Here is a 56,537-nt window from a genome sequence, read left to right on the forward strand (position 1 = left end):
GTTGGACGAAAGGTGCAGAGGCTGCAGGACGGAATCTAAGTGAGGGCTCCGCTCCGGCCTAAATATCCTTTGCGGCTAAGGATCTGCCGGAAAGTACTATTGGATGGCTCTGGAAAGCGGTTTTCAGTCGATCGGGCAGGCTTGCTCTAGGCGTGGCGGACCGCGGCTACTGCCCGTCATCGGCGCCATCTAGCCTGCGATGGAAAGCCGCAACGGGGTGTCGGCCTGGTTCAGCAGCGTGTCGCTGCTGATGGGGCGCCGTTCCGCGATAGGAGTGGTAACCCATCGAGCCGCTCTGGCCCGGGCTTAATGGAACCCTAAGCCAGGCTATGGCATAACGGACCCTGCAACCTTCCCCTTGTCCAGGGTGCCGTCATTGCCGGGAAGGTTTCAGCCCGCTTTGTGCAGTGCGAGGAGGAGTCAGCGATGATGGCGATTCGTACGGACCCTTACCTGACCGGGACTACCCTGGCCAGCGTCACCCAACCCCAGGCCGGTCTGGCCGTGAGTTCGACCGCCAATCCTGGCGTTACCCCGGGTGACGCCGATGTGGCGGTGGACCTGTCGGCGTCGGCGCAATTGGTCTCCAACCTGCTGCCCCTGCAGCCCTCCAGCAGCCTGTCTGACGATGACTCCGACGGCGGCGAGCTGGATGCTTTCATGCAGGACCTCAAGCAGCAGATCCAGTCCCAGGGCAAGGATGCAGGAGTGCTCGGCGAACTGCCGGACAAGGCCACTCCGGGGCGCACCGAGCTGGCCAAGCAGGCCGCCAATTATCTGTTGGTAAACTTCTATGGCGACTCCAGTCGCTACAGCGATGCCTCCAGCAAGAATCCCTTCGCCGACCTGGACGGCGACAGCCTGTCGCGCATTGCCCGCGACGACTCCGGCGCCTTCACCCCGGCGGAACGCCAGGTGGCCTACTTCGAAATGGCTGGGCGTAGCACCGACGACCAGAACGCTGCCTTCTCGGTAGTGACCGCGCCCAACGCCAAGGACGGGGCCGAGCCCTGGACCTGGGCGCCGTCCGCTACCCTGGATTCCGAAATTGCCGCGACGGTGAATCCGGGTTCGCCCACCTGGCGGCCGGGCCAGGAAACCACCCAGCTACTCGACCAGGTGAGTCCGCCCGGCGTCGCCTCGGCCTCCCAGGCGGATGACCAGGGGCTGACCCAGCCGGTGTTCAGCATCGCCACCGGTGCCGATGGCAGCCCCAGCTGGAAGATGCAGTCCATTACCCGTTATGGCTTGCAGGACCTCGGCGCCGATGAGCGAGATACCTTGAATGGCGCCGTGCTGACGCAGATGAATGCCAGCACCCTGACCAATCCACAGGTCGCGCCGGCGCTCTCGCTCTATCGCCAGATAGACGCCTATCGCGCTTGAGGCCAGGAGCGTAGGTTGGGTTGAGCGCCAGCGAAGCCCAACAGAGGCAGCGCGTCCATTTGTTGGGCTTCGACGATGAAGCCATCTCAGCCCAACCTACGGAAGCTCCGAGGCGTAGGTTGGGTTGAGCGTCAGCGAAGCCCAACAACCCAACCAAGCACTACTCAGATCGCCTTGAGCTTCTTCGCCGGCAGGTAATCCCGGTGCACGCGCTCTTCCACCAGATACAGCCAGCAGGGGCCCTCCACCTGGGGGAAGAGGCGTACTTCCTGGATGCTGCTGGGCTTGAGGGCACCGTTGCCCAGCTGCACGGCCACCTCCTGGCCCAGGCGGAAGCGCGGAATGACGCCGCTGTCCACCACGGCCTGCTCGGCCTTGGTGGCCGGGCGGCCGAGGTATTCGGCCAGATCCACCGGGCCGGACGGGCCTTCGGCGACGGTGTCCACGTGGAAGCTGTAGGCGGTGGCCAGGCCTTCGTCGCTGCCGTGGGTCTCACCCTGCTTGATGCGGGACACCGCCTGGTCGAGGGCGGCGTCGAGCGTCAGCTCGTTGTTCGATTGCAGGGTGATGACGATGCGGCGTTCGAAGGGGTACTGGCTCATGGTTTCGACTTTTTCGGCAGAAGAAGAAAAGAAGGGACATCTTGTGCCCCCTTTGGCCGGCGCCTGTCCAGCCGGGGGCGCCCGATCGGTGACCGCGTTTGCAACCCCGGTTGTCCAGGGGCCAGGCGGTCACCCGCGGCGACGGCGCTCGCCGCCGCGTTCAAGTCAGTCCTTGCGCCGCTTGAGCTGGTCCTTGAGCTGGCTGGGCACCTCGCGAATGATCAGCACGTCCTGGCCTTCGTCGTACTCGATGCGCGAACCCAGCAGGTGCGCCTCGAAGCTGATCGACAGCCCCTCGGCGCGGCCGGTGAAGCGGCGGAATTGGTTGAGGGTGCGCTTGTCCGCCGGGATCTCCGGCGCCAGGCCATAGTCCTTGTTGCGGATGTAGTCGTAGAAGGCTCGTGGCGCCTGGTCGTCCATCAGTTCGGAGAGGGCGTCCAGGGCCATGGGCTCGCCGCGCTTGGCCTGGCTGCTGGCGTAGTCCACCAGGGTGTCGGTCTTTTCCTTGGCGGCTTCCTCAGGCAGGTCCTCGCTTTCCACGTAGTCGCTGAAGGCCTTGAGCAGAGTGCGGGTCTCACCCTTGGCGTCGACGCCTTCCTGGCAGCCGATGAAATCGCGGAAGTAGTCCGAGACCTTCTTGCCACCCTTGCCGCGGATGAAGGAGATGTACTGGCGCGACTGCTTGTTGTTGCGCCATTCCGAGAGATTGATGCGCGCCGCCAGGTGCAGCTGGCCCAGGTCCAGGTGCTTGGCCGGGGCCACTTCCAGGGTCTCGGTGACGGTCACCCCTTCGCTATGGTGCAGCAGGGCGATGGTCAGGTAGTCGGTCATGCCCTGCTGGTACTGGGCGAACAGCACGTGGCCGCCGGTGGAGAGGTTGCTGCTCTCCATCAGCCCCTTGAGATGCTCCACCGCCTGGCGGCTGAAGGCGACGAAATCCTGCTCGCCTTCCAGGTAGGCGCTGAGCCAGCCGCTGAAGGGATAGGCGCCGGATTCCTCGTGGAACAGGCCCCAGGCCTTGTTGGGCTTGGCGTTGTAGCTGTCGTTGAGATCGGCCAGCAGGTTCTCGATGGCCTGGGAGTCGGCCAGTTCGGCGTCCCGCGCGTGCAGGGTCGCGGGCTGGCCGTCGGGCTTCTTGTCGATCAGATGGACGATGGCGTGACGGATCGGCATGGCGGACTCGGGTAACGGGAAAAGTCCGCCAGTCTAACGCCCAGGCGCGGCGACGGGCAGGCCCCTGACGCCGCAGCTTCAGGACGCGGCCGGCTCCTGCTTCTCCTCGGCGGCATTGCTTAGATGGCGGATCATGAACAGCGCCGCCTCCTCGCGGCGGTCCTCCAGCAGCAGGTCGATGAGCTGCAGGTGCTCCTGGCAGCGGCGCTGAGCCTGCTGCCGATCCACCGACTTCTGGTATTCGATCAGCCGGCGCAGGCGATTGAGCCGACGCAGGGCGTCGAGGATGAAGGCATTGCCCGAGCAGCGGGCGATGGTCTCGTGCAGGCGGGTGTTGGCGTCGAAGATCTCCGCGGGCGAGGTTTCGAACACCCTCCCGGTGGCCAGTAGTTCCTGCTCGTCGCGGCAGCGGCGCAGTGCTTCGGCATCCAGGGTGAAGTCGGCTTCGCGGATGCCGGCCGGCTCGATCAGCAGACGGAAGCGATAGCTCTGGGCGTAGGCGGCAGGGGAGGTGAGGCCCTCGACGAAACTCCAGCCATAGCCCGGCAAGCGCTCGGCCCAGCCCTCCTGAACGATACGCCTGAGGATGTCGGTCAGTTGGCCACGGGTGATCGGGTAGCGGCGGAGCAGCTCGTTTTCCGAGACCTTCAGCGGCAACTCGCCCTCGATGCGGTCGCGGGCGATGGCCAGGTACAGGCGTTCGTTGGTGGAGACCTCCTCGCGCGCCGGAGGCGTGGCTGCCAGGGCCCCGGCAGCCACGGCGAAGCCGCCTTCGGGGTGGCGTAGGAGCAGGGCTTGCTCGGCCATCTGCTGCAGGGCGCTGCGCACCGGCGAGCGCGACACCCGCAGCCGCTCGGCCAGAACCCGCTCGGGCAGCCGGGTGCCCACCGCCAACTGGTGCGAGGCGATGTAGGTGAGGATGTCGGGAATCAGGCGGGAGGCGAGGGTGTTGCCCATGGCAGCGCTGAGCGAGTCGGCCGGAAAGCCTGAAATGCTAGCACGAGAGCCTCCAGGCGCAGCCCGCCCGGAGGGTGTCTGCCGGGATCGATCAATCCCCGCTCGGCCTGACGTCCATCTCCTGCAGCTTCACCAGCCGGCTGCCGTGCTTGAATCGATAGCCCAGCCAGACGGCGAGGAACAGAGGCAGGCTGATGTAGGTGGCGGCCAGGCCCACCCAGTCGACCCCGTTCGGACCGAACAGGGCGGCGTAGTTCTGCCCCAGGGTGATCACCAGGCAGAGGGCGAAGGCCAGCAGCGGGCCGAAGGGGAACAGCCGGGCGCGATAGGGCAGGTCTTCCAGGCGGCGGCCCTGGGCCAGGTAGCCTTTACGGAAGCGGTAGTGGGACACGGCGATGCCCAGCCAGGCGATGAAGCCGCACATGCCCGAGGTGTTGAGCAGCCAGCCGTAGAGGGCCTTGTCGCCCACCAGCGAGGTGAAGAAGCACAGGGCGCCCACCGCCGTGGTCGCCAGCAGGGCGTTGCGCGGCACCCCATTGCGCGCGACCCGGGCGAACAGGCGTGGCGCCTTGCCCTGTTCGGCCAGGCTGTGCAGCATCCGCGTCGAGGCGTACATGCCGGAGGTACCGGCGGAGAGTACCGCCGAGAGGATCACCGCGTTCATCAGGCTGGCGGCGAAGGCCAGGCCGGCACGCTCGAACAGCAGGGTGAACGGCGAGACGGAGACGTCGGTGGCGTCGTTCTGCAACAGGCGCGGATCGGTGTAGGGGATCAGCATGCCGATGACGAAGATCGCCAGCACATAGAACATCAGGATGCGCCAGAACACCTGGCGGATGGCGATGGGCACGTTCTTGCGCGGATTCTCCGATTCGCCCGCGGCGATGCCGATCAATTCGGTGCCCTGGAAGGAGAAGCCAGCGATCATGGCCACCCCGACCATGGCCTGCAGGCCGCCGACGAAGGGCGCCTCGCCCTGGGTGAAGATGGCAAGCCCCGGCGGTTCGATGCCGCTGAAGATGCCGAGGATGGCGGCCAGGCCCAGGCCGATGAAGACCACCACGGTGGCCACCTTGATCGCGGCGAACCAGAATTCGCTCTCGCCGAAGCCGCGCACCGAGACGGCGTTGAGCAGGAACATCAGGCCGAGGAACAGCGCGCTCCAGATCAGCCCTGGTACCTCGGGAAACCAGAAGCCCATCACCAGTTGCGCGGCCACCAGCTCGGCGGCGATGGTCACCGCCCAGTTGTACCAGTAGTTCCAGCCGAGGGCGAAGCCGAAGCCGTCCTCGACGAAACGGCTGCCATAGATGGAGAAGGAGCCCGATACCGGCTGGTAGGCGGCCATCTCGCCCAGGCTGGTCATCAGGAAGTAGACCATCAGGCCGATCAGCGCATAGGCCGCCAGGGCGCCGCCCGGACCGGCCGTGGCCACGGTGGCGCCGGAAGCGACGAACAGGCCGGTGCCGATGGAGCCGCCGATGGCGATCATGTTGAGGTGACGGGGCTTGAGCCGGCGCTGCAGGCTCGGGGAGGGGGTGGACATGGAATTTCCAGCTGGCAGTTGAACGGGGTCCGGGCGCTGGCTCTGGCGGCCATTCTCGGTAGTCGGGGCGATTCGCTCGGCGCGAATGAGCACCTGCACGGGCAGGCGGCAAAAAAGCGGCGAAGCTTAGCAGGCTAAGGGCAGCGGTGGGATGGCGGTCGTCGGTGCGGCGCTGTCGCAGCGTGATCAGTGCCAGGCTCCGCTTCGGCTAGCATGGGCCCAGGGTCGTATAGGGCAGTCCAACGTGATCGATTCGAGAACCTTCGGCAGCGGTATCCAGGGCAAGAACTACCTCCAGTTGCAGTCGACACGACCGCGTCCGGAGTTTTCCCGGCTGGTCGGTTTCATCCTGCTCGACCACTTTTCCCTGCCGTCCTTCACCCAGGCACTGGATACCCTGGTCACCGCCAACCTGCTCTCCACCGGCACCTTCGCCACCCGCACCTACAGTCCGACCGGGGCCGAGGTGATGAGCGACCTGGGCATCGTCATCCGTCCGGATGGCGACTACCGCGCCGTGGAGGGCGCGCGCTTCGACCTGCTGGTGGTCTGCGGCGGCCTGCGCACGCCGCTGGAACTGGAGCCCCGCCTCAAGGCCCTGCTGGTGCGCGCGGCCAAGCAGCAGGTCTCCCTCTGCGGGCTGTGGAACGGCGCCTGGCAACTGGGCCAGGCCGGGGTGCTGGACGGCTATCGTTGCGCCATCCATCCCGAGCAGCGCAGCGCCTTCAGCGAGCGGGTGCGCGGTTGCAAGACCTCGGCGGAAAGCCATGTGCTCGATCGCGACCGCTTGACCGCCGCCAGCCCCAGCGGCGCCTTCCACCTGTTCCTCGAATGGATCGGCACCCAGTGCGGCAGCGCCCTCGCCGATGGGCTGGTCAACATCCTGGCCTTCGAGGAATCGCGCTTTCGCCAGGTCAACCCGACGCTCAAGGTGCAGATGACCCCACCGCTGCGCGAGGTGGTGTCCCTGATGGAAGCCAACATCGAAGAGCCCCTGACCATCGAGCAGTTGTGCGACTACGCCGGCCGTTCGCGGCGGCAGGTCGAGCGGCTGTTCCGCGAGCAACTCGACACCGCGCCCATGCGCTACTACCTGGAACTGCGCATCACCGAAGGGCGCCGACTGTTGCAGCATTCCACCCTGTCGGTGCTGGAAGTGGCGGTGGCCTGCGGCTTCACCTCGGTCACCCACTTCAGCAAGAGGTATTCGGCCTACTTCGGCTATCCGCCGTCCAAGGAGCGGCGGCTGAAGTATTGAGCGCTGTTCTATGGTTGGCACGCCAGCGCTTGAGGTCATGACGCTGCTTCGCTTTGATTGAGCGCATGTTGCTCATCGAACCTGCTGGACTTGATGCGAACCCCTCTGGACCAGAGCGGGATGATTGCCTTAGGTGGCCGCTGGCCCCCTTGCTGCACCAGACCGCTACCACTCGGCTCGCCAGGCAGGGCTCTGACCCTCTTTTTTGGAGGCTACCGGCAGATCAATAAAATCAATGACTTAAGAAGGTGCCGAAAAAGAGGGTTGGGCCGGCGGAAATGCAGTGAAAGCCTGTTGCACCAAGGACTTGGGCGGGAAATACTCTAGTTCACTGCCGTGTAGGCAGCTTAGAAAATCATGAGGCGCTCCCAGTCATCGTCTGATGCGTTCACTGCCGTGTAGGCAGCTTAGAAATCCTCGCAGCCAGCGAGCGCGGCGATCTGCGCGTTCACTGCCGTGTAGGCAGCTTGGAAAACGTAGGCTTGTTGTTCGCGGCTCCCATGAGGGTTCACTGCCGTGTAGGCAGCTTAGAAATTCGCCATCTCCAGGCATTTTTTGATCTTTTCGTTCACTGCCGTGTAGGCAGCTTAAAAAGCGCTCCGGCGCCCATCGGGACCTACGCCATAGTTCACTGCCGTACAGGCAGCTAGCCTTTCACCCCTTCTACGCTCGTGCTCTTCCACGCCAAGCCCCGCTGATCAAGGCTGCTGACCGCAGCTCGTCGGCACCGCCTGGCCTCGATCCGCATCGCGCTCCGCCGCATTCAGGCACAGCAACCCAGCTAGGGCGAACAGCAGGCCGAGCAGCATGCCCGGCGCCAAGGGTTCGTCAAAGCAGGCCCAGGCCCACAGCAGGGCCACCGGTGGGCTCAGATAGAGGGCACCGCTGACCGCCTGGGGGCTGCCTTGGCGTAGACACAGCCAGTAGAGGCCGTAGCCGAGCAGCGTCGGGATCAGCAGCCAGAGCACCGCCAGGGCGAAACCGGGGGTCAAGGGCGGGCGCAACGGACCTTCCAGGCCGGCCGCCACCGTCATCACCAGGCTGCTGGCAGCAAGCTGGATGAACAACAGTGTTGGCAGCGCCAGGTTGCTGGGCGGCAGGCGACTCTGCACCAGGGTTGCCAGGGCCAGTGCCAGGGCGCCGCCGAGGGGCAGGACATAGGCCCAGCCGGGCGCCACGCCCAGGCCCAGTCCTGCTCCGGTGGCGAGCAGCACCCCGGTCAGCCCCAGGCCCAGCCCGAGCCACTGGCGCCCGCTGGTGCGTTGTCCGGGCAAGAGGCAGCAACCCAGGGCCACCAGCAGCGGCGACAGATCCGAGAGCAGCGCGGCCAGCCCCGGCGAGACGCCCAGTTCGATGGCCTTGGCGGAGGGAGCGATGCAGCCGGCGAAGGCGAGGGCGCCGATGGCTGCCTGCTGCCCGATGATCCGCAGCGGCAGCCGCCGCAATTCAGTCCAGGCGAAGGGCAACAGCAGCAGGGCGGCCAGGGCGAAGCGCCAGAACGTGACCAACAGGGTGGGCGCCTGGTCCGCGGCGTAGCGATAGCCGACGAAGCCGGCACTCCAGCACAACACCAGGGCGAACTGACGCAACAAAGCGGAAGACAGGATGGCAGGCATGACCAGACTCCGGTGAGGGGATGCCTTGAGCCTGGCGTAGGGTGGTAATACACTCAAACGACATTATCTGTAGATATGGTTCGATAAAAACGCATCATGCCCGCGCCCCTCGATATCGACGTCCTGCGCACCTTCCACACCATCGTCCGGCTGGGGCAGTTTCGTGCGGCCTCGTTGCAGCTCAACCGCAGTCCCTCGGCGGTGAGCAGCCAGATCCGTCGGCTGGAAGAGCAGACCGGTGGGCGGCTGTTCGAGCGTGACAACCAGGCGGTGACCCTGACCCCGCTCGGACGCCGGGTCTTGCTGGAAACCGCTGAGCTGTTGCAGGCCCATGACCGCATCCTCGCCGGACTCACCGGCCAGCCGGTAGTAGGCGAGGTGCGCCTGGGCGTGGCCGAGGACTACGCCGCCCGGCTGCTCAAGGAGGTGCTCCCACGACTGCAGGGCGAGCACCCCGGCATCGTCCTGGAAGTCCTCACCGGCAACAGCGGCCAGCTCCGGCGCTGGCTCGCCCAGGGCCTGCTGGACCTGGCGTTGCTGGTAGGGCCAACCGGCGCTGGCCAGGCGGAAGGCCAGGTGTTCGGTCATACGCAACCGGTCTGGGTCGCCGGCCCCGGCCTGGTGCTCACCCCGGACACCAGCGTGCCCCTGGCCTTACACGGCGAGGGCTGTAGCTATCGCGAATTGGGTATCGACCTGCTGACCCGGCAGAACCGTCGCTGGCAGGCGGTGATGACCAGCGCAGCCTCTTCGGCACTGGAGGCGGCCGTCGAACTGGGCCAGGCGGTGGCCATCATCGACCGGGCGCGCATGACTCCACCCATGCGCGAATTGCTGCCGGACGAGGGTTTTCCCGCCTTGCCGTTGCACGAATTGCGGCTGGCTTCGCCGCCTGGCGAGCGCAGTCCGGCTTGTGAGAGGTTAGCGGGATTGATCGCCGAGGATTTCAGGTTGTAGCCAAGCGCCCGGAGCCTGGTTGATCAGTTGCCTCAGGGGCTCCCGGCAGCATCCGCGCGCAGAGGAAGTCCACCAGGGCGCGAATCTTGGGTGCCGGTTGCTTACTGACCGGCCAGAGCACATGGAACACCCCGGTGTGTATCTGCCGATCAGCCAACACCGTGCACAGACTGCCATCGGCCAGGGCCTCCGCCACGGCGAAATCCGGCAGGTAGGCGATACCCAGGCCGCGTAGGGCGAAGCACAGGCGGGTCTCGATGTTGTTGCAGATCATCGAGGTGGGTAACACTACCTCGGCTTCGCCAGGTAACTGCTGCAGCGCCCAGGTTTCCAGCTTGCCGCTGTTGGGAAAGCGATAGTGCAGGCAGGCGTGCTGCTGCAGGTCGGCCGGCGTCTTCGGCCTGCCGCGCCGGGCCAGATAATCTGGCGAGGCGACCAGATGCATCCTGAAGGTGCCCAGCCGCCGTGCGGCCAGCCGTGAATCCGAGGGTTCGCCGGTACGGACCACGGCGTCGAAACCCTCTTCGATGACATCGACCATGCGGTCGGTGAAATCCAGGTCCAGCTCGATCTGCGGATACTCGCGCATGAATTCACCGAGTACCGGCAGCACCAGTGAACTCACCAGGGGCAGACTGACCCGCAGGCGTCCGCGTGGGGTGGCGGTGGCTTGTGACAACTCCAGTTCCGCCGCCTCGATCTCGGCAAGTATGCGGCGACTGCGCTCCAGGAAGAGGGCGCCCTCGGCCGTCAGGGTGATGCTGCGTGTACTGCGATGGAACAGGCGTACGCCGAGCTTATCTTCCAGGCGTGCCACGCTCTTGCCGATAGCCGATGCTGATACGCCCAGCAGGCGGCCTGCCGCGACGAAACTGCGCGTTTCGGCTACCTGCACGAACACCACGAAGCCGTTAAGACTGTCCATGCCGCTTTTCCCAGACATTGCGGATATTCAGTTCCGCACATCGAGGAACTGTAGCCGGCTTTTTCTTCAATCCAAGGCTTTTTATCGTCGTGGCACTACCTGCAAGCGAGGGCTGTGCCATGACGAATCTCCAGCGTGTCCTGGATAAGGCTGTTTCCACCCGACTGTCTGCCCCGGTCCAGGCTGTCGTTCAACGTGCCCTGGATGAGCAGCGACTGGTCGGCGCCGTGGTTCTCGTCGTCCGGGATGGTGAGCTGATCCACCGACAGGCCGCCGGTTTCGCCGACCGGGAAAAGGCGCAGCCGATGACCTTGCATACCCTGTTCCGCCTGGCCTCGGTGACCAAGCCCATCGTCTCCACCGCAGCGCTGGTGCTGGTGGCGCGAGGTCTGCTCGAACTCGATGCGCCCGTTGCGCGCTGGCTGCCGGAGTTCTGCCCGAGCCTGGCCGATGGCCGTCCGGCAGCCATCACCACGCGGCAATTGCTCAGCCATACGGCTGGCTTGGGTTATCGTTTCCTGGAAACCACCGCGCAGGGGACCTATGCCCAGGCTGGCGTGTCGGACGGGATGGATGCCGCGAGTATTGGCCTCGCCGAGAACCTGCGCCGCCTCGCCAGCGTGCCGCTGTTGTACACGCCGGGTACCGCGTGGGGCTATTCGCTGGCCACCGATGTGCTGGGCGCGCTGATCGAGCGTATCCAGGGCATGCCATTGGACGAGGTGGTACGGCAACTGGTGACCGGCCCCCTGGGCATGGCCGATACCGGCTTCGTCGCCCGTGATCCCGGGCGGATGGCGACCGCCTATGTCAACGGCTTGCCACGCCCGCACCCTTTGGCCGAAGGCGAGACGGTTCCGGTGTTCGAGGACACCGTCGGTATCACCTACAGCCCGGCGCGCATCTTCGACGCCCAGGCCTTCCCGTCAGGAGGGGCCGGGATGGCGGGTACTGCCGGGGATTTCCTGCAACTGCTGGAGACGTTGCGGCGGGGCGGCGGGACGCTGCTGCCTGCTGGACTGGTCGAGGAGCTGGGACGGGATCAAACCGGAGGCTTGGAATTGCCCGGCATGCCAGGCGTCGGTTTCGGCCTGGGCTGCTCGGTCTTGCGTGATCCCAGGCTTGCGGCGTCACCCGAATCCCCAGGCACCTGGCGCTGGGGTGGTGCCTACGGTCACTCCTGGTTCGTTGATCGGGCGCGGGGGCTGAGCGTGGTGGCCTTCACCAATACCCTGTACGAAGGCATGTCCGGTCGTTTCGTTACCGAGTTGCGCGATGCGGTCTACGAGATTGGGGAGTTCGGGCGATGAGCGGGGTAGGCCAAGATCGCTTGCCCTGGGCTGCATTGCTGGCACTGGCCATGGCGGCTTTCATCACCATTCTCACCGAAGCGCTACCGGCCGGACTGCTGTCGCAAATGGCGCAAGGCTTGGCGGTGTCCGAAGGGTGGATCGGCCAGACCGTGACCCTTTATGCCCTGGGTTCATTGATAGCAGCGATGCCGCTGACCGCCGCCACGCAAGGAGTACGCCGGCGCCCACTCTTGCTGATGGCCATTGGCGGATTCTTCGTCGCCAATACCCTCACCGCGCTTTCGACCAGCTACCTGCTGACGCTGGCGGCGCGTTTCCTGGCTGGCGTCGCGGCCGGGCTGCTGTGGGCACTGCTGGCGGGCTATGCGGCCCGTCTGGTGCCCGAACACCAGCGCGGTAGAGCGATCGCCGTCGCCATGGTGGGCACGCCCCTGGCGCTCTCTCTCGGCGTGCCCGTAGGCACTTGGCTTGGGAGTCTGCTGGGCTGGAGGCCGTGCTTCGGGCTCATGAGCTTACTGGCACTGGCGCTCATGCTCTGGGTCCGCATCAAGTTGCCGGACTTCGCCGGCCAGGCAGCGGAGCAGCGCCCGTCATTGGGACAGGTGTTCCGGTTGCCTGGGGTGCGCTCGGTACTCTTCGTGGTGCTGACCTTCGTGTTGGCGCATAACCTCCTCTACACCTACATCACCCCCTTCCTGGCGGCTGTCGGCATGGCCGGGCGCGTGGATCTGGTCTTGCTGGTGTTCGGCGGAGCATCGCTGCTGGGTATCTGGATCGTCGGTGTGCTGATCGACCGTCACCTGCGTGCCTTGACCCTGGCCAGCACCTGCCTGTTCGGTCTCGCCGCGCTGGCACTCGGCCTGGCGTCCGGGCGGCTTGCCGTGGTCTACCTGGCGATAGCCGCCTGGGGGCTGGCCTTCGGCGGGGCGGCCACGCTGTTCCAGACCGCTCTGGCCAGAACCGCGGGCGAGGCCGCGGATGTCGCCCAGTCCATGCTGGTCACCGTCTGGAATAGCGCGATTGCCGGTGGCGGACTGCTTGGCGGGTTGCTGCTGGAGCGGCTGGGCGTTGGGGCTTTCGCACCGGTGTTGCTGGGGCTGTTGGGGCTGACGCTGGTGGTGGTGTGGACGGCGCGGCGGCAGGGTTTTGCGGCCGATACCAACCCAACACCGCTCACGTTATCGGGGGAGCCGCGATCATGAGGGCTTAGGTACTGTTCTTTAGCTGTTGCACGGACTCAGCCTGGCTGAGTCCCCACCTGCGCTCATTTCGCCACGCTGATCGCCGAAGATTTTCGACTCTGAACAGCTCTACAGCTGGGCTTTCCTTAAGGCTTGGCGCAAATCAGACGCTGTAGCCTTGCTGTCATCTTCCCCTGGCATGTTGCCTTCCGAACATGAGAGGCGCGTTTCCGCGCCTCTCGCCATCGGACGATCAGCAAGGGTGCGGACATGCAGGCTTCGCTTCGCGGTATGACGTTGGGATTGGTTCTCGGGCTGATGAGTGGCGGCCAGGCGCTGGCGGCGACGCCCATTCCCTTCTGGCATGCCATGGATGCTGAGCTTGGCAAGGAGGTCGACTCCCTGGCCCAGCGCTTCAACCAGGCGCACCCGGAGTTCCAGGTTCAGCCGGTGTACAAGGGCAACTACGATCAGACGCTGGCCGCGGGGATCGCCGCCTTCCGTACCGGCCAGCCGCCGGCCATCCTGCAGGTCTACGAAGTCGGCACTGCGACCATGATGGCCTCCAAGGCCATCGAGCCGGTCTACCAGGTGTTCAAGGATGCCGGCCTGAAACTGGACGAGGCGCGCTTCGTGCCCACCATCGCCAGCTACTACAGCGATGCCAAGACCGGCCAACTGCTGTCCATGCCGTTCAACAGCTCCACTCCGGTGCTCTACTACAACAAGGACGCCTTCAAGAAGGCCGGCCTGAATCCGGATGCGCCGCCCAAGACCTGGCAGGAACTGGCCGAGGACAGCGCCAAGTTGCGCGCAGCCGGCATGCAATGTGGCTATGCCAGCGGCTGGCAGAGCTGGATTCAGCTGGAGAACTTCAGTGCCTGGAACGGCCTGCCGTTCGCCAGCCTCGACAATGGCTTCGGCGGCACCGGTGCGGTGCTGGAATTCAACAAGGCGCCCCAGGTGAAGCACATCGCCCTGCTGCAGGCGATGGGCAAGAAGGGTGACTTCACCTACGTCGGGCGCAAGGACGAACCCACCGAGAAGTTCTACAACGGCGACTGCGGCCTGCTGACTACCTCGTCCGGCTCGCTGGCCAATATCAGCCACTACGCCAAGTTCGACTTCGGCGTGGGCATGATGCCCTATGACGCCGACCTCAAGGGCGCGCCGCAGAACGCCATCATCGGCGGCGCCAGCCTCTGGGTGTTCAAGGGCCAGGATCCGGCGGTGAAGCGCGGCGTGGCCGAATTCATGGCCTTCCTGGCGCAGCCGGAGATCGCCGCCGAATGGCACCAGAAGACCGGTTACCTGCCGATCACCACGGCGGCCTACGACCTGACCCGCGAGCAGGGCTTCTATGCCAAGCATCCGGGGGCCGACGTGGCCATCCGCCAGATGCTCAACAAGCCGCCGCTGCCCTTCACCAAGGGCCTGCGCCTGGGCAACATGCCGCAGATCCGCACCGTGATCGATGAGGAACTGGAAAGCGTCTGGACCGGCAAGCAGAGCCCGCAGCAGGCATTGGATGCCGCTGTGCAGCGCGGTGATGTGCTGCTGCGACGCTTCGAGAAATCCACCCAGTAAGGCTGAACCCCGGCGACGCCCATGTAAGCGCGTGGGCGTCGCCGGGTCGGTCCCCTTCACTCCAGGCTCTCCTTCGCCCATGTCCGCATCCCGTCAGGTGTTCCCCTCCGGTTGGCTGCCCTATGCGCTGCTGGCGCCGCAGCTGGCGATCACCGCCGTGTTCTTTCTCTGGCCGGCCGGCAAGACCCTCTGGTATTCGCTGCAAAGCCTCGATCCCTTCGGGCTGAACAGCCAGTTCGTCGGCCTGGACAATTTCAAGCAGCTATTCCACGACCCCCTGTACCTGGCCTCCTTCTGGACCACCCTGAAATTCAGCGCCCTGGTGGCCGGCTGCGGCCTGCTGGTGTCCCTGGTCTTCGCCGCCCTGGTCGACCTGGTGGCGCGCGGCAGCCGGATCTACCAGACCCTGCTGTTGCTGCCCTATGCGGTGGCCCCGGCCGTGGCCGCGGTGTTGTGGATGTTTCTGTTCAATCCCGGGCTCGGCTTGATCACCGTGGCCTTGGAGCATTACGGCTATGCCTGGAACCAGGCCCAGAATCCCGGCCAGGCCATGTTCCTGGTGGTGCTCGCCTCGGTGTGGAAGCAGATCAGCTACAACTTCCTGTTCTTCTTCGCCGCGCTGCAGTCCATCCCCCGTTCGCTGATGGAGGCCGCCGCCATCGACGGCGCCGGGCCCGTGCGGCGCTTCCTGCAGCTGTCCCTGCCGCTGATCGCCCCGGTGAGCTTCTTCCTGCTGGTGGTCAACCTGATCTACGCCTTCTTCGACACCTTCCCGGTGATCGATGCGGCCACCGGCGGCGGGCCGGTGCAGGCCACCACCACCCTGATCTACAAGATCTACCGCGAGGGCTATACCGGCCTCGACCTGTCGGCCTCCGCCGCCCAATCGGTGGTGCTGATGCTGCTGGTCATCGTGCTCACGGTGGTGCAATTCCGCTATGTCGAACGCCGGGTGCGCTACCAATGATCGAGAATCGCCGCGGGCTGACGCTGTTCTGCCACCTGATGCTGATCCTGGGCATCGGCGTCATCCTCTTTCCGCTCTATGTGGCGGTCGTCGCCGCGACCCTCGACGACCAGGCGGTGTTCGCCGCGCCCATGACCCTGGTGCCGGGCCGCCACCTCTGGGACAACCTGAGCCTGACCTGGACCCAGGGCGTGGGCAACAACACCGCCCCCTTCTGGCGGCTACTGCTCAACAGCTTCCTGATGGCGCTGGGCATCACCCTGGGCAAGCTCTCGGTGTCCATCCTCTCGGCCTTCGCCATCGTCTGGTTTCGCTTTCCGCTGCGCACCCTGGCTTTCTGGCTGATCTTCATCACCCTGATGTTGCCGGTGGAGGTGCGCATCTTTCCCACCGTGGACACCATCGGCCAACTGGGGATGATGAACAGCTACGCCGGCCTGACCCTGCCGCTGATGGCCTCGGCCACCGCCACCTTCCTGTTCCGCCAGTTCTTCCTGACCCTGCCCGATGAATTGCTGGAAGCCGCGCGCATCGACGGCGCCTCGCCGATGCGCTTCTTTCGCGACATCGTGCTGCCGCTGTCGCGGACCAATATCGCGGCGCTGTTCGTCATCACCTTCATCTACGGCTGGAACCAGTATCTCTGGCCGCTCCTGATCGTCAGCAACCCCGACCTCGGCACAGCCGTGGCGGGCATCCGCGGCATGCTCTCGCTCGGTGAGCGGGCGCCGCAGTGGAACCAGGTGATGGCGGCCATGCTGCTGACCCTGATCCCACCGGTGGCGGTGGTGCTGGTTATGCAACGCGCCTTCGTGCGCGGTCTGGTGGATAGCGAAAAGTAACCATGGCAGAACTCGAACTGAAGGCCGTCTCCAAGAGCTGGAACGGTGGCAAGACCCAGGTGATCCAGCCTCTCGACCTGCAGGTCGAGGATGGTGAATTCATCGTGTTGGTAGGGCCTTCCGGCTGCGGCAAGTCCACCCTGCTGCGGCTGGTGGCGGGATTGGAGCCGGTGAGCGCCGGCAGCATCCATATCGGCGGCCGCGACGTGACCGCGCTGGAGCCCAAGGCGCGTGGCATCGCCATGGTGTTCCAGAACTATGCGCTCTATCCGCACATGAGCGTAGCCGAGAACCTGGCCTGGGGGCTGAAGATCGCCGGCCTCGGCCGGGCCGAGATCGCCACTCGGGTCAAGGAGGCGGCGCGCATCCTGGAACTCGACGGCCTGTTGGAGCGCCGGCCACGGGAACTGTCTGGCGGCCAGCGCCAGCGGGTGGCCATGGGCCGCGCCATGGTGCGCGACCCGGCGGTGTTCCTGTTCGACGAGCCGCTGTCCAACCTGGATGCCAAGCTGCGCGTGCAGATGCGCCTGGAGTTGCAGCAATTGCACCAGCGGCTCAAGACCACCAGCCTCTATGTCACCCACGACCAAGTGGAGGCCATGACCCTGGCCCAGCGCGTGGTGGTCATGCAGGGTGGGGTGGTCGAACAGCTCGGCACCCCGGTTCAAGTCTACGAGCGCCCGGCGAGCCGCTTCGTCGCCAGCTTCATCGGCAGCCCGGCGATGAACCTGCTGGACGGCCAGGTGAATGCCGCCAGCAGCCACTGCGAATTGGCGGGCGGCCTGGCGCTGCCCCTGGGCGCGGGCTATCGCCACCTGGCCGGGCGTCCGGTCAGCCTGGGCATCCGCCCGGAGCATCTGCAACCGGTTGGCAGTCTGGAGCAGGGCCTGCCCCTGGTGGTCCAGACCCTGGAAATCCTAGGCGCCGACAACCTGGCTCATGGCCGGTGGGGCGAGCAAGCGCTGGTAGTGCGGCTGCCCCACCAACAGCGCCCGGGGCCAGGTAGCCTGCTACACCTCTGGGCGCCGGAAGAGCACCTGCACCTGTTCGATGCCGGGTCCGGACAGCGCCTCGACGCCTGTTACTGAGCACGCCGGTCCGGTCGGTGGGCGGCATGGTTTCCCTCCTGCGCCCGGGGAGGGGATACTGCGCCTCTTTGCCGCTTCGACCCCCAAGGCCCATGGAAAACCTCTCGCTCTTCGATCTGCCTCCCGCCGCCCCGACTGAAAAGCCCACCTCCAAGCGTGCCCGCAAGCCGGTCGCCCGCGCCGGCCTGCGGCTGCTGCACACCTCCGACTGGCATCTGGGGCAGCACTTCCTCGGCCGCACCCGCGAGGCCGAGCATCGTGCCTTTCTGGCCTGGCTGGTAGCCCAGGTGGAGGAACAGCAGGTGGATGTGGTGCTGGTGGCGGGGGACATCTTCGATACCGCGACCCCGCCGAGCTATGCCCGCGAGCTGTACAACGGCTTCATCGTCGCCCTGCGCGGTACCGGTGCCAGCCTGGTGGTGCTGGGGGGCAACCATGATTCCGCGGCGGTCCTGGCGGAATCCCGCGAGTTGCTGGCCTGCCTGGATACCCGGGTGATCCCCTGTGTCAGCGCGACGCCGGCGGATCAGCTGCTGGAACTGCGCCGGCGTGACGGCGAGATCGGCGCGCTGCTCTGCGGCATTCCTTTCGTCCGCCCGCGGGACGTGGTGCAGAGCCAGGCGGGGCAGAGCGCCGATGAGAAGCGCCAGGCGCTGCAACAGGCCATCCAGGGCCATTACGCCGAACTGCACGGCCTGGCCGAGGCGCGGCGTGCCGAGCTGGGCGGCGGCCTGCCGATCATCGCCACCGGGCACCTGACCACCGTGGGCGCCAGCGCCAGCGAGTCGGTGCGCGAGATCTATGTCGGCAGCCTCGATGCCTTTCCCACCAGCGCCTTCCCGCCGGCGGACTACATCGCCCTCGGCCATATTCACCGACCCCAGCGGGTTGGCGGCCTGGAGCACGTGCGCTACAGCGGCTCGCCGCTATGCCTGAGTTTCGACGAGGAGCGCGCCAAGGAGATCCTGCTGGTGGAGTTCGATAAGGGCCTGGAGCGGGTGACGCCTCTGGCGGTGCCCTGTTTCCAGCCGCTGGTGGTGGTACAGGGGACGCTGGACGAACTCGGGGCGGCGCTCACCCAGGCGGCCGCCGATGGCACCGTCGAGTGCCCGGTGTGGGCCGAGGTGGTGGTGGCCGGCGATGACTACCTGGCCGATCTGCAACCGCGCATCAGTGCGCTGGTCGCCGAACTGCCGCTGGAAGTACTGCGGGTACGCCGGGCGCGCAGCGCGGCGGCGCCTACCCTGCAAGGCACCCAGCGCGAGACGCTGGAAGAACTCAGCCCCCTGGACGTCTTCCAGCAGCGCCTGGCCGAAGAGCAGCTGGACGACGAGCTGCGCACCCGGCTGGAAGGGCTTTACCGCGAGGTTCTCGGCGAGATGCCCGCCTGATCGCAGCGAAACGCTTCCATCGGACCGATTTTCTCGACAGGAACAACGCCCGTTTGCCCGGGGTCACCCTCCTAAGCACCCGCCACAGGAGGAGATCCCATGCACGACCTACCCCAACCCCTCGCCGCGACGCGCCAGGCGCATTCGACACGACAGGTACCCAATGTCCAGGGCAGCGAGCGCGTCATCTCGCTGCTGGGCGGCGGCCTGCTCATCCTGGGTGGCTTGCGCCGCGGCGGCCTGACCGGCTGCGTGGAGATGGCCCTGGGCGCCATGGCGCTCAGCCGCGGAGTCCGCCAGCGCTGCGAACTCAAGGCCGCGCTGCAACCCTCGCCCTTCGAGCAAGCCCTGGCCGAGCGCTGGGGCTGGCGCAATCCCACCGCCATCCAGCGCAGCGTCACCATCGCCCGGCCGCGTGAAGAGGTGTTCGCCTACTGTACCGACCTGCAGCACCTGCGCGAGCTGCTGCCCTTCGTCGACCGCATCGAGGCGGGCGCCGATGGCGACAGCCACTGGCATGCCACCGGCCCCCTGGGCCGCACCCTCAGCTGGACCCTGGAGCAGAGCGAGCGGCGCGACAACGAATTCCTGCTCTGGAGCACCGTGCCCGGCACGGTGATGGCGCACAAGGCCAGCCTGACCTTCACCGACGCGCCCCAGGGCCGCGGCACCCTGGTACAGGCCGTCCTGGCCTGCGAAGCCCCTGCCGGCCTGCTCGGCCATGCCGTCACCGAAGGCATCAGCCGCTTCACCGGCAAGGCGGTCAACCTCGGCCTGCGCCGGCTCAAGCAGCAACTGGAGACCGGTGAGATCGCCACCCCCGAGATCACCCGCAGCGGTCGCCCGCTGGCGCCATCCCATCCGCCGGTCACCCGGCCGGCCGACGAACCCCGTGCCGATCTCGATGCCGGCCTGGGCACTCCCGAGAGGACCGAATGATGCGAGCTCTGACCTGGCAAGCCCCCAACCGTCTGCAGGTGGAAACCGTTCCAGACCCGGAAATCCTCAATCCGCGCGATGCCATCGTGCGCGTCATCATGTCCTCGGTATGTGGCTCGGACCTGCACCTGCTGGGCGGCTACGTCCCGGCGATGAAGCCCGGCGACATCATCGGCCACGAATTCCTCGCCGAGGTCGTCGAGCTGGGCAGCGGCCTGCGCAATGGCGATCTGGCCATCGGCGACCGGGTGATCACCATCTCCATCATCGGTTGCGGTGATTGCGAGCACTGCCAGCGCGAGGACTACAACTGCTGCGACAACAGCAATCCCAAGCCCGAATTGACCGACCTGGCCTATGGGCAGCCCTGCACCGGCATCTTCGGCTACAGCCACGCCTTCGGCGGCTACGCCGGCAGCCACGCCACCTATGTGCGGGTGCCCTACGCCGACGTCAATCTGTTCAAGGTGCCCGATGGGGTCAGCGACGCCCAGGCGGTGTTCGTCTCCGATGCGGTGCCCACCGGCTACTACGCGGCTGACCTGGCCGACATCCAGCCCGGTGACACCGTGGCGGTCTGGGGTTGCGGCGGGGTAGGGCAGATGGCCATTCGCAGCGCCTACCTGCTGGGCGCCGAACGGGTCATCGCCATCGACCGCTTCAGCGATCGCCTGCAGCTGGCGGCGCAGAAGGCCGGCGCCATCACCCTCGACTACGAGACCACCAACATCCACGAAGCCCTGCTGGAGCTGACCGGTGGCCGCGGCCCGGATCGCTGTCTGGATTGCGTCGGCATGGAGGCCCACGGCACCCAGCTGGACTACACCTACGACAAGACCAAGCAACTGCTGCGGTTGCATACCGAACGCGGCTCGGCCCTGCGCCAGGCCATCCGCGCCTGCCGCAAGGGCGGCACGGTCTCGGTGATCGGCGTCTACGGCGGGGTGATCGACAAATTCCCCATGGGCGCCATCGTCAACAAGGCGCTGACGGTGAAGTCGGGCCAGCAACCGGGGCAGCGCTATGTGGAGCGACTGTTCGAGCACATCAAGAAAGGCGAGCTGGACCCTTCCTACCTGCTCACCCACCCGATGAGCCTGGAGGAATCGCCCTATGGCTACGAGCTGTTCAAGACCAAGGACAAGAACTGCATGAGGGCGGTGTTCATGCCTTGAGGGGCAGCCCGGTGGTCCTGAGGTCACCGGGCTTTTTACTGTTCACACCCACCCGGTCGTCAACGGCTGCACCAGCGCAGCGACCTTGTGGCCGCCGCTGCAACTGACCAACGCCAGGGTGCCCAGGCCGATCAGGATGGGCATGCCGAGAAAATCGAAGGGGGAAAGAGGCGAGCGCACGACGAATCCTCCCGGGATACGTAGTTGCAGAGCGATACCTTGCAGTTGAGAGTGGGGGAGAGGGCAAGTTCAGCGGTGGACACGACCATAGGTCGAATGGTCGGTTGGCATGGGCGAGCGCGTCCAACAATGCCAGAATCGGCGGTTCGCCGAGTCGTCCTGGAAAAGCCCGATGAAGATCCTCACCCTGCGCCTGAAGAACCTCAATTCCCTCAAGGGTGAGTGGAAGATCGACTTCACCGCCGAGCCCTTCGCCAGCAGCGGCCTGTTCGCCATCACCGGACCCACCGGGGCGGGCAAGACCACCCTGCTGGACGCCATCTGCCTGGCGCTCTATCACCGCACGCCACGCATGAGCAAGGTGGGCGGGGAGAGCAACGAACTCATGACCCGGCACACCGGCGACTGCCTCGCCGAGGTGGAATTCGCCGTGCGTGGCGAGCGCTACCGGGCGTTCTGGAGTCAGCGCCGGGCGCGGGACCAGGCCAACGGCGCCCTGCAACCGCCCAAGGTCGAATTGGCCAAGCTGGACGGCACCATCCTCGCCGAAAAGACCGGCGACAAGCTGCGCCTCACCGAAGAACTCACCGGCCTCGATTTCGAGCGCTTCACCCGTTCCATGCTGCTGGCCCAGGGCGGCTTTGCGGCTTTCCTGGAAGCCAGTGCCAGCCAGCGTGCCGAACTGCTGGAAGAGCTGACCGGTACGGCGGTGTACGGGCAGATCTCCCAGCGGGTGTTCGAGCGCGCGCGGGAGGCCAAGGTCGTGCTGGAGGGCCTGCGGCACCGCGTCGCCGGCGTCGAGGTGCTGGACGACGAACGTCGTCAGGCGCTGACCAATGAAGGCGCCAGCCTGGCGGCGCGCGAGGCGCTATTGGGCGAAGAACTCAAGACCTGGCAGGCACAGCGGCAATGGCTGACCGAATTGGAACGGGCGGCGACCGGCGAGCAGCAGGCGCAAGCCCGCCTGGCCGCGGCGCAACAGGCCTGGGACGTCGCCGAACCGCAACGCCAACGGCTGGCCCTGGCCGAACCCGCTGCGCGCCTGCTGCCCCTCGAACAGGCCTGGCGCGAGGCTCAGGAGCGCGAACAGCGCAGCCGTGCAGAACTGACCCAGCTCGACCAGCGTATCCAGGCCCTGGCCGGCCAGCGTGACGCCGCTCTGGCTCAGGCTTTGGGCGCCAGTCTCGAACAGCTGCACCAGGCCGAGACGGAGCAGGCCGATACCCTGGCGGAGCAACAGCGCCTGGACGCCAGCCTGGCCGAGCGCCCGACCCATGCCGAGCTGGGCGAGCGCCTGGGCGAATGGCGCAGCCAATTGGCCCTACGCGATGAGCGTGGCGAAGCCCTGGCCCGACTCACGCGGCGCCAGCAAGAGCAGACCCGCCAGTTGCACCTGCTCGCCGAGGAGCGCGATGCCCTGGCGGTCGCGGTGGCCCGGGCACGCGACCAGGCGAGCGCCGCCCAGGCAGCGGAGCAGGCGCACCTTGAGCGTTGGCAGACCGCCCTGGATGGCCGCGACGAAAAGGCCTGGCGCACCCTCTGGCAGGCGGCGCTGGGGCGCGTCAACGAAGTGGACCAACTGGATCAGTTGGTCGAACGCCAGCGGCAGCTGCACACCCAGCTGGAGCGCCTGGCGCGTACCCAGGGCGAGCGCCAGCGCCAGCACGACGAGCACCAGGTGCGGCTGGACGCCCTACGTGGTCGCTATCGCGAGGTGGCCCAGCAGGTGCGCGAGCGCGACAAGTTGCTCGAACAGGAAAGGGTCATCCGCAGCCTCGAAGCCCAGCGCGCCGACTTGCAGCCCCATGAACCCTGTCCGCTCTGCGGTTCGCGCGAGCACCCGGCGGTGGCCGACTACGCCGCGCTGGACGTCTCGGCGACCCAGACGGCGCTGCAGGAAGCCAAGGCCGAACTGGAACGCCTGACCCAGGAAGGCAAGGAGCTCAGCGAAGCCCTGGCCGCCCTCAAGGCGCAGCTGGAGCAGCTCGCCGAACAGCAGACCGAGGCCAACCTGCAACGGGAGCAACTGGGCGAGCTCTGGCGCCAGCGCTGCACGGCCCTGGGCGCCGATCCCGCGGCACCCGGCGCGGTGGCCGAGCTGCGGCGCCGCCAGGATGCCGAGCTGGCCCGTATCCAGCAGGTGCTCGCCACCCTGGATGGCCTGCGCCAGCAGGGCGAGGAGAGCCGCACCGAGGCGCAGCGTGCTGCCCGTCAGCAGGCCGATGCCGAACAGCGCCTGGCGCTGGCCGAGGCGGCCTGGGAGCGGGCTCGCCAGAGTCTGGCCGAGGGCGCTGACGAGCAGCGGGCGGCCGAGGCGCAACAGGCCCAGGCGGAGCGCCAGCTGGCCGCGGAACTCGAGCGCTGGGGCTTTGAGGTGCCCAGCCGCGCGGCCGAGTGGCTGGCCGAGCGCGACCAGGAGTGGCGCGCCTGGCAGGCCGACAGCCAGCGTGCCTTGGCCTTGCGGCAGAGCCTGAAAGACCTTGAGCAACGCCTGGCCACCCTGGCGCCCTTGGTGGAGCAATGGCGCAGCCGGGCGGCGGCAACCGCACCGGCCGAGGTGGCGCCGGAGGCCGCGGCTGCCATCCTGGCCGAGGCCACCCAGGCCTGGGACGACTGCCGTGAGCAGGGCGCCGCCCTGCAGGGTACCCGGCAGTCGCTGCATGAGCGACTCGACAGCGAGGCGCTGGCGGCGACCGAGGCTGGCGAACGCTGGTCGGCGGCCTTGGCCACCAGTGCCTTCGCCGATGCCGACGCCTGGCGCGCCGCGCAGTTGGACGAAACCGAGCGCAGCGCCCTGAGCGCCGAGCTGGCCAATCTCGATACCGCGCTGACCGAAGCCCGTGCCCTCGCCAGTGCGGCGTGTGAGCGTCACGCCACCTTGCGCGCCGAACCCCGTACCGAGCGTAGCGCCGCGGAGCTGGATGCGGACCTCGCGGCTGGGGCCGCCGAGTTGCGCACCCTCGGTCAGCGCCAGGGCGAAGTCGGGGCCGCCCTGCGCGAAGACGAGCGTCGTCGCGCGGGCTTGCAGGCGCTGCTGGTCGAAATCGCCGCCCAGGAGCGCGACCACGACCTCTGGCAGCACCTCAATGGCCTGATCGGCTCGGCCGATGGCGCCAAGTTCCGCAAGTTCGCCCAGGGGCTGACCCTGGATCACCTGGTGCATCTGGCCAACGGCCAACTGCAGCGGCTGCATGGACGCTACCAACTGATTCGACGCCAGGCAGCGGAGCTGGAATTGCAGATCCTCGACACCTGGCAGGCCGATGCCCTGCGTGACATCCGTACCCTGTCGGGCGGCGAGAGCTTCCTGGTCAGCCTGGCGCTGGCCCTGGCGCTGTCGGACCTAGTCAGCCAGCGCACCGGCATCGATTCGCTGTTTCTCGACGAAGGTTTCGGCACCCTGGACGGCGAGACCCTGGAGGTCGCCCTCGATGCCCTGGACCAGCTCAACGCGGGTGGCAAGACCATCGGCATCATCAGTCACGTGGAAGCGCTCAAGGAGCGAATTCCCGTGCAACTCAAGGTGCGCAAGGGGGTTGGCCTGGGGCACAGCAGTCTGGAGCAGCGCTACATCGTGGAGCGCAACGCTATCGATTGAGCATTTTTCCGGTGTCGTGGTCGAAGGCCAGCACGAAGCGCAACGCTGAAACTGTTAACGTAGACAGCTTTGGCGCGTTCGTTGCTTTTTGGCGCTGTCCCCTTTTTCTATCGGCGATCTCCCATGTCTCAGTTCCTTGCCATCGGACTGTTTGAATACGACCCCTGCAATGCCCTGTGGCGCGCAGACGCCGCCTGTGCGGCCATGCTGGATCGCGATGTCGATGAGCTCGCCCGTGGGATCCCCGAGGCTGAGCTGCTCGCTGAGCTGCACAGCGCCACTGCCGCGCCCCTGGGCTTATTGCCGAAAGCAGGTATGGCCTGGGAGGCATGGCGCCAAGGCGCGGATGGCCAGCGGCGCCACCTGCAATTCCAGCGTCGCGAGGACGGCGGAGTGCTGCTCGACGTCACCGCGCAGCGCCAGCACCAGGCCGAACTCTGGCAGGGCGAGGCCTTCAAGCGCAGCGTGATGGTCTGCAGCGTCGATTGCATCAAACTGATCGACTTGGAAGGTCGCCTGGAATACATGAATCCAGGTGGTCTGATGGTCATGGAAATCGACGATTTCATTCCGTTCCAGGGCCGCTATTGGGCCGATCTCTGGCCCGAAGAACAGCGTCAGGAGGTACAGGCTGCCATCGAGGCGGCGCGCCAGGGGGGCATCGGTCGTTTCACTGGCCTGGCCCCGACCGCCAAGGGCACGCTCCGTTGGTGGGACGTGGTGGTCACGCCGATCCTCGGTGATGACGGCCGCCCCCAGCAGTTCCTGTCCATTTCCCGCGACGTCAGCGAGACGGTGAGGACACGCGAGGCGCTGGATGAACTCAATCGCAACCTCGAAGAACGCATCGAGGCCCGCAGCCAGGAACTGGTAGCGCTGGAGGACGAGCTGCGCCAGGCGCAGAAGATGGAGGCCATCGGCCAACTCACCGGTGGCATCGCCCACGACTTCAACAATCTCCTGACCGGCATCGTCGGCTCCCTCGACCTGATGCGTCGCCGGGTGCAGCAAGGCCGCATCCAGGAGCTGGAACGCTACCTGGACACCGCCACCCGTTCGGCCGAGAACGCTGCGGCCCTTACCCAGCGGCTGTTGGCCTTCGCTCGGCGCCAGGTGCTGGAGCCCCGTCCGGTGGATGCCGGCCAACTGGTGCAGGGCATGCACGAATTGCTGCGCCATAGCCTGGGCAAGAAGATTCGCAAGGATGTCCACCTGGCCGAGGATCTCTGGCTGTTGCACTGCGATCCGCACCAGCTGGAAAACGCCATCCTCAACCTCGCCATCAACGCGCGCGATGCCATGCCCGAGGGCGGTGGCCTGAGCATTCGGGTGGAGAACGTCAGCGGACCCTTGAGCGTTGGCTTGCCCGCGGAGACGCTGGAGGGAGATTTCGTCCGTATCCAGGTCTGCGACACCGGCACCGGGATGGATGCCGATACCTTGAAGCGTGCCTGCGAGCCTTTCTTCACCACCAAGCCCTGCGGCCGCGGGACCGGGCTGGGGCTGTCGATGATCTATGGCTTCGTGCGGCAATCGGGCGGCCAGGTGGAAATCCACTCGGTACTGGGCGAGGGCACCTGTATCAGCCTCTATCTACCGCGGCTGCTCGCCCAGCCCGCCGAGGAAACCACTGTCGACGACGCCGAAGGTCCAGTGCTGCCGGAGGTCTCCGGCGATTGCGCACTGATCGTCGAGGAAGAGCGCGAGGTCCGGGTGATCATCAGCGATGCCTTGGCCGAGCTGGGCTACACCCCGCTGGCAGTTAGCGACAGCGCCACGGCCGTCGCCCTCATCGGTTCGGGCAGTCTGCGTATCGACCTCTTGGTGACCAGCCTTGGCCTGGCCGGGCTGGACGGTCGGCAACTGGCCGAGCAGGCCCGGGCAACCACCCCCGGTTTGCCGGTGCTCTATCTGTCCGGCCAAGCCGATCCGGCGTCCCTGCCGGAACTGGCGGAGGACGGCGTCGAACTCATCGGCAAACCCTTTGGCCTGGAAGAACTGGCGCGCTGCGTGGGGCGTCTGCGTCCAGGCGTCTGACTCCGGCGCGGCGAACTGTCGCGGCGGTCGGGGGTCGATCCTTTCGTGTCGTGACGTCCGTTGCGGCTGCTGTCGTATCGACAAGAAAAGGAGCGCTTCATGAAATGCCTGCCACCTGCGCCGCCCGCGCGGATGCTTGCCCTATCCCTGTCCATCGCCTTTCTCGCTGCCTGCGCCCATCACGGCGACAAGTCGGAAACCGCCACCTGGAGTTGGCGCGACGCCACCAGTGCGCGCGCCGTAACACCGGATCAGGCCTATCCCGAGCTGTTCGTCGCGGTACAGCAGGGCAAGCTGTTCAGCGACCAGAAGCATTTCGTCGATGCGCTGCCCAAGCGCGATCCGGCCGCCATTCGCCGCGACTACCTGGCGCAACGCAACCAGCCCGGCTTCGACCTCAAGGCCTTCGTTGCGGCCAACTTCGAGGAGTCCGGGCAGGTCGCGTCGCCACCGCCACGGGCCAATGTCGACCTGGCCACCCATATCAAGGAGCTCTGGCCGGTGCTCACCCGCAGTGCCGAGGAAGTCCCCGCCTACAGCAGCCTGCTGCCGCTGCCCAAACCCTACGTGGTGCCCGGTGGCCGCTTCCGCGAGGTCTACTACTGGGATTCCTACTTCACCATGCTCGGCCTGGCCAAGGACGGTGAACGCGGCCGGGTGCGCGACATGGTGGATAACTTCGCCTACGAGATCGATACCTACGGGCACATCCCCAATGGCAATCGCAGCTACTACCTGAGTCGCTCGCAGCCGCCGTTCTTCGCCTACATGGTCGATCTGCAGGCCAGCCTGGAGGGTGATTCCGCCTATCGCCGCTACCTGCCGGAACTCCAGAAGGAGTACGCCTACTGGATGGCGGGTGCGCAGGATCTGCAAGCGGGCCAGGCCAAGGCGCACGTGATCAAGCTGGCCGATGGCACCCTGCTCAATCGCTACTGGGATGCCAACGACACTCCACGCCAGGAATCCTACATGGAAGACCTGGCCACTGCGGCCCAGGCCAAGGGCCGTCCTGCCGGCGAGGTCTATCGCGACCTGCGCGCCGGCGCCGAGAGCGGCTGGGACTTCTCCTCGCGCTGGCTCGCCGATGGCAAGACCCTGGCGACCATCCGCACCACCGCCCTCGCCCCGGTGGACCTGAACAGCCTGCTCTATCACCTGGAGCGGACCATCGCCAAGGCCTGCGAGAAGACCGGCGACGCCACTTGCGTCCAGGCCTACAGCCAGAAGGCCAAGACTCGCCAGCAGGCCATCGACCGCTACCTATGGAATCCGGCCGGTTACTACACCGACTTCGACTGGCAGGCCAAGCGCCGTACCGACACCGTCACCGCCGCTACCCTGTTCCCCCTGTTCGTCGGTCTCGCCAGCCAGAGCAGTGCCGACCAGACGGCAGCGACCGTGGCCAATCAGCTGCTACGTCCCGGCGGCCTCGCCACCACCACGGTCAAGACCGGCCAGCAATGGGACGAACCCAACGGCTGGGCGCCGCTTCAATGGGTCGCCGTGGACGGACTGCGCCGCTATCAGCAGAACAAGCTGGCGGCGGACATCGGCACGCGCTTCCTCACCCAGGTGCAGAACCTCTACAACCGTGAGCAGAAGCTGGTGGAGAAATACGATCTCACCGGCGGCCAGGGCGGCGGTGGTGGTGAGTACCAGCTGCAGGACGGCTTCGGCTGGACCAACGGCGTGACCCTCAAGCTGCTGGAACTCTACAAACCACAGTCCAACGCGCAATAGGCCCAGAGCCCAAGCCCGCCATAGCGGGCCTGGGCTTGATGGGTTGAGTTGGATACCGGGTGTTTCGTTACCCTGTAGGTTGGGCTGAGACGGCTCCATCGTCGAAGCCCAACAAGCTAAGGTTGACCCAGACACCGTTGGGCTTCGCTGCGCTCAACCCAACCTACTACTGACGAGGCCTGGGTCTTCGCGGCCGCCCCGTACGTCCGCGGACACCCACTAACGCAGAATCAGCTCCCTCTCCTTCTGGGAGAGGGTTGGGGTGAGGGTAACAACCCTATGAGGTGAGCCGAGGTGGCCTCAACGTCGAAGTCCAAGGTTGTGGGCGTGACAATGGCACCGTTGGGCTTCGCTTCGCTCAACCCAACCTACTACCAACCTCTACGATTCAAAGCGGATCCACCGGCGGTGCATCGTCCTCGTCGGCGGGTAGCTCGGCGGGATGCAGGCCTTCCGGATCTTCGTCCTCGGGCAGTGGCAGGATGGCGTTCATCAGCTGTACTCCGGATTGCGGGGGTTCTTCTGCGGTAACCGTTCCTCGACCGGCTTTTCTTCCGGATCTTCGCCGATCGGCTCGTCGGGGTCGGGCGCGATGTCCGGATCGATGTCCAGGTCGTCGGGGTTTTCCTTGATCTGATCGTTCATGCGGCCTCCGCGAGTGGGGTGGTAAAGGTTTGGGCAGAGCCCTTGCCGCGAAGTTCGCCACCGGCGATCAGCGATAACCCCGCGCCTGCAGATCGAACAGCTGCGCATAGCGGCCACCGTTGGCCAGCAACTGGGCATGGTCGCCCCGCTCGCGAATTTCACCTCGTTCCAGCACAAGGATCTGATCGGCGTTGCGCACGCTGGAGAAACGGTGCGAGATGAGCAGCGTCATGCGCTGCTGTGCCTGGGCGCGGAAGCGTTCGAAGATCACCGCTTCGGCAGCGGCGTCCAGGGCGGCGGTGGGTTCATCCAGCACCAGGATGTCGGCGTCTTCGCGCATATAGGCCCGCGACAGGGCGATCTTCTGCCATTGGCCGCCGGACAGCTCCTGGCCCCCCATGAACCAGCGCCCGAGTTGCGTCTCGTACCCTTGGCGCAACCCGGCGATGACCTCGTCGGCCAGGCCCTGCTCGGCGGCCTTGCGCCAGCGTGTCTCGTCGTTGAAGGCCTGGGTATCGCCGACGCCGAGATTCTCGCCGGCGCTGAGCTGGTAGCGGATGAAGTCCTGGAAGATGACGCCGATGCGCCGGTGCAGTGCCGCCGGCTGCCAATCCTGCAGATCGCTGCCATCGAGCAGGATGCGCCCCCGGGTGGGCGCGTGCAGCCGGGTCAGCAGCTTGATCAGGGTGGTCTTGCCCGAACCGTTGGCGCCCACCAGCGCCAGGCTCTGACCCAGTGCCAGGTGGAAGCTGATGTCCTGCAGGGTCGGCGCCGTCGCGCCTGGATAGGTGAAGCCCACGCCTTCGAATCTCAGACCATCGCCCGGCTGGTTGCCGGCGGTCAGGCTGCCGCCCTCGGCGCTGGTCGGCTGGCCAAGATAGTCGTAGAGATTGCTCAGGTAGAGGCTGTCTTCGTAGAGCCCGCCCACGGCGGTTAGACTGGCGCTGACCGAGGCCTGGCCCTGGCGGAACAGGGTCAGGTAAAGGGTCATCTGGCCCAGGCTCAGGCGGCCGCGCACCGTGTCGAGCACCACCCAGGCGTAGGCGGCGTAGAAGGCGAGGGTGCCCAACAGGCCGAAGACGAAGCCCCAGCCGTCGCGTCTCAGGGTCAGGCGGCGATCCTCGGCATAGAGCTTGGCGAAGGTGGTGCGATAGCGCTCCAGCAGCAGCGGCGCGAGGCCGAACAGCTTGACCTCCTTGATGTAAGCCTCGTGGGACAGCAGTGTCTCCAGATAGGTCTGGCGGCGCGTCTCGGGCGCGCGGCGGCTGAACAGGCGGAAGGCATCGCCCGAGAAGCGTGCCTCGGCCAGGAACACCGGCAGGGCGCCCACCACCAGCAACACCAATGCCCAGGGCGAGAAGTGCACCAGCAGCACGGCGAAGCTGACCAGCGAAATGAGGTTCTGCAGCAGGGTCAGGGACTTGGTCACCAGCGCCAGCGGCCGCACCGAGGCCTCGCGCCGCGCCCGTACCAGCTTGTCGTAGAAGTCGGCATCCTCGAATTGCGCCAGTGACAGGGTCTGGGCCTTTTCCAGAATCAGCAGGTTGACCGTCTGCCCCAGGCGCACCCGCAACAGCGACTGCTGTACCGACAGTAGCCGCTGGGCGGCGGCGAGGGCCGCCAGCACCCCGGCTTCGGCGAGCACGAACTTCAGCACCGGCCACAGCGGTGCCGCACCTTGCTCGGCATGCAGCCGCATGGCCGCCACCACGGCGTCGACGATACGCTGCCCCAACCAGGCGGCCAGCGCCGGCAAAAGACCCGCCACCAGGGTAGCCAGAATCAGCCCGATCATTAGAGCCGGCGAAGTACTCCACACCAGGCCGGCGGCGCGGCGCATCTGCAATTGGACGATAGCGAAGGAGCTGGAGAGGGCCATGGTGGATCTTCGACTGGGGTCAGCATTAGGTGGAACGGCGGACTAGGTGTTCCCGGGGTTATGGCAAAAGGCTTACAAGGGCTGGTGTCACCTGGCCATGTCGGCGCCCCGGCGGGCTGCGTAATCTACACCCATCGGCCGCGCAGGATGTGCAGCTCTGAGGTCAAGGATGATGACCAGGCCAGGATGGCACCTGACAGGACGTTGGGATGGTCGCAACAAAGAACCCGCTTCGGCGGGTTTTTTGTTGGGCGGAATTCAGCCATGACCCGGTGCTACCAGGGGTATGGCAAAAGGCTTACACGCAGTGCTGTCAGTCGGCCATGTTCGTCCAGGGCGGCGCTGCGTAATCTACCCCCATCAGCCGCGCAGGATGCGCAGCTCAGAGGTCAAGGATGATGACCAGGCCAGGATGGCACCTGACAGGACGTTGGGATGGTCAAACAAAGAACCCGCTTCGGCGGGTTTTTTGTTGTCTGCCTTCAGGCATCCTTCATTTGGAGGATGCCTGAAGGCAGACCATGCAGCAGAGTGAGGACTCTTCCTTACCGGATCCTCGCCATGCACCCGCTATCGACCTTATCGCTCGCCTTCGTCCTGATGTTGACGGCTGCCTGCGCCAGTGGCCCGCGACCAGGCCACGAACCACCCCCGCCGAATGCGGTGACGCTGGACGATGCCGGCATCCGTGCCGCCCTTGTCGGAAAGACCCTGCAGACCCGCAGTCAGCGGGGAGAGGCCGTCACCCAGACCTTCAATGCCGATGGCACCAATGTCTTCACCATGGGGGCGGAGCGGCTCGTCGAGCATTGGCGGGTCGCTGATGGGCAGATCTGCATCGACTCGCCGGGGTATCCCCGGGAGTGCGACGTGGTCAAGCAGGCACCTGAGGGGCTGTGGTTTCTGGATGGCAAGACCGGAGCGTTGCAGAACCACTACCAAGTGGTGCCGTGAAGATCAGCCAGCCACCCGATTGCGCCCTGCGGCCTTGGCGGCATAGAGCGCCTGGTCGGCCCTTTCGGTGAGGACATAGGCATTCATGCCGGGCGCATGGGTAGCCACGCCAATGCTCAAGGTGATGGCCCGCCGGGTCCAGGTATGGTTGGCGACGGCGGCGCGGCAGCGCTCTGCCACCCGTTGGGCTGCGCACACGGTGGCGCCTGGCAGCAGGATGGCGAATTCTTCGCCGCCGTAGCGGAAGCTGGCATCGACATCGCGACAGCTCTGCTGCAACAGGCGACTGATGTCCTGCAGGGCGATGTCGCCGGCTTGATGACCATAGGCATCGTTGTAGGCCTTGAAATGGTCGACGTCGATCAACAGCAGCGACAGGGGCGTGCCCTTTTCCTCGGCACGCGCCAGGTGTTCCGCGAGGCGCAGATCGAAGGCGCGGCGATTGTAGAGACCGGTCAGGGCATCCGTGACGCTACGCTGCTCGGCCGCTTGCATCATGTCCAGCAGCTGCCGCTGGGACGCCTCCAGCATGTGCTGCTGCTCGATGTGCTCGGTGATGTCCACCGAGAGACCGGCCAGGGCGATACCGTGGCGGGTGACCAGGGGAAACTTGTAGGACTGCCAGAAGATCCGCCGGCCATCCAGGGCGGTCATGCGCTCGATGAGTCGACTCGGCTTGAGTTCGCGCAGCACCTGTTCATCGATCTGGCGGAAGCGCGGCGCCGATTCTGGCCAGAAGGCGTAGTCATCCTTGCCGATGACTTCGTCGCGGGTCAGGCCCAGTTGATGCAGAAAGGGTTCGTTGACATAGGAGAAGCACCAGTCACGGTCCTTGATGTAGGCGATGAAGGGGCCATTGTTCATGAAGGCGGAAAAGTTGATGTCCAGCTCTTCCAGCTTGTGCAAGGTCTCGCGTTGCTGCAGCAACCGGGTGATCTGCCGCGCCAGACGCTGCAGGCTGTCGATCTGACCGGCCTCGAAGTGGCGCACCTGATCGTCCAGCACGCAGAGCGTGCCGAGGGCGACGCCGTGCGGGTCGAGCAGGGGAACCCCCAGATAGGAGCGCATCCGCTCCAGGCCCGGCGCTATCTTGAGGTGGGCGACCCGAGGATCGTTCTGCAGGTCTTCGACGATGAAGGGTTGCCGCGGCGTGAGGATCGCCAGGTGACACAAGGAAGACTCGACGGGCAGCTCGTCTACCACCATTCCCTGGCAAGCCTTGAACCACAGCCGGTTGCGGTCGGCCAGGGTGATGAAGGCGACCGGCGCGCGGGTGAGCTGGCACGCCAGGGCCACGAGATCCTCGTAGGCCGCTTCGGTCCCACTGTCGAGAATCTGTAGCTCACTCAAGGCGTGGAGACGCTGGGCGTCATCGGGTGAATTCATGCGAGCTCGCGAACGGGGGGCTTGCCCAAGCATAGTACCCGGGCGGCAGGAGGAAAACTCTGGCTGTAAGCAAGCAGCCGAGATGCCGGCAGGTTTCCGGCATCTCGGTACGTTCAGCGTCTGGGCTGCAGCAGCAACGCCACCAGGGCGCTCCAGCCGGTTTGGTGCGATGCCCCGAGACCACGGCCGTTATCGCCATGGAAGTACTCGTGGAACAGCACCAGATCGCGGCTGCGTGGATCGTTCTGCAGCTGCGGATAGTCGACCATGCTCGGCCGCTTGCCGTCGGCATCCTTGAGGAACAGCCGGGTCAGGCGGTGGCTGAGACCATCGGCCACCTCTTCCAGGTTGGCCAGGTAACCGGAGCCGCTGGGGTATTCGACCGAGAATTTGTCGGCGTAATAGCGGTGGAACTCATACAGCGACTCGATGAGCATGTAGTTGATCGGCATCCACAACGGCCCGCGCCAATTGGAGTTGCCGCCGTAGAGATACGAGTCCGATTCCGCCGGCTGGTAGCGGGCGCTGAGCAGGTTGCCATCGGCCTGGCGCATCTCGAAGGGCTTTTCCGCATGGGCCTTGGACAGGGAGCGGATGCCGTAGTCGGAAAGGAATTCCTCGCCGTCGAGCATGCGCTTGAGCAGCAGCTTGGTGCGATGGCCACGCAGCAGGGAAAGCAGGAATCTATTGCCCTGGCCTGGCTCGGTCCAACGCGAGACCAGGCGGGCGAGGTCCGGTCGCTGCCGCAGGAAGCTGCGCAACCGGCCGCCGAGGCCCTGCAGGCCTTCGTGCTCGCGCTGTTCCAGTACCTGGACGGCGAACAGCGGGATGAGCCCGACGATGGACCTCAGGCGTAGCGGCTCGGCACTGCCGTCCGCCTTGCGCAGGACATCGTAGAAAAATTCGTCCTGCTCGTCCCAGAGGCCGTCTTCACGGTTGTCGCTGTGGTTGATGGCGTTGGCGATGTGCAGGAAGTGCTCGAAGAACTTGATTCCCAGGTCGACATAGACCGGGTTTTCCTTGGCCAGCTCCAGGGCGATGCGCATCAGGTCCAGGGCATAGGCGGCCATCCAGGCGGTGCCGTCGGCCTGGTCCAGGTGATAGCCAGGGGGCAGCGGCGCCGAGCGATCGAAGAGGGCGATGTTGTCCAGGCCGAGGAAGCCCCCCTGGAAGATGTTGCGACCTTCCGCGTCCTTGCGGTTGATCCACCAGGAGAAGTTCAGCAGCAGCTTGTGGAAGACGCGCTCGAGGAAGGCCCGGTCGCCGACGCCGGTCAGGGACTTTTCCTGCAGGTAGACGTGCCAGGTGGCCCAGGCGTGTACCGGTGGGTTGGCATCCTCGAAATTCCACTCGTAGGCCGGCAGTTGGCCATTGGGGTGCATGAATCTGTCCTTCACCAGCAACAGCAGTTGCTGCTTGGCGAAGCCGGGATCGATGAGGGCGTAGGCCACCGCCTGGAAGGCCAGGTCCCAGGAGGCGTACCAGGGGTACTCCCACTTGTCGGGCATGGAGACGATGTCGAAATTGACCAGGTGCCGCCAGTGGGCATTGCGGATCTTGGCGCGCTGCAGCGGCGGGGTCGGCTGGGCCGGGTCGCCGTTGAGCCAGCGATTGACCTCGAAATAATAGAGCTGCTTGGACCAGAGCAGGCCGGCCAGGGCCTGGCGTTGCACCAGGCGGGCATCAGGGTCGCTGATCTTTTCCTGCAGGGCGGCATAGAAGGCGTTGGCCTCGGCGATCCGCTCCTCGAATACCGCATCCGCGTCTATCGCCAGGGCATTGGTGGGCGCCAGGCGCAGATAGACCACCGTCTTGGCCCCCCCGTCCAGTTCCACGGCGAAGTGGGCCGCGGCCTTGCTGCCGAAATCGCGGCGGATCGCTTCCCGGGCGCCCTTCACCACGTAGTCGTTGATGCCGTCCTTGAAGGGACCTTCGACAGCCTCGCCGGTGAGGCGGGGCAGGTTGGTTTCGTTGTTACAGAACAGCCACTCGACTTCTTGGGGGCCCCAGGCATTGACGACCAGGTCGGAGCGGTCGAAGTAGCTGGCGCGCAGTTGCTCGCCTTCCAGGCTGAGCATGGCGCGCGGCGGGGTGCCGGTCCAGGCCCAGGTGTTGCGCGACCAGACCTGTGGCAGCACCCGCAGCTTGGCGCGTTCGGCGCCGCGGTTCTCCACCGTCACCCGCATCAGGATGTCGTCGGGGGTGTGCTTGGCGTATTCGATGGTGACGTCGAAATAGCGATCCTGGTCGAAGACGCCGGTGTCGAGGATCTCGAACTCGCGATCCTCGAGACCGCGGCGGGCGTTCTCCTCGGTGAGCTGGGCGTAGGGGAAGGCGGCGTGGGGATACTTGTAGAGCATCTTCTGGTAGGCGTGACTCGGGACACCGTCCAGATAGAAGTACAGCTCCTTGACGTCTTCGCCATGGTTGCCCTCGGCGTTGGTCAAGCCGAACAGGCGCTCCTTGAGGAAGGGATCGCGTTCGTTCCACAGGGCGAGGCCCAGGCACCATTGTTGGGCTTTGTCGGAAAAGCCGGCGAGACCATCCTCGCCCCAGCGATAGGCACGACTGCGCGCATGATCATGGGGAAAGTAGCGCCAGGCATCGCCATCGGCACTGTAGTCTTCACGGACCGTGGCCCACTGGCGCTCGCTCAGATAGGGCCCCCACTGCCGCCAGGCGGCGGCGTCGCTATCAGCCAGGCGCTGGCCTTCTCGGGTATGCAGGATGCCCGGGGCGGGATGTGCGGTCATCGTGTCTCCAGATTCAGGTAACGGTTAGGGCTCGAGGATAGAGCATCAGTGTTGCGTGCCAAGACTTGCCTTGGCCTCTTCTGCAGTTTTAGTGCCTGACTACCCGAGAAAAATTCACGTTCTTAAGGTTTCCTTCAAGGACGACCGCACCCCACGGCCGTGTCGCGGACGAAAAAAAGCCCCACGCCCGCAAGGGGGTGGGGCTTTCTGCGCCAGGCAGCGGCCCGCTGCACGACAGCGGGCCGCAGGGCGATCAGAGCGCCATGTCGTTGGCGGCCTTGTCGGCGCGCGGGGCGGCGACCGTGGGCTTGGCGGGCTGGCTGCCGGTGGCGACCGGCGGGGTGGCCAGTTGCAGCACCTCGGCGGTGTAGTTCCACTCCTGCTGCACGCGGGCGGGGTCGCTGTTCAGCTTGGTGCCGTAGCTGGGCACGATCTGGTGCAGCTTGGCCTGCCACTCCGGCGTGGCTACCTTGTCCTTGAACACCTTCTCCAGCACGCTCAGCATGATCGGCGCGGCGGTAGAGGCACCCGGAGAGGCACCCAGCAGGCCGGCGATGCTGCCGTCCTTGGCGGCGACGATCTCGGTGCCGAGCTTGAGCACGCCACCCTTGTCGGCGTCACGCTTGATGATCTGCACGCGCTGACCGGCTTGCCACAGGCGCCAGTCTTCCTTCTTGGCGTTGGGGAAATACTCGCGCAGGGCGGCCAGGCGGTCGTCATCCGACAGCATCAGCTGACCGGCGAGGTATTCCACCAGCGGGTATTCGGCCACGCCCACGCGCACCATCGGCCAGGCGTTGTGGGTGTTGGTGCTGGTCAGCAGGTCCAGGTAGGAACCCTGCTTGAGGAACTTGGTGGAGAAGGTGGCGAAGGGCCCGAACAGGATCACGCGCTTGCCATCGAGCATGCGGGTATCCAGGTGCGGAACCGACATCGGCGGCGCGCCGACCGACGCCTTGCCATAGGCCTTGGCCAGGTGCTGCTGGGCGATCGCGGGATTGTCGGTGACCAGGAAGGAGCCACCCACCGGGAAGCCGGCGTAGTCGTTGGCTTCGGGAATGCCCGACTTCTGCAGCAGGTGCAGGGCGCCGCCGCCGGCACCGATGAAGACGAACTTGGCGTCGGTCTCGGTCTTCTTGCCGTCCTGGAGGTTCTTGTACTCCACGCGCCAGCTGCCGTCGGCATTGCGGGTGATGTTCTCGACTTCGCTGGACAGGTTCAGCTTGAAGTTCGGCTTGGACTGCAGGTTGGCGACGAACTGGCGGGTGATCTCGCCGAAGTTGACGTCGGTACCCAGCGGGCTCCAGGTGGCGGCGACCTTCTGCTGGGGATCGCGACCTTCCATCATCAGCGGAACCCACTGCTTGATCTGCGCCGGATCTTCGGAGTACTGCATGCCGGAGAACAGCGGGCTGGCCTTCAGCGCTTCGTAGCGCTTCTTGAGGAAGGCGATGTTGTCGTCACCCCAGACGAAGCTCATGTGCGGGGTGCTGTTGATGAAGCTCTTCGGGTCCTTGAGGACGCCGTTCTTGACCTGCCAGGACCAGAATTGACGGGAGATCTGGAAGGCTTCGTTGATCTCGATGGCCTTGGAGATGCTGACCTTGCCGTCCTTGTCTTCGGGGGTGTAGTTCAGCTCGGCCAGGGCGGAGTGGCCGGTACCGGCATTGTTCCAGCCGTTGGAGCTTTCGTCGGCGACCTTGTCCAGGCGCTCGACCATTTCCAGGGTCCAGTTCGGCTCCAGCTCGTTCAGCCAGATGCCCAGGGTGGAACTCATGATGCCGCCGCCGATCAGCAGGACGTCGACCTTCTTGACGTCGTCGGCGTGCGCGGTGCCCAGGGCGGAGGCGATAGCCACGCCGAGCAGCGCGCCAGTCATTTTCTTCAACATGTGGTCTCTCAATCGATAGAAGCTGGGTCTGCTTATCGAGTTTCGGTGCGGTGCGGCACCATGGCACATGGGTGGATGTGCAGTGGGCAAGGCAGAATGCAGCCGGAAACACGCAAGGGCAGGTTCTTGTCCCTCCGCCGCCCTTCTCTCGTGAACCACCGGAAGGGTCGGACCAAAAACGCAAGGCGCGCTCAGGCGGCGGCTGACCGCAGACCAAGGTCTCGGGAGCGGCTGCATGCGCGTGCGTTTTTGTTGCCGGGCATTTTAATGAGAAGGGGTAGGGATTCCTAGCCCGTAATTCATTGGCTTTGGCTATTAGCCTTTAGTCTAATCCTGCGTCGCCCTGCCTGAGCAGCGACTTTGAGCGCGGAAACACGAGGCGACAGCGGATACCAGCCACCAGACGAAACCTGGTGTTCTGCCGCTGGAAGGTCGTGCGGCGGCAAGCCGATCGCCTTGCGGCGATCGACTGCAGGGGGCCTTTTAGCTGCTGCGCCTCTGGCTGGCCAGGGTTTTCACCACCGCCACCAGGCGATCTATTTCGTCGTAGGTGTTATAGAAAGCTAATGAAGGCCGCACCGTGGCCTCCACACCGAAGCGACGCAGAATGGGCTGGGCACAGTGGTGGCCGGTGCGCACGGCAATGCCTTCTTCATTGAGGGCCTGGCCTACTTCCTCGGTAGAGAAACCGGCCAGCACAAAGGACATCACGCTGGTCTTCTCCGCCGCCGTGCCGATCAGGCGGACGCCGGGAATGCTCGCCAGTTGGTGCATGCCGTACTCCAGTAGGTCGTGCTCGTAGCGGGCGATGTTCTCCAGACCCAGGCGGTTGACATAGTCGAGCGCCGCGCCCAGGCCGACCGCATCGGCGATGTTGCCAGTGCCTGCTTCGAACTTGTTGGGTATGGGCTGGAACACCGTCTTCTCGAAGGTGACATCGGCGATCATGTTGCCACCGCCCTGCCAGGGCGGCATGTCTTCCAACACCGCGCGTTTCCCCCAGAGCACGCCGATCCCGGTCGGACCGAAGATCTTGTGGCCGGAGAAGACGAAGAAGTCGGCATCCAGCGCCTGCACGTCGACGCGCAAATGGGACACCGACTGGGCACCATCCACCAGCGCTTTGGCGCCCGCGCGGTGCGCCAGTTCGATGATTTCCTTGACCGGCACTACAGTGCCCAGCGCATTGGAGACCTGGGTGACCGCGACGATTCGCGTGCGGTCGTTCAGCAGTTTGCGATATTCGTCGAGCAGCACCTGGCCGGAGTCGTCTACGGGGATGACGCGCAGCCGAGCGCCCTTGGCCGCGGCTAGTTGCTGCCAGGGCACGATATTGGCGTGGTGCTCCAGGTGGGAGACGACGATCTCGTCGCCTTCGCCAACGTGTTGGGCGCCCCAGCTCTTGGCGACCAGATTGATCGCTTCGGTGGTGCCCCGCACGAAGATGACCTCATGCACCTCGGGCGCGTTGATGAAGGCCCGCACCCTTTCCCGCGCGCCTTCGTAGGCATCCGTGGCCCGTGCGGCCAACTCGTGGGCGGCACGATGGATGTTGGAGTTCTCGTGGGCGTAGAAATGGGCGAGCCGGTCGATGACCGCTTGCGGCTTGTGGGTGGTCGCGGCGTTATCGAACCAGACCAGCGGGCGGCCATTCACCCGCTCCTGCAGGATGGGGAAGTCCCGGCGAATGGCGTGGACATCGAAGGGCGGATGACGATCGGCGACCACCGCCGGGGAAGGGGCGCGTGGGGCAGACTGGCTGGCCGTCGCTGCGCCAGTGGCCTGCGGCCCGTGCTCGGTGAAATAGTAGTGGGTCGCGGGTACCGCCGTGGACTGCCGTTCGCGCTGGCCAGGTAGGTCGAGCTCTATCGCGGAACCTTCCGAGAAGGGCTGCCGTGCCAGTCGATCCAGCAGGCTGTCTGGCGCCGATGTCGGAGCGGACGCGGTCGGTTGCTGCCAATAGAAGCTCGGTACGTCTGGCTGCGGCGCCCCCGTGTGTGGCGTGGTCACTGGCACGGGCGATACGCCCTGCAGCTGACTACCCAGGCGGGGCTCGTAGGCGGGCAGGGTGCTGAAGGGCGTATCCGGTACGCCGTTGCCCGCCTGGGCGTGGGGTAGCAAGGCCGGGGCACGATGCGCCAGGCTGGGCAAGGGGGCCGGTGACGCCGGCAGCAGGTTACTGCCCGGCACAGTGCCCTGGGGAATAGGCGTACCCGGTACCCCGGGCCCCAGGCCTGCCGGGCTCGCCAGGGGAGAACCCGGTGGCGCGACGTTCACTGGCGCCTGGACGCCCGGCGGCGCAACGGGGCTGGTAGTGGGCAGCGTAGCGGGGGGTGTGCCAGGCGCCTGTTGCCGGGCGAAGCCGCTTGGCCCGACCACTTCGGTGGGCAAGGCGGCGAACAGGGCATTGGCCATGCGCGCCAATAGCGCCGGGTCGATCGGCGCTTCAGGCTGCTGTGGCAAGGGGAGCGAAGGGGAGGTCGGCATGCTCGTGGAGCCTCCGGCTTAGCGGTAGGTGTCGGGATAGTCGTGGTACTTGCCGATCTCGACATCGTCGAGCACCGCGAGGGCATCCTCGGTCAGCACAGCCAGCGAGCAGTAGAGAGAGATCAGATAGGACGAAATCGCATGGTTGTTGATGCCCATGAAGCGTACCGACAGCCCCGGACTCTGCTCGCCGGCCAGGCCCGGCTGATAGAGGCCCACGACGCCCTGGCGTTTATCACCGACCCTCAGCAGCAGGATCTTGCTCTTGCCGTCCGCCACCGGGACCTTGTCCGACGGGATGAGGGGAATCCCCCGCCAGGTGATGAATTGCGAACCGAACAAGCTGATGGTGGGCGGTGGCGTGCCGCGGCGGGTCGCCTCGCGGCCAAAGGCGGCGATCGCCAGCGGATGGGCCAGGAAGAAAGCCGGTTCTTTCCAGACCTTGGTCAGCAGTTCATCGAGATCGTCGGGGGTGGGCGCGCCGGTGAGAGGGAAGATTCGCTGTTCTTCGGTGACCTGGGAGAGCAGGCCGTAATCGGGATTGTTGATCAGCTCGCTTTCCTGGTTTTCCTTGATGGTCTCGATGGTCAGGCGCAGCTGTTCTTTGATCTGGTCGTGTGGACTGCTGTAGAGGTCGGAAATGCGCGTGTGGACATCCAGTACGGTGCTCACGGCATTGAGGAAGTACTCGCGCGGCTGCTCTTCGTAATCGACGAAGGTACGCGGCAACTGATTCTCTTCTTCGCGCGCGGTGCAGGTCACGCGAATGGATTCTGGATTCTTGACCTTGTTGAGCCGATAGATGCCCGCTTCGACCGGAACCCACTGCAGCAGGTGGGTCAGCCAGCGTGGACTTATCGTCGAAAGTTGCGGAACGGTCTTGGTCGCATTGGCCAATTGGCGAGCGGCATTATCGCCGAGAGCGGTAGTGCCCCCTACGGTTGCGGTCATGGCAAAGTCCTCAGTTATATGATGTTGGCGTGTTGGTTCGATTGTGGAAAAGCAAAACTCAGACTGACGCGGACTAATGACATTCTTATTAGCTAAGATGTCACAGGTTCTTCATGCTGAAAAGTTGTCGAAGGAATAACGCTATATCGCTTTGGTAAAGCTTTTAGTTGTGGGTTGAGTGATATGTGAGGTCAGCTGTTTTTTGAGTCGGCTTGGGAGACAAGGGTCCCGGCAGGTACATCCTGGGTAATCCAGACATTGCCACCAATCACGGCCCCAGCGCCCAAGGTAACGCGACCGAGAATGGTGGCACCGGCGTAGATGACCACGTCGTTTTCGACCTTGGGATGGCGTGGCAGACCCTTCTGCAAGTGGCCCAGCTCATCGGTGGGAAAACGCTTGGCCCCCAGGGTCACGGCTTGGTAGATACGCACGCGCTCGCCAATTTCGGCGGTTTCGCCGATGACTACGCCGGTGCCATGGTCGATGAAGCAACCCGCGCCGATGCGTGCGCCGGGATGGATGTCGATTCCGGTCTGGCTGTGGGCGATCTCAGCGAGAATGCGGGCGAGCAGCGGTAGTTCCAGATGATAGAGCCTGTGTGCCAGTCGATGATGGATCATCGCCAGTACTCCGGGATAACACAGCAATACCTCATCGACACTACGGGCTGCCGGATCGCCCTGATAGGCAGCGATGACGTCACTGTCCAGCAGGCGTCGAATGTGGGGAAGCGAGGCCGCGAAGGCTCTGATGGCTGTTTCCGCCCGTTCGGCAGGATCTTGTGGCGAAATGGCATGTTCCCGGTAGGAACTACGGATTTCCAACTCCGCCTGATCGACCAGGGTTTGCAACGCAGAATCCAGTGTATGGCCTACGTAGAAATCTTCGCTTTCATAAAAGAGGCCCGGAGGACCCAGGCGCATGGGAAAGAGTACGCCCTTTAATTGCTCCACTACTTGGCTGAGTGCTTCTCGGGAAGGAAACTCCCGACTGCGTATTTCTCGCGATCTATTTTGCGCGTCCCGCCATTCCTCACGGGTATCACGCAACTCTTTGACGATTTCAGCGACTGCGAAAACGGCCACGGTAGGTCCCTCTGGGTCCGATGTTTCGGTCTGAGCTCAATTGGGGAGATGGGCGAAATTGGCGCTATCGATCGACGTCGGCCAGCCACGCCGGCGCGCCGGCTGCGACCACCCGGCGGCCGCTGCGTGCAGCGCCTATTGCTGGGTCCAGGGCAGGCCGTGGAAGCGCCAGCCATCATCGTGGCCGCGTTGCTGATTGGGATCGAGCTCGCCCTCGAAACCTTCGAGGATGTTGAAGACGTGGCTGAAGCCGGCCTTGGTCGCCGCTTCCGCCGCTGCCGCCGAACGTTTGCCACTGCGGCAGAGCAACAGCAGCACGGCGTCCTTGCCGCCCCAGGGCGCTACCTTGGCCTCGAGTTCGCGAACGAAGCGCGGATTGCGGGTCAGGTTGGTACCCGTTGCCCAGGTCACGTGCAGACTGCCGGGGACCTGCCCGACGAAGGTGCGCTCCTCAGGTGAACGCACGTCCACCAATACCGCTTCACCCGCTTCGAACAGCTTCCACGCCTGAATCGGCGTAACGCTGCCAGCAAAGGAGAGATCCTGTGCCAGGGCCCTGGCCTGGGCCCGTTCGAGGATTTCCGGAAGCGCGGTTTCTAGAACTGCCAATGCCATGGTGAGGCTCCTGGTCGATGAAGGTTTTCAGGAGACCAATCTAGGAGCAAAACCCCTTGCTATAGAAATAATAAAAATGGAAAAAATAAGATCTAGAAGTTATAAGTCCGCCGCGACAGAGGCTCTGGGAAGGGTATTTCAGCCGAACGAGGCTAGCTTGCCCCTTGGGCGACAAGCGGCCTAGGCGAAGCGCCAGGCGAGGAAGCGGCTCTGCTTCTGGCCTTGGGCCATGGCTACCACCCGCGTTTCGCTGGCCTGTTCACGCCGCAGCGCCGCCTGCAGCACGGGCAGGTTGCTGGCCTTGGAGACCAGGCAGGTGAACCAGCCGACCTGAGGCGCAAAGCGGCGACTCTCACCAATCATCCGCTCGATGAAGGCCGCTTCACCGCCCGGACACCAGAGTTCGGCCGCCTGGCCGCCGAAATTGAGCAGGGGCACCTGCTTGCCGGTGGTCTTGCCCAGATTCTTCCATTTGCGCTGGCTGCCACGCACGGCGTCGGTGGGGCTGGCATGGAAGGGCGGATTGCACAGGGTGGCGGCGTAATGCTCACCGGGCTGCAGGATGCCGGCGAAGATCGCCTGGGGATCGGGTTGGCGGCGCAATTCGATGGCCGCGGCGCAATCCGGGTTGGCGGCGAGGGTGCGGCCAAAGGCCTCCAGCGCCGCTGGGGCGATATCGCTGCCGACGAAGTGCCAGCCGTATTCCTTGAAGCCGATCAGCGGATAGACGCCATTGGCGCCGGTGCCCACGTCCAGTAGGCGAACCCCTTCACCACGCGGCAGCTTGCCGCCATTGCCCTCGGCCAGCAGGTCGGCCAGGTGATGCAGATAGTCGGCCCGGCCCGGAATCGGTGGGCAGAGGAAGTCGGCGGGGATATCCCAGTTGCGCACGCCATGGTGCAAGGCCAGCAGCGCTCGATTGAGGGCGCGGACCGCCTGGGGATCGGTGAAGTCGATGGACAGGTTGCCCCGTGGCGTCGGTGCCACGAAGGGTTTGAGCGCGGGGCTGACACGCATCAGGGCCGGAAAGTCGTAGCTGCCCTGGTGGCGATTGCGCGGATGCAGGGGAGCGGGGCGGCCAGGGAGAGGGCGACGGGGCGAGGTCATGGCGGCGGGTAGGGTGGAAAACGGGGCGGCGAGCCTAGCACAGCCGCCCCTTGGACTCACATGGGGGGCTCACGCCGGGGTCGGGGCGTCTTCGGGCAGTACGCCGATCTCGCGCAGGTTGCGCCAGAAGGCGGCCGGGATGGATGCGCGCAATAGCTCGGCGTTTTGTCGGGCCCGCTCCGGCTTGCTGCTGCCGGGAATGGTGGCGGCCACGGTGGGATGGGCGAGGCAGAATTGCAGGGCCGCGGCACGGATGTCCACCCCGTGATCCTGGCAGACGCCCTCAATCAGCTCGACCTTGCGGTGCAGCGCCGGCTCGGCCTCGGCATAGTTGTAGTGCTTGCCGCCGGCGAGCAATCCGGAGTTGAAGGGTCCGCCCACCACGATGCCCACGCCGCGGCGTTGGCACTCGGGGAAGAGGGTATCCAGGGCTTCGCGATGATCCAGCAGCGAATAGCGCCCGGCCAGCAGGAAGGCGTCGGGATCGCTCTGTTCCAGGGCCAGGCGGCAGGGCTCCACCAGGTTGACGCCCAGGCCCCAACCCATGATCAGGCCTTCTTCGCGCATCTCGGTGAGGGCCTTGGCGGCGCCCTGCATGGCTTGGGCGAAGTAGTCGCGCCAGGCCGGACCGTGTTGGTCTTCGGAAAGGTCATGGATCCAGACCAGGTCGAGGCGATCGGTCTTGAGCCGCTCCAGGCTGTCTTCGATGGAGCGGCGGGCCCCATCGGCGGAATAGTCGAGCACTCGCTTGAAGGGCAATTCGTTGACGAACGGCGGGGCGTTCTCCGGCTGGTCGGCGGGTTCGAGCAGCCGACCGACCTTGCTGCAGAGCACGAAGTCGTCGCGTGGCTTGTCGGCCAGCACTTCGGCGAAGCGTCGTTCGGAAAGGCCGGCGCCATAGTGTGGCGAGGTGTCATAAAGGCGGATGCCGGCGTCCCAGGCGGCTTCGAGAGTCGCCCGGGCGTCGGCGTCGCTCACCTCGCGGAACATGTTGCCCAGGGGAGCGCCGCCGAAACCGAGGGAGGGGATGTCGATACGCATGGGAAGTCTCCGGGTGGTGCGTGTCTGCATCCCGACCGATGTTCCCGAGGTCCTGTTCCCCTAATCCGCCGGACGTAGTAACGCCACCTCGTCTGCCGTCAGGGCGCGATAGCTGCCCTCGGCCAGCGCCGGGTCCAGGGCCAGGCCGCCGATACGGTCGCGGTGCAGGGCGACGACCTCGATACCGAAGCGCCCGAACATGCGCTTGACCTGGTGATAGCGCCCTTCGACCAGGGTCAGGTAGGCGCTGCGCTCGCTCAGCAGCTCCAGCTGCGCCGGCTGGGTGGTGAGGTCTTCGTAGGCGAAGTAGAGCCCCTCGGCGAAGGCCGCCACCAACTGCGGCGGAATGATCTCGGCGGTGCTGACCAGGTAGCGCTTGGTCTGCTTGTGGCGCGGATGACTCAGGCCGCGCGACCACTGGCCATCGTTGGTGAGCAGCAACAAGCCGGTAGTGTTGAAATCCAGCCGACCGGCCAGGTGCAGGTCGGCGCGCTCTTCTGCGGCGAGGCAGTCCAGTACCGTGGGATGGCGGGCATCGACGGTGGCGCTCACGCAGCCGCGCGGCTTGTGCAGCATCAGGTAGCGCCCACCGGGGCCGTCCTGCAGCAGGCGGTCGTCGGCCTCGATGCGGTCGAAGGCGAAGACCTCGCGTTCGGCCTGCAGGGTTGGCAGGCCATTCACCCGCACGCGGCCCTCGGCGAGCAGGCGCCGGGCCAACTGGCGACCCAGCTCGGATCTATTGCCTAGCCAGCGGTCCAGGCGCATCAGGCGTTCTCGACCTTGCTTCCGGTTGCACAGGCCGGGCACAGGCAGCGCTGATTGCGCTCTTCTTCCGGCAAGCGCTCCAGGGCGGCCGGATTCACGGGTGTCTGCAGGCACCAGCAATCGTCGATGTCGCCACCGTTGGCCAGGACGCAGCTATTGGCCTTGCCGCACAGCGGGCAGCGCGTGGGATCGAAGGGGGTGGGCGATACGGCCATGGTGATCTCGTCGGGCGGAGCGGGCGGCAGAGTACCGGAAATTGCGACCTGGATAACGTTCGTTACAGCAAGGGTCTGCGTACTGTCGCCTCCGGGGTGCAAGCTGCATCCTAGCTCCGATCATCGGACCACCGAGGAACCCATGACAATAACCGCTCTGCGCACCCTGATCCGTACCCTCATTCCCGGAACCCTGCTGGTCAGCCAGCTGGCCCTGGCCACCGAAGCCGAGGTCGGCCAGACCTTGGCGCGCCAGGCCGGCATTCCCTGGCCAGCGGTGATCGCTCATCGCGGCGCCTCCTTCGATGCGCCCGAATCCACCGCGCCGGCCTATCTGGTGGCGCGGGAGCTGGGCGCCGACTACCTCGAACTCGATCTGCAGCGCACCAAGGACGGCCAACTCATCGCCCTGCACGACGACACCCTCGAACGTACCACCGATGTCGCCAAGCGCTTTCCGGATCGCGCCAAGGCGCCGGTCAGCCAGTTCACCCTGGCCGAACTCAAATCGCTGGATGCCGGCAGTTGGTTCAACCAGGCCCATCCCGAGCGCGCCCGGCCCAAGTTCGCCGGACTCAAGATCCTGACCCTCGACGAGGTCATCGACATCGCCGAAGGCGGCCGCAACAAGCCGGGGCTGTACATCGAGACCAAGCAGCCCAAGCTGTTCCCCGGCATCGAGCGCGATCTCAAGGCCAAGCTGACCCAGCGCGGCTGGCTGGGCCAACCCAAGACCGGCGCCACTGGCGTCGCGGCCATGCCTGGGCGGGTTGTCCTGCAGACCTTCGAGAAAGGCAGCCTGGAGCTGCTGCAAAAAGAGATGCCCAACACGCCGAAGATCCTGCTGCTGTGGCTGGACGATGGCTACATCCCGGAAAAGGCCGGCCCGAGCTACGCCGAGTCGGGCGAGTCCAGCAAGGCGGCCTACTATGCCAAGCAACAGGTGCGTTCCGAGGGTGACTTCACCGCCTGGATCGAATGGGCCAAGGCCCATGGCGCCATCGGCATCGGGCCGTCGGCGGCGTTGGAGGAGGGCGGCGACCAGAGCTATGCCGACCTGGTAAAGCCCTGGATGAACGACGTCGCCCACGAGCGGGGTCTGCTGGTGCATGCTTATACCGTGGACTCGCCGGTGGACTTCGCTCGGCTGGCGCCCCGCGGTGTCGATGGTTTCTTCACCAACCGCAGCGCCGAGCTGTTGAAGTTCTACGAGCGTCCCGCCAAGCAAACGCCGGGTGTCTTGCTGAAGCAACTCGGCTATTGAGCCCGTACGGGGAGGCTCCCTGGTCTCCCCGTTTCCCTAGAGGAGCTTCTTTGTGTCCCGTGAAGCCTTCAACGGCGCCAAGTTGGCGCTGCTCTGCGAGGACCAGATCCTGGTCTATCAGCGCGACGACAAGTCCAGCATTCCCTGGCCTGGCCTTTGGGACCTGCCCGGTGGCGGTCGCGAAGACGACGAGACGCCCGAGCGCTGCGCCCTGCGCGAGCTGGAGGAAGAGTTCAGCCTGGTGCTGGATGCCTCGCGGCTGACCTGGGGACGCTGCTATCCGCCGCGCCAGCCAGGCTATCTGCCTAGTTGGCTATTCGCCGGCCAATTGAGTCGCGCCGAGATCGCCACCATCCGCTTCGGCGACGAAGGCCAGCACTGGCAGTTGATGGCCATTACCGACTTTCTCGCCCATCCCCAGGGCGTGCCCCATTTGCAGCAGCGGCTGCGGGACTACCTGGAAGAGCTGGCTGCGGCGACCGGCGTCTCTTAATCCCGGCTGAATGAAAGCGCGATAAGCGAGCGTAAGTCGCGGGCTCGCCTTAAGCTTTCTCCGGGCCCATCCGGGCCGTTCTGGAGATATTCCCATGCGCCATTTCTTCTTGGCGTCGCTCTGTGCCCTGACCCTTGGCGGTTGCACCGTCTACGACACCTATCCACGTTACTACAGCCGCCCGGCGCCGCCCCCAGCGGTCTTCTACGGCACGCCTGCCTATCCGCCGCCCACGGTCATCGTCCGTCCCTATGGCTACGGCTACTATTACCGACCGGGGCCTCCGCCTCCGCCGCACTGGGGGCCGGGACCAGGTTGGGGACCGCGTCCAGGGTTCGGGCCACCCGGTTGGGGGCCGCGCCCGGGGCCGCCGGGGTGGGGCCCTCACTAGCCTGAGGTTTGACAGGGGCGGTGCGCTTTTCTAGGGTGCTGTCCTTGTCTTGACCAGGAAACCGACGCGTGGACGACGATCGCATCAAGCTCGACCCCCAATGGAAAGCCGCGCTACGCGCCGAGTTCGAACAGCCCTACATGCGCCAGTTGGGCGACTTCCTGCGGCGCGAGAAGGCCGCCGGCAAGGTCATCTATCCGCCTGGTCCCCTGATCTTCAATGCGCTCAACACCACGCCGCTGGATCAGGTGAAGGTGGTCATCCTCGGCCAGGACCCTTACCACGGGCCGGGGCAGGCCCATGGCCTGTGCTTCTCGGTGCAGCCCGGCGTCCCGGCGCCGCCCTCGCTGCAGAACATCTTCAAGGAACTCAAGCGCGACCTGAATCTGCCCATTCCCAACCATGGCTACCTGCAGCACTGGGCGGAGCAGGGCGTGCTGCTGCTCAACACCTCGCTGACGGTTGAGCAGGCCAATGCCGGTTCCCACGCCAAGGCCGGTTGGCAAAGATTCACCGACCGCATCATCGAGGTGGTCAGCGTCGAGCGCGAGAACCTGGTGTTCCTGCTCTGGGGCAGCCACGCCCAGAGCAAGCAGAGTCTCATCGACCCCCAGAAACACCTGATCCTCAAGTCCGCCCACCCTTCGCCGCTGTCGGCCCATCGAGGTTTTCTCGGCAACGGTCACTTCGGCCGAACCAACGAATTCCTGCGCAACGCCGGCCTGGCGCCCATCGACTGGGCGCTGCCGCCGCTGGCCTGACCCTGCACTTAGCTGCTGTCGGCGTCCTCGCTTCGACCGGCTAGCAGGCCGCCCCGGTTGCGGCGGCGGTCGCGGTCGGGCGCCGGTGGCAGAGCAGGCACCAGCCCACTCCCAGTATCAGCAGCACGATGGCCAGAACCTCCAGCAGGGTCGGCAGCCGCCCATTCCAGAGAAAGCCATAGAGCAGCGACGACAGCGTCTCGATGACGATGGCCTGGCCACTCAGGGTCAGCGGCAGCCGGCGACTGGCCTGGTTCCAGCAGGCGCCGCCGATGATGGAAGCCAGCAGCGCCACGCCCGCAGCTACCAGCAGCGGCTGCAACCAATCGGCGGGCGCTCGTAGCGCCAACTCCGGGCCCAGCAGCAGGGCCGCGGCCAGCAGCGCCTGGAGGCCGGTCGCGCTGCCGAGCAATAGGCCCCAGTCGTGGGCACCGATGGGCGTCCTGGTCAGGTAGCGGGTGTTGACCACCGCGAACCAGCTCCAGGCCAGCAGGGCACCACAGGCGCACAGCAGGCCCAGCAGGGGGTGCTCACCGACGGCGGTGGTGGTCAGCGTCTCGTAGCTGATCAGGGCTACGCCGAGCAAGGCGCAGGCAAGCGATGGCCAGAGGCGGCTGAAACCCACGGCGCCGGCATCGCGCTGCCCGGCCAGGGCGACCAGCAGCGGAATCAGGCCGACGATCAGGGTGGTTGCCGCGATGCCGGCCTGTTGTACCCCCGAACCGACCAGGGCGTAGTAGCCGAGGTTGCCGATCAGGCTGAGCCAGAACAGGCGCACCCCATCGGTACGGGTGAGCTGCGCTCGCAATGCGCGCCAGCGGGGCAGGAGCAGTGCCAGCGCGACCAGGCCGTAGCAGAGAAAGCGCAACACGGCGAATTGGGCACCGCTCAGGTCGGGGACCAGGGCTGGGGCGAGAAAGATCACGCCCCAGCACAGGCCTGCCGCCAGCCCGTAGCCGATTCCCGCTGCCGATAATTCCCGTTCGTGCATGACGCCATCTCCACCGATTCGTCATCAGTGTGGCGACGCAGGCGGGAACCCGTCTTGCGCGAAACTGCGGCGTTCTTTACCCGGAGTGCGTTATCTGGGCGCGTGCTGACTACGCCGCCAGGCGGCTGGGCTGATGCCCTGGCGGCGGGTCATGGCACGGGTCAGGGCGGCCTGATCGGCAAAGCCGACGCGCAGGGCGATCTCGGCGATGGGCAGGCGACTGTCGCCCAGCCAGCGCTGGGCCTGGCGTAGCCGCAGGTCGGTCAGCCAGGCCTGGGGTGTCTGAGCGAAGCGCTCATGGAAGAGCAGGTGCAGACGGCTCAGGCCGACGCCCGCCAGGCGTGCCATGACCGGGTTGCTCCAGTCGCCGGCGGGCTGGGCTTCCACCCGTGCCAGCAGGCGGTCGAAGGCCGAGACGGCGGTGGGGAGGGTCAGCGAGGCCAGTAGCAGGCGGGTGAGTTCGCTGGCGTGCTGGTCCAGGGCCGCTGCCGGGGTCAGTTCGGCGAAGGCGAGCAGTTGCCGCGTCGCTGGCGAGATCGGCAGGCACGGCTGCTGGCGTGCGCTATCCAGGGTGCGCTCAGGCAACCAGTCGCTGGCGCAGTCGATCACCAGGAAACGACTGTCTGGGGCCGACTGCTGGGCGTGATCGCACTCGGGTGCGACCAGGGCAGCGAGCCCGGTATGCAGGCGTGCCCCGGTGCGCCCCGCCACCTCCAGCTCCATGCCGCCCTGGAGGGGTAGCACCAACTGGGCAAAGTCATGGGCGTGGGGGTGGTGTTCGCCCTGATAGCGCTTGATGGCGAGGCGTGGAGTCAAGGCGCACCTCGGCGAAGGGACTCAGAAGATCGATACCTTCGATCCTAACACGCTCGCTGAGTCGGCTTCAGCGCACCGGCTGCAGCGGCAACTCCACCTCGCCACCACTGCCCAGGTCCACCGCGATCGGATCCTGGGTCAGGAACAAGGGGCGACCGCCCAGCAGGATACGACCGCTGAGCAGGTAGCGCTCACCGCTCTTGACCCGCGAGGGGGCGTAGTCGAGGCGGAAGGGCACCTGGCCCTGCTGCTTGACGAACAGGGTGCGCTGGGCCAGGCGACCGCTCGGGGTGTCACCGGCACTGGCACTGTATAGGCTGACGGTCAGCTTGGCGGTGGGCGGTACCGGCTCGCTGGCGGTGAAGGTGGCCTGGCCGCTGAGGCTGGTCATGCTCGGCTGGGCCGGCGTGCCAGGGGTGGTCTGCGGTCGCTCGGTCGGCGGCAGCGGTTGACCGGCCGGGGGCGGCGGCGTGGGGCCAGGGCGCAGCCCGCTACAGGCGCTGAGCAGCAGCGAGGTGGCGAGCAGGGTGGCGATTCTTTTCATGGGTGGATCCTAGGTTGAAATCGACTGCTGTGACCCATGGGCGCCTGCTTAGTTGCTACCTGTGGGCGACAATTCGGGCTCTGGCGAATCTGGCGCGTCGGGTCGGTCCAGGGCCACCTGGCGGATCGACAGGCGAATCTCCGCGGGCAGCACCCGCTTGCCCGCACCTTCGGCCAGTTCGCCGAGCAGTTCGTGGTGCCCCAGGGTGCCGTCGTCGGCCTTGCGCAGTACCCCTTCGGCCAGCAGTGTCTGGATGAAGTGACGGAACAGCGACTTGTCGAAGAATTCCGGGGCATTGAGGCCATGCAGTACCGACAGCCGCTGGGCCATCACGGTGCAAAGCTCTTCCAGCTGGGCGGCGGTCAGGCTGTTCTGGCCGTGGTTGAGGATCAGCGCGGTGGTCATGTAGTAGCGCTGTAGGGTCTGCAGGATGGCCCGCGCCAGCAGGGTGAGGCGGACGAACTGCCGCGAGCTGGGCGCAGCCCGCACGAAGACGTCATCCTCCAGGCGCAGCAGGCCGCGTTCCACCATGGCTTCCAGCCAGCCGTCCAGCACCAGGGGCAGCTCTTCACGCTCCCAGTGGATGAACAGCTCGGCCTGTAGATAGGGATAGAGCGCCAGGGCGAATCTATGGATCAATTCGCGGGTCATCCGCCCGGTGTTCTGGAAGAAGCTGGCGATCAGCGCCGGGATGGCGAAGAGGTGCAGGACGTTGTTGCGGTAATAGGTCATCAAGACCGCGTTCTGCTCGTCCAGATAGAGGATGCGCCCCAGGGCGTCTTGCTGCTCGGCGAGAAAGCCCAGTTCGCGCACCTCCTCGATGATGCTCTGGCCATCGCCTTCGGGCAGGGTGACGCTGGTGGAATAGGGCACCCGCCGCAGGAGATCCAGGTAGAGGTCGATGGCGCGCACCAGGGCGCCTTCGTCGAGCGCCTGGCGATTGGTCGACAGCAACGCCAGAGCTACCAGGTTGACCGGGGTGACCGCGGCGGCGGCATTGATCCGCCGGACCACCCGCTCGCCCAGTTCGTGGGTGACCGGGGTGAACCAGCTCGGCTTGAAGTCTTCGTCGAGGGGTTCGTCGCGCCAGCCCGGCCGATGGGCGTCGAGGAAACCCTGCAGTGGAATGGGTTCGCCGAAGTTGACCCAGACCCGGCCGAAGCGCTGGCGCAGGGCGCCGAACACCTTGACCAGGTCGAAGAGGGATTCCTTCTTCTTGGCGGCGCCACGCAACTCGCCCAGGTAGGTGCGCCCCTCGAAGACCTTCTCGTAGCCGATGTAGACCGGCACGAAGACGATGGGCCGGCGGGAATCACGTAGGAAACTGCGCAGGGTCATGGCCAGCATGCCGGTGCGCGGTTGCAGGGTGCGCCCGGTTCGCGAGCGCCCGCCCTCGACGAAGTATTCGGTGGAGAAGCCGCGGCTGAACAGGCTGTGCAGGTATTCGTTGAACACGGCGGCATAGAGGGCATTGCCCTTGAAGCTGCGTCTCATGAAGAAGGCGCCGCCGCGTCTGAGAATGTTGCCCACCACCGGCATATCGAGGTTGATGCCGGCGGCGATGTGCGGTGGGGTCAGGCCGTTCTGGAACAGCAGATAGGACAGCAGCAGGTAGTCGATATGACTGCGATGGCAGGGCACATAGACCACGGTATGCCCCGGCGCCATCTCCTGGATGCGCTCGATGTGGCTGACCGTGACGCCGTCATAGATGCTGTTCCAGAACCAGCGCAAGCCGACATCCAGGCAGCGCACCACGGGATAGGAGAAATCCGAGGCGATCTCCCGCGCATAGTGCGCGGCCTCGTCTTCGATGCGTCCGGGGGTGGCTTTGCGCTGGGCGATCTCGCGGGCGATGGTCGCCTTGACCTGGGGCGCCCGCAGGAGGCCGCGCAGCAGGGTGCGCCGGTGCGACAGGTCCGGGCCGATCACCGCCTGGCGCACGTTGCGGAAGTGGATGCGCAACTGGCGCATCACCAGGCGCTCCAGGCGTTGCGGGTCCGGACGTTGAGTGGCCAGGGCGCCCAGCGACAGCGGTTTGGAGAATTGCACCCGGGTGAGTCGGCCCAGTACCAGGATGCGCGCCGCCTTGCGCAGCCGCCCGGTCACCACCCAGTTGTCCGCCCAGAGCAGCTTCCAGGGACTGGTCTCGCGATCCGGTGACTGGCCCCAGAAGACGCTGACCGGTACCAACTGGACATCCTCCACCTGGTGTTCGGTGAGCGCCAGCACCACCCGCCGCAAGGTGGGTGGGACCGAGCGGCGCGCCGGGCGTCCGCGCCAGTCCGGTTTGCCCACGGCGTTGAAGTAGGCGAGCGATTCGGTCCTGGCGCCCAGCACCAACGGCCGTAGCGGGCGGGGAAGGCCGGCCTTGCGACATTCCCGGTCGAGCACCGCCAGGTCGCTCAGCGAGGCTTCGGGCAGCACATAGAGCACCGGCTTGGTGGGATCGATGCGACTCAGCAGGCTGGCCGCCTGGGTGGTCTCGGAGCGAACCCAGAGATAGAGCAGGCGCTTGAGCAGCGAGAAGGCCAGAAGGCGCAGCGGCGAACGAGTCATGAAGGGCTACCGGATGGACGAGGCGGCAGTGTGCCGGATGGCCTGGCGGGCGTAAAACCACCCGCACCCTGGAGCTTTCGACCTACCCGGCGGCTCCTTGTCACCGTTGTCGACAAAAAGCCGCTTCAATCACGGAAAACCCGTCATTCGTGCGGCTTTGGCGATGATGGCACCTTGCGTAAAAAACGTTGCTTTTGCCGGTAAAGCGATGCTTCATAAGAAATCGGCAGGTCCTTGCCGACCGTTGGAGCGCGCTCTCCCAGGGTGGCGCTTCCGGGGCGCGATCTGTACCGATACGACAAGGCAACCCGGTTGCCGCACTTCGGCGGCCGGGGATAGGAAATCCAGAAAGCTTCGGAGAGATGTGATGGGTGAGCAACGCGAAACCGGTACCGTCAAGTGGTTCAATGACGCCAAGGGATATGGATTCATTCAACGCGAGGGCGGTGCCGATGTGTTCGTTCACTACCGCGCCATCCGCGGTGAAGGCCACCGCTCCCTGGTCGAAGGCCAGCAGGTGGAGTTTTCGGTGATCGAGGGCCAGAAGGGCCTGCAAGCCGAAGACGTCGCCCGGCTGTGAGCCGCTCCCGCGAGGAGCCAAGGGCTCCTCGCGTACCTCGGGTCATTCGGTCCGCCAGACGATTTCCTCGACTCCCGCGTCCGTGACCTTCAGCCAGCGATCAGCGGCTTCTTCGTCCTCTTCCTCGCTCCAGCCACTCGGGGCGCAGCGCACCTGCACCTGCAGGGCTGCCTGAGCGTCGCGGGCGCAGGCCAGGTCGTCCACCCAGGGCGATACATCGCTTTCCAGCAGCAGGCTGTGCCACTTGCCCACCGCCTTCGGCAGCCAGGTGACCGGAATGGTTTCGCCGCCATAGCGCAGGGTGCACTTGAAGGTCTGCCCGCGGGCCTGCCAGGCGCAGGGCATGCCGAACACCTGCTCGAGCCAGGTCGAGACGGCCTCCTGGTCGACGTCCTTGAAGTAGATTTCGATATCGGGCTGGCGCATGGGGCTTAGGCTCCGGATTTGACGATCCAATCGTAACGTACTGCCACCCGCACCTCGAAGGGGTCGGCCAACACCCGCTCGCGGCGCTCGGCGTTGACCCGCCAGCCGTGGGGTGTCATGGCCAGCAGGTCTTCGCGGGTCTGGCGCTCGGCCAGCGGCAGCACGAATTCGAGCCCTTCGCTGTGGGCCAGTTCCAGTCCCGGCGGCAGATCCTGCAGGTGCTTGTCTTCGGCGTAGTCGCGCACCTCGTCGTAGAGGCGCTGACGCAACTCCAGCAGGTGGGCGGTGGCCGGACCCAGACGCAGGATGCCGCCACCGGGGGCCAGCACGCGCTGGGCTTCGGTCCAGTCGATGGGGCTGAAGACGCTGGCCAGCAGCTGGCAACTGGCGTCCGGCAGCGGAATGCGCGCCATGCTCGCCACCAGCCAGGTCAGTGCCGGGGTGCGCCGGCAGGCGCGGCGCACCGCCTCGCGGGAGATGTCCAGGGCGTAGCCATCGGCCGTGGGCAGGGCCTGGGCCAGGCGCTCGGTGTAGAAGCCTTCGCCGCAGCCGACGTCGATCCAGCGCTGGGGCGCTCGTTCGGCGGCCAACTGCGCCAGGCGTTCGGCCAGCGGCGCATAGTGACCGGCATCAAGGAAGCGCCGGCGGGCCTCGACCATGGCGGCGTTGTCGCCCGGGTCCAGGCTCTTCTTGTGCTGCACCGGCAAGAGATTCAGATAGCCCTGGCGGGCACGGTCGAACCTATGACCGGCGGGACAGCCGACGCCGCCGTCGAGATCGGCCAAGGGGGCCTGGCAAAGCGGACAGATCAATTTCATGCCAGCAACCGTACCAGGGTGCCGTAGTAGACCTCGGTCAAGAGATCCAGGTCGCTGGCCAGCACGTGCTCGTCCACCTGGTGGATGGTGGCATTGATCGGACCCAGTTCCACCACCTGGGCACCCAGGGTGGCGATGAAGCGACCATCTGAGGTGCCGCCGCTGGTGGACGCCTCGGGTCGATAGCCGGTGACCGCCTCCACGCTGGCCGAGACGGCATCGAGCAGGTCGCCCGGCTCGGTGAGAAAGGGCAGGCCGGACAGCGACCAGTCGATGTGCCAGTCCAGGCCGTGGCGATCAAGGATGGCTTCGACGCGGGCCTGCAGGCCTTCTACGGTGGATTCGGTGGAGAAGCGGAAATTGAACAGCGCCTGCAACTCGCCCGGCACCACGTTGCCGGCGCCGGTACCGGAATTGAGGTTGGAGATCTGGAAGCTGGTGGGCGGGAAGAAGGCGTTGCCCTCGTCCCACTGCTCGGCGGCCAGATCGGCCAGCGCCTGGGCGGCCAGGTGAATGGGGTTGCGCGCCAGGTGCGGATAGGCCACATGGCCCTGCTTGCCGCGCACGGTCAGGCGACCGTTGAGCGAGCCGCGACGCCCGTTCTTGACCACGTCGCCCAGCAGCCGGGTGCTGGAAGGTTCGCCGACGATGCACCA

Annotated in this window: 48 protein-coding genes and 1 CRISPR repeat array (1 of these 49 cut by a window edge); of the genes, 21 read left to right on the top strand and 27 right to left on the bottom strand. The window is 65.7% G+C overall.

The window, feature by feature from the left end; all coding sequences use genetic code 11:
- Positions 1 to 426 precede the first annotated feature (426 nt).
- Positions 427 to 1,386, top strand: a complete 960-nt coding sequence (locus tag CCZ28_RS21690) for a hypothetical protein (RefSeq protein WP_140220820.1) — start codon at positions 427 to 429, stop codon at positions 1,384 to 1,386.
- A gap of 164 nt (positions 1,387 to 1,550) precedes the next feature.
- On the opposite strand, the gene CCZ28_RS21695 is transcribed toward CCZ28_RS21690, so the two are convergent.
- The 4 genes from CCZ28_RS21695 to CCZ28_RS21710 all read right to left on the bottom strand — a co-directional run bounded on the left by CCZ28_RS21695 (position 1,551) and on the right by CCZ28_RS21710 (position 5,664).
- Positions 1,551 to 1,988, bottom strand: a complete 438-nt coding sequence (locus CCZ28_RS21695; RefSeq protein WP_140220821.1) for a hypothetical protein — start codon at positions 1,986 to 1,988, stop codon at positions 1,551 to 1,553.
- Positions 1,989 to 2,153: 165 nt separating this feature from the next.
- A complete protein-coding gene (gene yejK / locus CCZ28_RS21700) occupies positions 2,154 to 3,161 on the bottom strand; it encodes a nucleoid-associated protein YejK (protein WP_140220822.1) in 1,008 nt (335 codons plus the stop codon).
- A 78-nt stretch (positions 3,162 to 3,239) separates the two neighbouring features.
- Positions 3,240 to 4,118, bottom strand: coding sequence for a GntR family transcriptional regulator (locus CCZ28_RS21705; RefSeq protein WP_140220823.1), 879 nt, complete (start codon positions 4,116 to 4,118; stop codon positions 3,240 to 3,242).
- Positions 4,119 to 4,209: 91 nt separating this feature from the next.
- A complete protein-coding gene (locus CCZ28_RS21710; protein ID WP_140220824.1) occupies positions 4,210 to 5,664 on the bottom strand; it encodes an amino acid permease in 1,455 nt (484 codons plus the stop codon).
- Positions 5,665 to 5,908: 244 nt separating this feature from the next.
- On the opposite strand from CCZ28_RS21710, the gene CCZ28_RS21715 reads away from it, so the two are divergent.
- A complete protein-coding gene (locus CCZ28_RS21715) occupies positions 5,909 to 6,922 on the top strand; it encodes a GlxA family transcriptional regulator (protein WP_205894610.1) in 1,014 nt (337 codons plus the stop codon).
- 326 nt (positions 6,923 to 7,248) lie between these two features.
- Positions 7,249 to 7,516: a CRISPR direct-repeat array (repeat unit 28 nt; unit sequence GTTCACTGCCGTGTAGGCAGCTTAGAAA).
- Positions 7,517 to 7,620: 104 nt separating this feature from the next.
- Here the strand turns inward: CCZ28_RS21715 and CCZ28_RS21720 are convergent.
- Complete coding sequence (locus CCZ28_RS21720) at positions 7,621 to 8,538, bottom strand: DMT family transporter (RefSeq protein ID WP_140220825.1); 918 nt, start codon at positions 8,536 to 8,538, stop codon at positions 7,621 to 7,623.
- 96 nt (positions 8,539 to 8,634) lie between these two features.
- On the opposite strand from CCZ28_RS21720, the gene CCZ28_RS21725 reads away from it, so the two are divergent.
- Positions 8,635 to 9,495, top strand: a complete 861-nt coding sequence (locus CCZ28_RS21725) for a LysR family transcriptional regulator (RefSeq protein ID WP_140220826.1) — start codon at positions 8,635 to 8,637, stop codon at positions 9,493 to 9,495.
- Here the strand turns inward: CCZ28_RS21725 and CCZ28_RS21730 are convergent.
- Complete coding sequence (locus CCZ28_RS21730; protein ID WP_140220827.1) at positions 9,485 to 10,420, bottom strand: LysR family transcriptional regulator; 936 nt, start codon at positions 10,418 to 10,420, stop codon at positions 9,485 to 9,487. The genes CCZ28_RS21725 and CCZ28_RS21730 overlap by 11 nt on opposite strands.
- Before the next feature lie 119 nt (positions 10,421 to 10,539).
- Here CCZ28_RS21730 and CCZ28_RS21735 point away from each other — a divergent pair, with 119 nt between their 5' ends.
- The 9 genes from CCZ28_RS21735 (at position 10,540) to CCZ28_RS21775 (ending at position 20,903) form a co-directional block, all read left to right on the top strand.
- A complete protein-coding gene (locus tag CCZ28_RS21735) occupies positions 10,540 to 11,730 on the top strand; it encodes a serine hydrolase domain-containing protein (protein WP_140220828.1) in 1,191 nt (396 codons plus the stop codon).
- Positions 11,727 to 12,935, top strand: a complete 1,209-nt coding sequence (locus CCZ28_RS21740; protein ID WP_140220829.1) for an MFS transporter — start codon at positions 11,727 to 11,729, stop codon at positions 12,933 to 12,935. The genes CCZ28_RS21735 and CCZ28_RS21740 overlap by 4 nt, the downstream gene beginning before the upstream one ends.
- A gap of 249 nt (positions 12,936 to 13,184) precedes the next feature.
- A complete protein-coding gene (ugpB, locus tag CCZ28_RS21745) occupies positions 13,185 to 14,501 on the top strand; it encodes a sn-glycerol-3-phosphate ABC transporter substrate-binding protein UgpB (RefSeq protein WP_140220830.1) in 1,317 nt (438 codons plus the stop codon).
- Positions 14,502 to 14,580: 79 nt separating this feature from the next.
- On the top strand, positions 14,581 to 15,468 hold the full coding sequence (gene ugpA, locus CCZ28_RS21750; protein ID WP_140220831.1) for a sn-glycerol-3-phosphate ABC transporter permease UgpA: 888 nt from the start codon (positions 14,581 to 14,583) through the stop codon (positions 15,466 to 15,468).
- A complete protein-coding gene (ugpE, locus tag CCZ28_RS21755) occupies positions 15,465 to 16,310 on the top strand; it encodes a sn-glycerol-3-phosphate ABC transporter permease UgpE (protein WP_140220832.1) in 846 nt (281 codons plus the stop codon). The genes ugpA and ugpE overlap by 4 nt, the downstream gene beginning before the upstream one ends.
- A 2-nt stretch (positions 16,311 to 16,312) precedes the next feature.
- Entirely contained in the window at positions 16,313 to 17,398 is a 1,086-nt protein-coding gene (locus CCZ28_RS21760; protein ID WP_140220833.1) for a sn-glycerol-3-phosphate import ATP-binding protein UgpC, read from the top strand.
- A gap of 185 nt (positions 17,399 to 17,583) precedes the next feature.
- Positions 17,584 to 18,789, top strand: coding sequence for an exonuclease subunit SbcD (sbcD, locus tag CCZ28_RS21765; protein WP_140221413.1), 1,206 nt, complete (start codon positions 17,584 to 17,586; stop codon positions 18,787 to 18,789).
- 99 nt (positions 18,790 to 18,888) lie between these two features.
- Positions 18,889 to 19,728 (top strand): SRPBCC family protein, encoded by an 840-nt coding sequence (locus CCZ28_RS21770; RefSeq protein ID WP_140220834.1) that lies wholly within the window; start codon positions 18,889 to 18,891, stop codon positions 19,726 to 19,728.
- Positions 19,728 to 20,903 carry a zinc-dependent alcohol dehydrogenase gene (locus tag CCZ28_RS21775; RefSeq protein WP_140221414.1) on the top strand — a complete coding sequence of 392 codons (1,176 nt, stop codon included), beginning with the start codon at positions 19,728 to 19,730 and terminating at the stop codon, positions 20,901 to 20,903. Before CCZ28_RS21770 ends, CCZ28_RS21775 begins: the two co-directional genes overlap by 1 nt.
- Positions 20,904 to 20,945: 42 nt before the next feature.
- Here the strand turns inward: CCZ28_RS21775 and CCZ28_RS24510 are convergent, their stop codons facing one another.
- Positions 20,946 to 21,083, bottom strand: coding sequence for a hypothetical protein (locus CCZ28_RS24510; protein WP_167509183.1), 138 nt, complete (start codon positions 21,081 to 21,083; stop codon positions 20,946 to 20,948).
- Positions 21,084 to 21,255: 172 nt separating this feature from the next.
- Between CCZ28_RS24510 and CCZ28_RS21780 the strand changes: the two genes are divergently transcribed.
- The 3 genes from CCZ28_RS21780 to treA all read left to right on the top strand — a co-directional run bounded on the left by CCZ28_RS21780 (position 21,256) and on the right by treA (position 28,461).
- Positions 21,256 to 24,681, top strand: coding sequence for an AAA family ATPase (locus CCZ28_RS21780; protein ID WP_140220835.1), 3,426 nt, complete (start codon positions 21,256 to 21,258; stop codon positions 24,679 to 24,681).
- Positions 24,682 to 24,804: 123 nt separating this feature from the next.
- Positions 24,805 to 26,718, top strand: a complete 1,914-nt coding sequence (locus CCZ28_RS21785; RefSeq protein WP_140220836.1) for a PAS domain-containing sensor histidine kinase — start codon at positions 24,805 to 24,807, stop codon at positions 26,716 to 26,718.
- Between the two features lie 99 nt (positions 26,719 to 26,817).
- Positions 26,818 to 28,461: an alpha,alpha-trehalase TreA gene (gene treA, locus CCZ28_RS21790; protein WP_140220837.1), complete on the top strand. Its 1,644-nt coding sequence runs from the start codon at positions 26,818 to 26,820 to the stop codon at positions 28,459 to 28,461.
- Between the two features lie 492 nt (positions 28,462 to 28,953).
- Here the strand turns inward: treA and CCZ28_RS24515 are convergent, their stop codons facing one another.
- Positions 28,954 to 29,106 (bottom strand): hypothetical protein, encoded by a 153-nt coding sequence (locus tag CCZ28_RS24515; protein WP_167371461.1) that lies wholly within the window; start codon positions 29,104 to 29,106, stop codon positions 28,954 to 28,956.
- Positions 29,107 to 29,173: 67 nt separating this feature from the next.
- Complete coding sequence (locus tag CCZ28_RS21795) at positions 29,174 to 30,985, bottom strand: ABC transporter ATP-binding protein (protein ID WP_140220838.1); 1,812 nt, start codon at positions 30,983 to 30,985, stop codon at positions 29,174 to 29,176.
- A gap of 561 nt (positions 30,986 to 31,546) precedes the next feature.
- Between CCZ28_RS21795 and CCZ28_RS21800 the strand changes: the two genes are divergently transcribed.
- Positions 31,547 to 31,939, top strand: coding sequence for a hypothetical protein (locus CCZ28_RS21800; protein WP_140220839.1), 393 nt, complete (start codon positions 31,547 to 31,549; stop codon positions 31,937 to 31,939).
- Positions 31,940 to 31,942: 3 nt separating this feature from the next.
- Here the strand turns inward: CCZ28_RS21800 and CCZ28_RS21805 are convergent, their stop codons facing one another.
- The 11 genes from CCZ28_RS21805 to CCZ28_RS21855 form a co-directional block, all read right to left on the bottom strand.
- A complete protein-coding gene (locus CCZ28_RS21805) occupies positions 31,943 to 33,325 on the bottom strand; it encodes a GGDEF domain-containing protein (protein WP_140220840.1) in 1,383 nt (460 codons plus the stop codon).
- Between the two features lie 113 nt (positions 33,326 to 33,438).
- Positions 33,439 to 36,078, bottom strand: coding sequence for an MGH1-like glycoside hydrolase domain-containing protein (locus tag CCZ28_RS21810; RefSeq protein WP_140220841.1), 2,640 nt, complete (start codon positions 36,076 to 36,078; stop codon positions 33,439 to 33,441).
- Positions 36,079 to 36,331: 253 nt separating this feature from the next.
- The gene (gene mqo / locus CCZ28_RS21815; RefSeq protein WP_140220842.1) at positions 36,332 to 37,969 is read right to left on the bottom strand and encodes a malate dehydrogenase (quinone); all 1,638 of its coding nucleotides are present in this window, start codon (positions 37,967 to 37,969) and stop codon (positions 36,332 to 36,334) included.
- A gap of 483 nt (positions 37,970 to 38,452) precedes the next feature.
- Entirely contained in the window at positions 38,453 to 40,456 is a 2,004-nt protein-coding gene (locus CCZ28_RS24870; RefSeq protein WP_140220843.1) for a family 2A encapsulin nanocompartment cargo protein cysteine desulfurase, read from the bottom strand.
- 18 nt (positions 40,457 to 40,474) lie between these two features.
- Positions 40,475 to 41,407 carry a family 2A encapsulin nanocompartment shell protein gene (locus tag CCZ28_RS21825; protein WP_140220844.1) on the bottom strand — a complete coding sequence of 311 codons (933 nt, stop codon included), beginning with the start codon at positions 41,405 to 41,407 and terminating at the stop codon, positions 40,475 to 40,477.
- Between the two features lie 191 nt (positions 41,408 to 41,598).
- Positions 41,599 to 42,495, bottom strand: coding sequence for a serine O-acetyltransferase EpsC (gene epsC, locus CCZ28_RS21830; RefSeq protein WP_140220845.1), 897 nt, complete (start codon positions 42,493 to 42,495; stop codon positions 41,599 to 41,601).
- Between the two features lie 135 nt (positions 42,496 to 42,630).
- Positions 42,631 to 43,110, bottom strand: coding sequence for a rhodanese-like domain-containing protein (locus tag CCZ28_RS21835; protein WP_140220846.1), 480 nt, complete (start codon positions 43,108 to 43,110; stop codon positions 42,631 to 42,633).
- Positions 43,111 to 43,290: 180 nt separating this feature from the next.
- Entirely contained in the window at positions 43,291 to 44,217 is a 927-nt protein-coding gene (rlmF, locus tag CCZ28_RS21840; RefSeq protein ID WP_140220847.1) for a 23S rRNA (adenine(1618)-N(6))-methyltransferase RlmF, read from the bottom strand.
- A 69-nt stretch (positions 44,218 to 44,286) separates the two neighbouring features.
- On the bottom strand, positions 44,287 to 45,258 hold the full coding sequence (locus CCZ28_RS21845; protein ID WP_140220848.1) for an aldo/keto reductase: 972 nt from the start codon (positions 45,256 to 45,258) through the stop codon (positions 44,287 to 44,289).
- Between the two features lie 60 nt (positions 45,259 to 45,318).
- The gene (locus CCZ28_RS21850; RefSeq protein WP_140220849.1) at positions 45,319 to 46,023 is read right to left on the bottom strand and encodes a pseudouridine synthase; all 705 of its coding nucleotides are present in this window, start codon (positions 46,021 to 46,023) and stop codon (positions 45,319 to 45,321) included.
- Positions 46,023 to 46,238: a cysteine-rich CWC family protein gene (locus CCZ28_RS21855; protein ID WP_058762120.1), complete on the bottom strand. Its 216-nt coding sequence runs from the start codon at positions 46,236 to 46,238 to the stop codon at positions 46,023 to 46,025. The genes CCZ28_RS21850 and CCZ28_RS21855 overlap by 1 nt, the downstream gene beginning before the upstream one ends.
- A gap of 142 nt (positions 46,239 to 46,380) precedes the next feature.
- Between CCZ28_RS21855 and CCZ28_RS21860 the strand changes: the two genes are divergently transcribed.
- The 4 genes from CCZ28_RS21860 to ung all read left to right on the top strand — a co-directional run bounded on the left by CCZ28_RS21860 (position 46,381) and on the right by ung (position 49,147).
- Positions 46,381 to 47,502 (top strand): glycerophosphodiester phosphodiesterase, encoded by a 1,122-nt coding sequence (locus tag CCZ28_RS21860; protein WP_140220850.1) that lies wholly within the window; start codon positions 46,381 to 46,383, stop codon positions 47,500 to 47,502.
- 52 nt (positions 47,503 to 47,554) lie between these two features.
- Positions 47,555 to 47,995, top strand: coding sequence for an NUDIX hydrolase (locus CCZ28_RS21865; RefSeq protein WP_140220851.1), 441 nt, complete (start codon positions 47,555 to 47,557; stop codon positions 47,993 to 47,995).
- 94 nt (positions 47,996 to 48,089) lie between these two features.
- Positions 48,090 to 48,386 carry a hypothetical protein gene (locus CCZ28_RS21870; protein WP_140220852.1) on the top strand — a complete coding sequence of 99 codons (297 nt, stop codon included), beginning with the start codon at positions 48,090 to 48,092 and terminating at the stop codon, positions 48,384 to 48,386.
- Between the two features lie 68 nt (positions 48,387 to 48,454).
- A complete protein-coding gene (gene ung, locus CCZ28_RS21875) occupies positions 48,455 to 49,147 on the top strand; it encodes a uracil-DNA glycosylase (protein WP_140220853.1) in 693 nt (230 codons plus the stop codon).
- Positions 49,148 to 49,187: 40 nt separating this feature from the next.
- Here the strand turns inward: ung and CCZ28_RS21880 are convergent, their stop codons facing one another.
- The 4 genes from CCZ28_RS21880 to plsB form a co-directional block, all read right to left on the bottom strand.
- A complete protein-coding gene (locus CCZ28_RS21880) occupies positions 49,188 to 50,138 on the bottom strand; it encodes a DMT family transporter (RefSeq protein ID WP_140220854.1) in 951 nt (316 codons plus the stop codon).
- A gap of 90 nt (positions 50,139 to 50,228) precedes the next feature.
- Positions 50,229 to 50,954 (bottom strand): AraC family transcriptional regulator, encoded by a 726-nt coding sequence (locus tag CCZ28_RS21885; RefSeq protein WP_140220855.1) that lies wholly within the window; start codon positions 50,952 to 50,954, stop codon positions 50,229 to 50,231.
- Positions 50,955 to 51,021: 67 nt separating this feature from the next.
- On the bottom strand, positions 51,022 to 51,498 hold the full coding sequence (locus tag CCZ28_RS21890) for a YbaY family lipoprotein (RefSeq protein ID WP_140220856.1): 477 nt from the start codon (positions 51,496 to 51,498) through the stop codon (positions 51,022 to 51,024).
- 48 nt (positions 51,499 to 51,546) lie between these two features.
- Positions 51,547 to 54,057, bottom strand: a complete 2,511-nt coding sequence (plsB, locus tag CCZ28_RS21895) for a glycerol-3-phosphate 1-O-acyltransferase PlsB (protein ID WP_140220857.1) — start codon at positions 54,055 to 54,057, stop codon at positions 51,547 to 51,549.
- Between the two features lie 367 nt (positions 54,058 to 54,424).
- Here plsB and CCZ28_RS21900 point away from each other — a divergent pair, with 367 nt between their 5' ends.
- Positions 54,425 to 54,637 (top strand): cold-shock protein, encoded by a 213-nt coding sequence (locus tag CCZ28_RS21900; RefSeq protein ID WP_017641736.1) that lies wholly within the window; start codon positions 54,425 to 54,427, stop codon positions 54,635 to 54,637.
- Positions 54,638 to 54,679: 42 nt separating this feature from the next.
- Here CCZ28_RS21900 and CCZ28_RS21905 read toward each other — a convergent pair whose 3' ends face one another.
- The 3 genes in view from CCZ28_RS21905 to dapE are tightly spaced (at most 5 nt apart) and all read right to left on the bottom strand, a layout consistent with a single transcriptional unit that may run on beyond the window.
- Positions 54,680 to 55,063: a hypothetical protein gene (locus CCZ28_RS21905; protein WP_140220858.1), complete on the bottom strand. Its 384-nt coding sequence runs from the start codon at positions 55,061 to 55,063 to the stop codon at positions 54,680 to 54,682.
- A gap of 5 nt (positions 55,064 to 55,068) precedes the next feature.
- The gene (locus tag CCZ28_RS21910; RefSeq protein WP_140220859.1) at positions 55,069 to 55,881 is read right to left on the bottom strand and encodes a putative RNA methyltransferase; all 813 of its coding nucleotides are present in this window, start codon (positions 55,879 to 55,881) and stop codon (positions 55,069 to 55,071) included.
- A protein-coding gene (dapE, locus tag CCZ28_RS21915) for a succinyl-diaminopimelate desuccinylase (RefSeq protein WP_140220860.1) crosses the window boundary here: on the bottom strand, positions 55,878 to 56,537 show its 3' portion. 483 nt of this gene lie beyond the right edge of the window; the window shows 660 of its 1,143 coding nt (coding positions 484–1,143); its start codon lies beyond the right edge, outside the window; the stop codon is at positions 55,878 to 55,880. The genes CCZ28_RS21910 and dapE overlap by 4 nt, the downstream gene beginning before the upstream one ends.

Source organism: Pseudomonas oryzihabitans (genome assembly GCF_006384975.1).
Classification (GTDB): Bacteria; Pseudomonadota; Gammaproteobacteria; order Pseudomonadales; family Pseudomonadaceae; genus Chryseomonas; species Chryseomonas psychrotolerans_B.

What these genes read in the sequence shown, in the direction of transcription:
- ugpE (WP_140220832.1), top strand. Translation starts at nt 15,465, where the DNA reads ATGATCGAGAATCGCCGCGGGCTGACGCTGTTCTGCCACCTGATGCTG.
- plsB (WP_140220857.1), bottom strand. Translation starts at nt 54,057, where the DNA reads ATGACTCGTTCGCCGCTGCGCCTTCTGGCCTTCTCGCTGCTCAAGCGC.
- CCZ28_RS21780 (WP_140220835.1), top strand. Translation starts at nt 21,256, where the DNA reads ATGAAGATCCTCACCCTGCGCCTGAAGAACCTCAATTCCCTCAAGGGT.
- ugpA (WP_140220831.1), top strand. Translation starts at nt 14,581, where the DNA reads ATGTCCGCATCCCGTCAGGTGTTCCCCTCCGGTTGGCTGCCCTATGCG.
- CCZ28_RS21695 (WP_140220821.1), bottom strand. Translation starts at nt 1,988, where the DNA reads ATGAGCCAGTACCCCTTCGAACGCCGCATCGTCATCACCCTGCAATCG.
- CCZ28_RS21905 (WP_140220858.1), bottom strand. Translation starts at nt 55,063, where the DNA reads ATGCGCCAGCCCGATATCGAAATCTACTTCAAGGACGTCGACCAGGAG.
- CCZ28_RS21910 (WP_140220859.1), bottom strand. Translation starts at nt 55,881, where the DNA reads ATGAAATTGATCTGTCCGCTTTGCCAGGCCCCCTTGGCCGATCTCGAC.
- CCZ28_RS21785 (WP_140220836.1), top strand. Translation starts at nt 24,805, where the DNA reads ATGTCTCAGTTCCTTGCCATCGGACTGTTTGAATACGACCCCTGCAAT.
- CCZ28_RS21810 (WP_140220841.1), bottom strand. Translation starts at nt 36,078, where the DNA reads ATGACCGCACATCCCGCCCCGGGCATCCTGCATACCCGAGAAGGCCAG.
- CCZ28_RS21825 (WP_140220844.1), bottom strand. Translation starts at nt 41,407, where the DNA reads ATGACCGCAACCGTAGGGGGCACTACCGCTCTCGGCGATAATGCCGCT.
- CCZ28_RS24870 (WP_140220843.1), bottom strand. Translation starts at nt 40,456, where the DNA reads ATGCCGACCTCCCCTTCGCTCCCCTTGCCACAGCAGCCTGAAGCGCCG.
- CCZ28_RS24515 (WP_167371461.1), bottom strand. Translation starts at nt 29,106, where the DNA reads ATGAACGATCAGATCAAGGAAAACCCCGACGACCTGGACATCGATCCG.
- yejK (WP_140220822.1), bottom strand. Translation starts at nt 3,161, where the DNA reads ATGCCGATCCGTCACGCCATCGTCCATCTGATCGACAAGAAGCCCGAC.
- CCZ28_RS21800 (WP_140220839.1), top strand. Translation starts at nt 31,547, where the DNA reads ATGCACCCGCTATCGACCTTATCGCTCGCCTTCGTCCTGATGTTGACG.
- treA (WP_140220837.1), top strand. Translation starts at nt 26,818, where the DNA reads ATGAAATGCCTGCCACCTGCGCCGCCCGCGCGGATGCTTGCCCTATCC.
- CCZ28_RS21855 (WP_058762120.1), bottom strand. Translation starts at nt 46,238, where the DNA reads ATGGCCGTATCGCCCACCCCCTTCGATCCCACGCGCTGCCCGCTGTGC.
- CCZ28_RS21845 (WP_140220848.1), bottom strand. Translation starts at nt 45,258, where the DNA reads ATGCGTATCGACATCCCCTCCCTCGGTTTCGGCGGCGCTCCCCTGGGC.
- rlmF (WP_140220847.1), bottom strand. Translation starts at nt 44,217, where the DNA reads ATGACCTCGCCCCGTCGCCCTCTCCCTGGCCGCCCCGCTCCCCTGCAT.
- CCZ28_RS21870 (WP_140220852.1), top strand. Translation starts at nt 48,090, where the DNA reads ATGCGCCATTTCTTCTTGGCGTCGCTCTGTGCCCTGACCCTTGGCGGT.
- CCZ28_RS21880 (WP_140220854.1), bottom strand. Translation starts at nt 50,138, where the DNA reads ATGCACGAACGGGAATTATCGGCAGCGGGAATCGGCTACGGGCTGGCG.
- CCZ28_RS21850 (WP_140220849.1), bottom strand. Translation starts at nt 46,023, where the DNA reads ATGCGCCTGGACCGCTGGCTAGGCAATAGATCCGAGCTGGGTCGCCAG.
- ugpB (WP_140220830.1), top strand. Translation starts at nt 13,185, where the DNA reads ATGCAGGCTTCGCTTCGCGGTATGACGTTGGGATTGGTTCTCGGGCTG.
- CCZ28_RS21720 (WP_140220825.1), bottom strand. Translation starts at nt 8,538, where the DNA reads ATGCCTGCCATCCTGTCTTCCGCTTTGTTGCGTCAGTTCGCCCTGGTG.
- CCZ28_RS21795 (WP_140220838.1), bottom strand. Translation starts at nt 30,985, where the DNA reads ATGGCCCTCTCCAGCTCCTTCGCTATCGTCCAATTGCAGATGCGCCGC.
- CCZ28_RS21740 (WP_140220829.1), top strand. Translation starts at nt 11,727, where the DNA reads ATGAGCGGGGTAGGCCAAGATCGCTTGCCCTGGGCTGCATTGCTGGCA.
- CCZ28_RS21860 (WP_140220850.1), top strand. Translation starts at nt 46,381, where the DNA reads ATGACAATAACCGCTCTGCGCACCCTGATCCGTACCCTCATTCCCGGA.
- CCZ28_RS21775 (WP_140221414.1), top strand. Translation starts at nt 19,728, where the DNA reads ATGCGAGCTCTGACCTGGCAAGCCCCCAACCGTCTGCAGGTGGAAACC.
- CCZ28_RS21900 (WP_017641736.1), top strand. Translation starts at nt 54,425, where the DNA reads ATGGGTGAGCAACGCGAAACCGGTACCGTCAAGTGGTTCAATGACGCC.
- CCZ28_RS21725 (WP_140220826.1), top strand. Translation starts at nt 8,635, where the DNA reads ATGCCCGCGCCCCTCGATATCGACGTCCTGCGCACCTTCCACACCATC.
- CCZ28_RS21760 (WP_140220833.1), top strand. Translation starts at nt 16,313, where the DNA reads ATGGCAGAACTCGAACTGAAGGCCGTCTCCAAGAGCTGGAACGGTGGC.
- CCZ28_RS21805 (WP_140220840.1), bottom strand. Translation starts at nt 33,325, where the DNA reads ATGAATTCACCCGATGACGCCCAGCGTCTCCACGCCTTGAGTGAGCTA.
- CCZ28_RS21735 (WP_140220828.1), top strand. Translation starts at nt 10,540, where the DNA reads ATGACGAATCTCCAGCGTGTCCTGGATAAGGCTGTTTCCACCCGACTG.
- mqo (WP_140220842.1), bottom strand. Translation starts at nt 37,969, where the DNA reads ATGTTGAAGAAAATGACTGGCGCGCTGCTCGGCGTGGCTATCGCCTCC.
- CCZ28_RS21835 (WP_140220846.1), bottom strand. Translation starts at nt 43,110, where the DNA reads ATGGCATTGGCAGTTCTAGAAACCGCGCTTCCGGAAATCCTCGAACGG.
- CCZ28_RS21710 (WP_140220824.1), bottom strand. Translation starts at nt 5,664, where the DNA reads ATGTCCACCCCCTCCCCGAGCCTGCAGCGCCGGCTCAAGCCCCGTCAC.
- CCZ28_RS21690 (WP_140220820.1), top strand. Translation starts at nt 427, where the DNA reads ATGATGGCGATTCGTACGGACCCTTACCTGACCGGGACTACCCTGGCC.
- CCZ28_RS21730 (WP_140220827.1), bottom strand. Translation starts at nt 10,420, where the DNA reads ATGGACAGTCTTAACGGCTTCGTGGTGTTCGTGCAGGTAGCCGAAACG.
- CCZ28_RS21770 (WP_140220834.1), top strand. Translation starts at nt 18,889, where the DNA reads ATGCACGACCTACCCCAACCCCTCGCCGCGACGCGCCAGGCGCATTCG.
- CCZ28_RS21705 (WP_140220823.1), bottom strand. Translation starts at nt 4,118, where the DNA reads ATGGGCAACACCCTCGCCTCCCGCCTGATTCCCGACATCCTCACCTAC.
- CCZ28_RS21890 (WP_140220856.1), bottom strand. Translation starts at nt 51,498, where the DNA reads ATGAAAAGAATCGCCACCCTGCTCGCCACCTCGCTGCTGCTCAGCGCC.